Below are 57,671 nucleotides of genomic sequence, written 5' to 3'. Positions count from 1 at the left end.
ATCATCGCGCCATTATCGGTGCAAAATTCTGTACGCGGATAATACACTTTGCCTTTCATTCCCTGCATCATGCGCTCCAGTTTAGTACGTAGCTCTTTATTGGCACTGACACCGCCTGCAATGACCAAACGATTAATACCCGTCTCTTTCAAAGCACGCTTACATTTTATCGCCAGCGTCTCCACCACAGCCGTCTGAAACGCATGGGCAATGTCAGCCTTAGTTTGTTCGTCATCGCCGGCCGATTTGATGGTATTGGCAGCCGCAGTTTTCAGACCACTAAAGCTGAAGTCCAGTCCGGGGCGGTCTGTCATAGGTCTTGGAAACACAAAACGACCCGCTTGCCCTGTGGTCGCCAGCTTGGCCAGCATTGGGCCGCCTGGATAGTCGAGTCCTAATAACTTGGCGGTTTTGTCAAAAGCTTCACCGGCAGCATCATCCACCGATTCACCCAACACTTGGTACTCACCAATACCTGCCACCTTCACCATCATAGTGTGGCCACCCGAAACCAGCAGGGCAACGAACGGAAACTCTGGCATCTCCTCTTCCAGCATCGGCGCCAGTAAGTGCCCTTCCATATGATGTACAGCCACGGCGGGAATATTCCAGCCAAAGGCCAGTGAGCGACCAATAGAGGTACCCACAAGCAAAGCACCAACCAGGCCCGGTCCCGCAGTATAAGCAATGCCATCCAGAGATTCAGGTCCACACCCTGCTTGTTTAAAAGCGGCTTCAATTAGGGGAATGGTTTTGCGAACATGATCTCTCGAAGCCAGTTCTGGTACTACGCCGCCATAATCAGCATGGACTTTAACCTGGCTATATAACTGGTGTGCCAGCAATCCCTGCTCGTCATCATAGATGGCGATCCCCGTCTCATCGCAAGAAGATTCGATACCTAAAATTCGCAATTTAAACTCTCCACTACTAAAAATTTAGACAAACAATCAGGCTTCGATTGCCAGGCCAATATTGGTCTGGCCGTCGCTTAATGCCAAGGCTTTGAGGGTTTTAACCGATTGATTGTCAATCCTCGGCATTTGAGCAACACAGTCAATAAGTTCACCAAGCACGTCGATTTCGTATTGCATCAGTGGATGTTCCCTGACATGTTGATTGTCGGGCTCAATGTTTTCTGCGATAAGCAAGAACTCGATATATCTGGCCACGGTAGCCTGAGAAATTTTAGCAACGTTGACAAATTCGCTTTCATCTTTACTCATGACACCCTGAATAAAACCCAGCAACGCCGTCGCAACATCAATCGCGGCATAGGTGCCAAACATATCGAAGTCTTTCAGTTCCGGGACATTAGGCTCAATCTTTTCAATTTGTTTTTCCAGGCTGATTTTGCTTTTCGGCAGCAGCACCTTTTCCCAGCAAACATTCAATGCACTGCGCAAGGTGGTCTCATCACCAAACCCGGTAGCCTCACTGAATAAACCATAATTTGGCAGCATACGTTCTAATATCGCAGCCGCAAGCACCGCTTTTTGTAAGTAATTTAGCTCTCTGATGCGTTGAAAGTTATTGGCCTTCGTCATAGCTTTTTCCACAGTGCCAGCAATATTGAAACCCCGAACCATTGTGTTCAGAGCAGCTGTGACACTGCCAGTCTTCCGATAAATTAGTTTGTTGATAGTTTACCAAGATTTCCTCTGCCTCGGGTACTTTTATCGCACAGACAAAAATTTTTATTGTATTGTGACTAAAAGGCATCTCACCCAGCGCAGCTGCCAGAGCTTCCCCTTCCACATGTGTCTTCAGTCGTGCCTGGGCCAGCAGCCCGAGCACAATATGGGCTTCCAATGGGTTATCCGTGCGATATACACACGTCCATTCAAGCATTGCATTACTCATCGCCTGACTCCAAAATTTTGCTATGATAATCACTATTGTAGCGTGCTTAGACGGAGTACAAAAATGACGCTCACCACACCCGGGTTGCTGTTCCCCGCAATCTCCCTGCTATTGCTGGCGTACACCAATCGATTTTTAGTTCTGGCGCAGCTAATCAGAGAATTAAACGCCAGAGAGGGCGATCAACTCAGACCCTTAGTGGTCGCCCAGATTGATAATCTTAAAAAACGTATAAAACTCATCCGCCTGATGCAAGTGTGGGGCGTTATAGCCTTCCTGCTTTGCACTATGTCGATGTTTGCCTTATTCATCGACGTTGCCCTTTTAGGAGTGATCCTGTTTGGTGCCAGCCTCTGCTGCCTGACGCTGTCCTTGTTACTTTCTCTGTACGAGATTCATATTTCCTGTGATGCCATAGAGATTGAACTTAACAATATTGAAAAAAAGCCAATACAAGATTAAGCAACTCACTTTTTTGCTGGCTATACTAACAGAGAACAGGCACTAAGCAGAGGTTCTATGTGAGCGGTTTTCTCTTTTCAAATGAGCCACTTAAGGATGAAGAGCAAATTACTATAGATAATGCCTACTGGGATATCCTGGTAGTAGATGACGAAGAAGACATCCATCAGGTAACCAAGCTGGTATTGTCAGACTTTCGGTTTGAACAAAAACCGTTGCGTTTTCATCATGCCTACTCAGCAAAACAGGCAATGGATATTCTCAACTCAGAGGACTCCATTTCAGTGGGTTTAATCGATGTGGTCATGGAGAGTAATCATGCCGGGTTAGATCTGATTAAGTTCATTCGCAATGATATGGCCAATCATGATATTCGTCTGATCTTACGAACCGGACAGCCCGGAGAAGCACCTGAAGAGTCGGTCATTCGTGATTACGACATCAATGATTACAAAAATAAAACTGAGCTCACCGCAGTTAAATTAAAGACCTTACTTTACTCAGCGCTACGCTCCCACCGGGATATCCAAACGATTGAACGACATAAACAGGGGCTCGAGCGTATTATTGATGCTTCTTCCAGCTTTTTGAAGTGCAGTAATGTGCAGGATTTTGCCTCCACCATCTTAACCCATGTGGCCGATGTCATGGGGCTCAGTGACTCCGATATTTACTGTGCGGCAGCCGTCAACAAACAAGATGGCGCAGGGGCCGAGTTTCAACTGCTTGCCGCCTCTGGCGCTGGTATTGAACCGGAACAAACGGCCTTACCAGACAAAGTAAAAAGTCGCTTTATCGAAACCCACAACCGTAAAACGTCTAGTAAGTCTGACCATGAATATGTGGGTTATTTTACGAGTCAGGCAGGGCTGGAAACCATGCTCTACGTCAGTAAAAACGGCCTGTTACAACCCACAGATTGTCAGCTGCTGGCCTTTTTCGCCAATAACATAGCACTGGCATACGACAATCTGAACCTCAGAGAAACCGTAAAAGAATCACAAAAAGAGCTGTCTTATATACTGGGTGAAGCCGTTGAAAAACGTTCTAAGGAGACGGGCTCTCATGTCAAGCGGGTAGCGCATTACAGTTTATTACTAGCTAAATTGGTCGGATTAAACGATTATAGGGCCGAAATTATAAAACTAGCTTCACCTTTGCATGATATTGGCAAGATTAGCATCCCGGATGTTATTCTCAATAAGCCTGGAAAACTGAATGACGATGAATGGGCAATAATGAAGACTCATGCCCAACAGGGCTATGAAATACTAAAAAACTCAACAAATGATATTTTGCAATGCGGCGCAATCATCGCACATCAGCACCATGAAAAGTGGGATGGCAGCGGATATCCGCAGGGCCTGAAAGGTGAACAAATAGACATCGCCGGAAGAATTACGGCACTGGCCGATGTATTCGATGCACTCGGTAGTGTTCGCTGTTACAAGCCGGTTTGGACACTTGAAGAAATTCTAACAGAGATAAAACGCCAGCGTGGTCAACAATTTGATCCCAAACTGGTTGATCTGTTTATAGAAAATCTGGAACAATTCGTCGCAATACGTGATCAATACCCAGATTAGTTTTTGTAAGCGAAATGTAAAAAATTCACTTGGATGTTTCTCTAAACTGTATTAGTATTAGGGAATCAACGTTGTCATTGCATTTTTGTTGAAATAAAAGGAATTTCACATGAGATTTGAACAACTCGAGCAATTCGTTGCTTTAGGCAATTTACGCCACTTTAGGCAAGCCGCAGAACAAACCAATATCAGTACTTCCGCACTCACCAGAAGCATTCAGACACTGGAAGATGAGATTGGCTGTGAACTTGTCAAACGATCTACCCGCTCCGTCAAACTGACCGAACAAGGTGAACTTTTTCTCAATTATTGTAAGTCTACCTTATCGGAATTAGACATAACCAGAAACACTATCAAACAAAGTTTGTTTGGTCGTGATCAACAGCGCGTTGTTGTTGGTTACACTGCACAAGCCAGTAGCATAGTGCCAACGTCATGTGGACAGTTTTTGGCGGATTTCCCCAACGTCAAAGTTGAAATGCAACTTTTAAGTGAGCATGATCTACTTCGCAAGCTTCAGCTTGGTGAAATAGACATCAGTGTTTACCTTGAATCTGCAACCAGCTTAGTGAGTGATATTCATCTGCCCGACCAACTGGTTTTGTTTGTTGCTAAACAACATCCACTGGCAACACAAGACAGTATTCGTCGCAGTGAGCTTGCTCAGTACCCTATGTACGGCTGTTTTTCTCAGTCTAAACAGGTACAGAACATGCTTAATGAGGCGGTTGAAGGGCTTAACAAGTCAACCAATGTCAAAATTGGTAATATCAGCCAGGTGATTGACGGACTGAAGAACAGCCAAAGCTTTGCCATTGCAAGCATTGAGCACTCTAAGGTCATCGCGCAAGACCCGGAACTGATCTTACTGAAGACTAACAAGGACGCTAGTCATGAGCAAATTGTCGTGCAAACCAGCCACCAGCTTGGCAGTGGTTCACACGTCAGTAACTTGTTGTCATTAATTGAACAAACAGCACAAAAAAATGCCGTTGCAACAGCGGTAAACAGTTAATCAATAGCGTTAACGATTTTTCTTATCTGTTTGGATAAATGGGAGTTTTGAGCGAGTTTTACGCAAGGTATTCTATTCGGGTATCACGGTTCTTAACCGTAGGAATGGAGTCAGAAAAAATTCGCTCGCCCTCTTTCCCCCCTCTGCAAGCCTGTTTCTCCAGGGCGTTTAAATCATTACCCAATCTTGAAATCGATTATGAAGCTGCTGACGTGCCCAGCAATCGCAGCGCGGTATTCAACAATATTTTCTCGCCTCAAAATAGAACACTTAATTAAGCAAATTGGTATAAGTGAAGCGTTTTCAACACAGTTGGCGCAGGGTTACGCCTTCGAATTGGCTATAAATTCAGCCATTTGGTATTACTCACCAAATGCCGGCAACCACCGCGGAAAACATCGCCAGGCCGACATAATTATTGCTCAGAAATGCCTGAAAACACTTATCTCTACTTCTGTCATTGATCTGCCATTGCAGTTTCACAAGCCACACTCCGGCGATGCTAAAACCACACCAGAACCACACAGACATCGTCACCTGGGTTGCCACCCAGGCCATACAAGCTAAAAATGCCAGGTTGAGCACAGCAATGACATGCCTGTCCCAGCGACCAAACAGGATAGCGGTAGATTTGATCCCGACCACAATATCATCATCTTTATCCACCATGGCATACTTTGTGTCATAGGCCACAGTCCATAACAGGTTGGCAATAAATAGCACCCAGGCAATGGCAGGGACGCTCTCCTGTACAGCCATAAAGGACATTGGGATCCCCCAGCTAAACGCAGCCCCCAGTACAACCTGAGGCAAGTTAGTGTAGCGCTTCATAAAGGGATAGACACTGGCCAAGGCCAATGCACCAAATGACAATAGAATGGTCTGCCAGTTCAATAACAATACCAACACAAAAGATGCGCCAACCAACAGGGCAAATAAGGTCAGAGCTTCTCCCTCGCTGACGGCTCCTCTGGCCAGGGGTCGTTGCGCAGTCCTTTTGACCGCGCCATCTACCTTGCGGTCAGCAAAATCATTGATTACACACCCTGCACTGCGCATCATGAAGGTACCCAGTGCAAAGATAAGTAAAAAATGCCAGTGTGGTATACCACCGGACGCTATCCACAAGCTCCAAAGCGTTGGCCACATCAATAGCAAAGTACCAATGGGTTTCTCAACACGCATCAGTTGCTTGTATTCTTCTATATGATCAGCCCGCAGCCGCGATAGTTTCATACCTTAACTCCATTCAGGAAAATTTCGCACACCAGTACTTTGCTATTCTGACGCGTAAAGACACTGCGCCTTGCGTGGCAAAACTCACGGTTCAGAGTCTCATTAACCGGAAAAAATGACGGCAACTGCTTTTTGTCCAGCGTCGCAACTTCAATCGCCCCTCTTTGCCAGGCTTGCTGGTCAAATAAACGCTCCCCAAGCGGGGTAGTCCCGATGTTATTGAGTCCCAGTGCAACAGCACTGTCCGGGAGCCAACTCTGCCCATAAACGACCGGAATATCATCACAATATAACACGACCTCCCTGCACAAGGCGCTGTCACAGCCCAGGATAGCTTGCACTTCTCCCTCAAGCTGAAGCACCTGTTCACTGAGCACCTCTACATGTAAAATACGACACTGTAAGCGCAGCAAAGCCGTCAGAGAGCCGGTTTCACATAACAGTGGGCGCAGGTCGTCCGGGATGTCCTTATGCCGGGCAAGAGGCTCCCAGCTTGATCGCAATAAATTTGGCAGATTAAACAAGTCAGTAATTCAATTCAGGTAATAACCGCGTCATGATAGCAAAGCTTACTCCGGCAAAAAAGTTTACCTTTCCCTTACTCACTGCTGTTCATAACCCGATTTTACGTATAAACTAATCCTATTGTTGGTATTTAGTTAAGTATTTTCAGGCTATTATGAATCGGATCTGTATCGCGTTGATGGCACTTGTGCTGATTTGTGTGAGTACAAACTCACGCGCTGAGTCAACCGTCGGCTACTTTGGATTTGAGCCTGATATCATTACCAACTACATTGGACAATCCAATAAAAAGCTCGGCTATGTCCGGGTTACCGTAGATTTAATGCTTGATGATGTCAGCAATATCGCAGTCGTTGAACATCACACCCCCCTGCTTCGCGATGCGATAGTGCAAATCTTAAGTAAAGAGCCGGAAGAAACTGTCAAATCACTGACCGGACGTGAGGAAATACGCCAGCGTTGTGCAGAAAAGCTGAAAACTTTGTTGAAAGAAGAAACCGGACAAGAAATCATCCGGGAAGTCCTGTTCACTAAGTATTTATATCATTAGTGTCGCAAGTTAAATAACCGCGTATTATTCCTGTTTAGTGTTGCGCATAGGTAATAACGCCGCCACACTCATACCTGCCAGCAAACCAAATAAATGTGCCCAGTTCGCCATATTGACAAATAACACATCAGTAAAGCCCAACACCATCCAGATCAGCATAAAGCCCACAATGGGCGTTCCTATCATTGGAGGTGACTGGGGATGTTTTGCTGAGTGTATCCAACAAAAACCCAGCAAGGCGTAGACCACACCGCTGAGACCACCAAAGTTTGCATCCCCGAGCAGATACTGCATCCAATTACTCAATAGGGCACCGGCAACAAAGATGACCCAGAGCACCCAGCTGCCAAGACGATGCTCAATCATGTGACCCAGATACAGCCACCACGACAGGTTAAATACCAGGTGCAGCAATCCGAAGTGTAAAAATGCGGGGGTGATCCAGCGCCAGGGAGCCTGTGGTTCAAACCGAAAAACGGCAAAGACGGATTCAACCCCATAGACATAGAAGCTTAAAAATATCCCCAATGAGATAATAAATACGGCTTTGAGCATCCAGCTCAGCGCCGTAAAACGTTGCCACAGATTCAGCTTTGTCCCCTGGTAAACGAGTGAAGACTGTTTTGGCGCAAGCTGCCAGGACGCAGCAAGGTACTTTTCATGATAAGGGTCGGTAATAAACTCCTGCCAGATCTCATTAGCCTGAGCCCATTGCTGTTCGTCCACCCAGACTGAGACCATCTGCCCGTCCTCGCTGGTAACACGGCACGCAATCTGACGGGTTTTCAGATAGTCTGCGACTCCCTGCACCGCACGCGGGTTGTCAAAGGAGCCTAGCCATTTCATTTTGCGACATTATCCGGTAGCTCCTGCGCCCACTGCGTAAAACCACCGTCCATACTGTAAACATCTTCAAACCCCTGTTCAGCCAGGTAATTTGCCGCACCTTGCGAACTGATCCCGTGATAGCACACCACGACAATCGGTTGCTCAAACTCTTTTTCCTGTAAGAAGTGCCCCAGGTTGTCATTCGACAAATGTTCAGCACCCGGAATGTGCCCTTGCGCAAATGAATTTGCATCGCGAATATCGGCGATGACCAGGTCGGATTGCGCCAACATCTCTTGGGTTTGGGCTACGGAAATATGTTTAAAACTCATAGTACTCTCAATTTAATAAGCAGACACAAAAAACACCTCGTTAACGGTCACGGACCCGAGGTGTTTTAAAGTAGGATCGTATGGACCTTAATCCCAGTTTAAGATCACTTTACCCGATTGACCAGAGATCATAGTATCAAAGCCCTGCTGGAACTCATCAATATGGAACTGGTGGGTAATAATAGGCTCCAGATTCAGACCTGACTGGATCAGACTCGCCATTTTATACCAGGTTTCAAACATCTCGCGACCATAGATACCTTTGATCACCAAGCCTTTGAAAATGACCTGATTCCAGTCCACAGCCATGTCGCTTGGTGGAATACCCAGCATGGCAATTTTACCGCCATGATTCATGTTGTTCAGCATACTGTTGAACGCCACGGGCACACCCGACATTTCCAGACCGATATCAAACCCTTCAGTCATACCCAGCTCAGTCATCACGTCTTCAAGCTTTTCCTCGGCGACATTGACAGCACGGGTTGCACCCATTTTACGTGCCAACTCAAGACGATACTCGTTAACATCGGTGATCACCACATGACGTGCACCAACATGCTTGGCCACTGCGGCAGCCATGATCCCGATGGGGCCAGCACCTGTGATCAAAACATCTTCACCGACCAGATCAAAAGACAAGGCGGTATGCACAGCATTGCCAAATGGGTCAAAGATAGATGCCAGCTCGTCAGAAATGTTATCCGGGATCTTAAACGCATTGTACGCGGGAATAACTAGGTACTCTGCGAATGACCCTTCACGATTGACGCCCACCCCTATGGTGTTGCGACACAGATGGACACGACCGGCACGACAGTTGCGGCAATGTCCACACGTAATATGGCCTTCACCAGATACGCGGTCACCAATTTCAAAACCACGGACTTCCTGGCCCATATCCACAACTTCGCCCACGTACTCGTGTCCCACTACCATAGGTGTTGGAATGGTATTTTGTGCCCACTCGTCCCATTTGTAAATGTGAACATCGGTGCCACAAATGGCGGTTTTACGGATTTTGATCAGCAGATCGTTATGCCCTACTTCCGGTTTGGGCGCATCCGTCATCCAAATCCCTTCTTGTGCTTTTAACTTGGATAGTGCTTTCATGTGTTTTCACTCGTCAGAAACACGCAAGCCGGTGGCTTGCGCTATAAATCGCTCACAGCCAGAGGAGGCTGTCGGGCAATGATTAAATCACGCCCAGTTCTTTACCAATGCGGATAAAGGCATCAATCGCCTTGTCCAGCTGCTCTGTGGTGTGTGCCGCAGAGATCTGAGTGCGGATCCGTGCCTGACCTTTCGGTACAACCGGGTAAGAGAAGCCAATTACATAAATACCTTCAGCCAACAAGCGATCTGCCATGTCGGAGGCCACTTTCGCATCGCCCAGCATCACCGGGATAATGGCATGGTCTTTACCTGCACAGGTAAAGCCTGCGGCTTCCATTTTACTACGGAAATGTGCGGCATTTTCCCACAGCTTGTTGCGCAGCGCCTGGCCTTCTTTCATCATATCCAGTACTTTGATAGACGCCGTGACGATAGACGGTGCCAGTGAGTTTGAGAACAAGTACGGACGAGAGCGTTGACGTAACCACTCAACAATTTCTTTTTTACCAGAAGTATAGCCACCAGATGCACCGCCCAGCGCTTTACCTAGTGTGCCTGTGATGATGTCCACTCGGTCCATCACACCACAGTATTCTGGTGTACCACGGCCGTTTTCACCAACAAACCCAACGGCATGCGAGTCGTCTACCATAACCAGGGCATCGTACTTGTCCGCCAGATCACATAACTCAGACAGGTTACAAATGACCCCGTCCATAGAGAATACGCCGTCTGTTGCGATCAGCTTGGTTTTTACACCGGCCTCATCTGCCGCAATCAACTGCTTTTCCAGATCCGCCATGTCGTTGTTGGCATAACGGAAACGCTTTGCCTTACATAAGCGTACACCATCAATAATAGACGCATGATTTAGAGAATCCGAGATAATCGCATCTTCCGGGCCTAAAATGGTTTCAAACAGGCCGGCATTGGCGTCAAAGCACGAAGAATACAAAATGGTATCTTCTGTTTGCAGGAATTCGCTGACTTTAGCTTCCAGAGTTTTATGGATATCCTGAGTACCACAGATAAAGCGCACAGACGCCACACCAAAACCGTGATCATCCAGACCGCGTTGAGCAGCCGCAATCAGGTCTGGGTGATTGGCAAGGCCTAAGTAATTGTTTGCACAGAAGTTGATAACACTTTCGCCGGTTGATACTGCGATTTCTGCTTGCTGCTGAGAGGTGATCACACGCTCTTTCTTGTATAAACCCTCAGCTTTTACTTCTTCAATCTGTTGCTGAAGCTGGCTGAAAAATGCCGCTGCTCTCATCGGGAGTCTCCATTAGTTGCACGGGGTGTGCGCACCAGGCACACACTAAAATGCCGATATCGTTTATTTTCAATACCGGCTGTGTCATTAAATTCGTTGCTTATATTTTAAAAGGTTCGCACCTTAATTGCACGGATTGTGATTATCTTGTTCGCAGACGTTTTGTAAACGCTTATGAGATAAACGGAGGTACATCAAGTACCTGACGCAATGTTCCACACACATAGTCGGCAGACGCGCGTACCTCCTCACTGAACGTCTGACCCGACTCAACCAAAATCTTAGTGCGTACACCAGCGGCCTGTGCGGCCTGCATATCCGAGCCTTTATCGCCGACCATCACGCTGCGTGTCGGGTCGATGTCATGCTCTTCGATGGCTTGCAGCAACATACCGGGATTTGGTTTGCGGCATTCACACTCACGCAGATACTGTGGTTGCGCTTTTTTCGGATGGTGAGGGCAAAAGTACACGCCTGAAATCGACACACCATGAGCCAGAAACTGCTTGCACATCCAGTCCGTAAGCTGTGCAAACTGAGCTTCATCATAATATCCCCGGCCAATACCTGACTGGTTGGTCACCACCACCAGCTTGTAACCCAGAGCCTGAAATTGCTGACATGCCTCAAACACCCCATCAATAAACTCAAAGTCCTCGATTTTATGCACGTAGGCATGATCCTGATTGATCACCCCGTCCCGGTCCAGAAATACCGCTTTGTGTGTCATAATTGTTCCTGCTTTACTACCTGGTCGAACATCTGTGTCACCCGCTCCACTGAGATTTGGCTCATCAAATCACGGCCCTTTAAACGCGTACCCCATTTAAGCTGTTGTGCACTTTTGCCTTTTTGTGCCGCCAGGTTGTCATGGTACACCTCGACCACATAATCCTGATACAAATACGGACCGGTGCGTTTGGGGTTGGAATGCGCATACAAACCAATGACCGGCGTGCCAACCGTCACTGCCATGTGAGCAGGTCCGGTATCCGGTGCCAGCACCAGTTGCGCCTGCGCCAGTACACACAGTAAGGTTTTAAGTTTGGTTTTGCCAACCAGATTGGTGATATCGCACTGTGCATGCGTCAGGATGGCATCACTGAGGTTGCGCTCCAGCTCGGTCGGTCCGCCTGTCAGCACTACGCTAAACCCCTGTGCCGCAGCATAATCTGCCAGTGCGGCATAACGCTCTGGCAGCCAATTACGCTCTGCTTTACTGGCAGCCGGAGAAATCACGAAAATACGCTCCAGGCCTTGCAGCAGTTCACAGGCTTCCTGCTTATCCGCCTCGCTCACAGGCATATCCCATGTTGGTGCGCCACACTCAGCACCGATGGCGCGGGCAAAGTTCTGAAACCCTTCCAACACATGAGACTCACTTTGTGGGGTGATCCGCTTGTTGATCACCAGTGAATGCAGTTCTTTAGAGCGGCCCTTATCAAAACCAATTTTGACTCGGGCGGGGATGCAGCGTGCAGCCAGGTTGGCGCGAAACGCCACTTGCATATGTAAAAGGACGTCGAACTTATGTCCTTTAAAGTGCGCCTTCAGCTGCTTAAATGCAGCCCTACCTTGTTTCTTGTCAAAAATAACAAACTCAACCCCAGGCATATCTGCCAGTAGCATGGCTTCAACTTTGCCTATCACCCAGGTGATCTTTGCCTGTGGATGCGCGCGCTGGATGGCCTGAACAGCGGCAACGGCATGACAAACATCACCGATGGCTGAAAGACGGAGAATACAAATGGAAGAAATTGCCTGAGACACACATGTCGCCCGTAACTGAAAATAAGCACCCGATCTTAAATAAAACCCACTATTTTGCAACCTGTGAGATTTTCCCCGACAAGAAAAGTCGTTACACTGGGCGTTTGTCGTTGCAGTGCCACTTCAGAGAAGTCATGTTAAAAATAGAACAACACCACAACCACTACTTGTTGCGCACCCGCCATACGCCGGAGTCTTTGTCTTCGGATTGGTTCGATGTGGCATTCTGGCAACGGCAAAACGCCGTTGTGACCTCAAAGCAGGGGCGCGCTGCGGCCTGGTTTGTGCGCTATGCTTCGCAACAGGTTGCAGTCCTCAAACACTACTGGCGCGGGGGCTTAATTGGTAAAGTGCTCAAAGATCAGTATCTGTTTACCGGTCTGAAAAATACTCGCGTGTATCTCGAGCTGGATCTGCTCACTCAACTTGCTAACCAGGGCTTACCAGTTCCGACGCCGCTGGGCGCCAGAGTCACCGTATCGGCAGGTATTTATCGTGCGGATATCCTGACGGACGCCATCTCAGGCGCACAAAGCTTGTGTGAAAGGCTACAATCGGCACCACTGCCGCCACAGGACTGGCAGCAAGTCGCAACCACGCTGGCGCGCTTTCATCATGTCGGTGCCTATCACGACGATTTAAACTGCAATAATATTTTGTTTGATGATCAGGGCAGAGTCTACCTGATTGATTTTGACAAGGGTGCGCTCAAAACGCCTGCAAAAGAGTGGCAACAGGCCAACATTGAGCGGCTCGCCCGGTCGCTAAAAAAAGAGGCATCGCGTTCCACACAGTTTTTCTGTACAGAGCAGGACTGGCAAGGTTTTGTTGATACCTATCAGGCTGCAATGACGAAAAAGCCGGCGTAAACCGGCTTTTGCATTGTCAGACAAGGCTACTCAGTCTCTCTGGCCTTGGCAATGATATTAGATGTGGAGCACCCGTCGAGAAAGGCTAACACCTCAACCTGGCCGCCCATGGCAAGGACATGATCTGCGCCTGCAATTTCTGACACCTGATAATCTCCGCCCTTGACGAGAATATGCGGGCTGATCTGTTCAATCAGCTTAGCCGGTGTATCGCCCTCACTCTCTTTGCCAAACGGGATCACCCAGTCGACCGACGCCAACGCCGACAGCACCATAGCGCGCTCATTGAGCGGATTGATTGGCCGCTCAGGCCCTTTCAGCCTTGAAATAGAGTCATCGGTGTTAAGCCCGACCACCAGCCGGTCGCCTCTGGCCTTAGCTTGCGCCAGATAACGTACATGCCCGGCGTGCAGAATATCGAAGCAGCCATTGGTAAAGACGATGGTTTCGCCGTTTTGTTTGGCAAACTCGATGTGCTTGAGCACTTCCTCATAAGGAGCTTGATAATGCTCTCCGGTTTGGCGCAGGTACTGGCCCAGTTTGCGGCTCAGTTCCTCTGGGGTCACAGTCGCGGCGCCCAGCTTAGCCACGGCAATCCCCGCCGCTAAGTTAGCCAGTTCCACCGCTTCACTGGACGAAAATCCGGCGCCCAGCATGGTTGTCAGTGTTGCGATCACAGTATCACCGGCACCGGTAACATCGCTGACTTCCTGAACCTGAGCCGCAAAATCATGCTTCTCACCTTGCGTAATCAGCGACATACCCTGCTCAGAGCGAGTCAGCAACATAGCGCCAATGCCCGCTTGCTTTATCAACGCCCGGGCACTGGTGGTCAGTGTCTCTTCGTTGCTAGCATCCCCCCCGGCGAGGCGAAACTCGTTGAGATTTGGCGTAATGTAGTCTGCGCCACGATAGCGGCTCAGATCAGACGATTTCGGATCTATCAGGACCGTTTTACCAGCCTCCTTAGCGACCTTAATCATCTCTTCAATGCAAGTTAACGCGCCTTTGTTATAATCAGAAAAAAGCACAAAATCATAGTCATCAACCACCTGCTCCAGGCGGGTCAATAACAGCTGACTGTGAGAGCGCACAAAAGGCTCTTCCAGGTCCAGCCGGACAACCTGCTGATGACGGCTGATCACGCGCATTTTGGCAATCGTCGGCAGCTCAGCTACGGTAACCAGTTGCGAGGCAATTTGCTCTTTTGCCAAAATCGATTCCAGCTGGCGGCCATTGTCATCTTCACCAATTAAGCCCAGCAGTCCAACCTGACCATCCAAATGCGCAATATTTTTCGCTACGTTAGCCGCGCCGCCCGCTTTGTCTTCCAGGCTACTTACCTTAACCACCGGCACCGGCGCTTCAGGTGAAATACGACCCGTATCGCCATGCCAATAGCGGTCGAGCATGACATCACCGACCACCAGGACCTTAGCCTGGTTTAAATTTCTCAATGCACTCAGGTTCATGCTGACTGCTCCGCAATCACCATATCGACCGCTTCACAGAGCCAGTGCCCGATAAACATGTGGGCTTCCTGAATGCGTGCGGTTTCATCAAAGTCGATGATAATGGGCAGTCTGGCAATGTCTTTTACTGTGCCGCCAGTACGGCCTGTCAGTGCCACCGTGTAGGCACCAATCTCGTTCGCTGCCTGTAATGCCAGGTTGATGTTCTCACTGGTGCCTGACGTTGTCAGGCCAATCACCAAATCTTGTGGTTTACATAATGCCTGCACCTGGCGCTCAAATACGGTGTTAAAGTGATAATCGTTGCTGTGCGCCGTTAAGATTGACGTATCTGTAGTCAAAGCAATGGACGCCAGCGGACCACGCTCGAGCTTGTAACGCACCACAAACTCGGCAGCCAAATGCTGTGCATCAGCCGCACTGCCACCATTACCAAACCAAATCACCTTACCACCCGCATCCAGGGTTGCTTTGCAGGCGGCCAGTAGTTCCACAGACTGGGAGTGATAATCGGCCATTTTTGCGAACAACGCCATATGTCGCTCTAAGCTGGCCTGATAGCTTTGTTTGATGTGATCATTGATTGACATAGTGATCCTTAATAAATAATGCGACTCTGTATTCGTTGCAAAGTCAAAACTAACCCGTGTTAAATTAAATGGTAACGCTGCGCACCGCTACCAGTATACATTGACAGATAGCCAAGTGTAGTTTTCGCCAAAGACATCTTTACCGTAGGTGAGTGAGGTCTCGACTTGCTTATCATACATGCGCCGGGTATTGGCTACCTGAAGCTGACGAGCCTGTTCGTAATCACGCGTATTCACTGTATCAAAAGCCACAAAGTGATTGCTATTTTTGACTGTAGACAGCTCAAGGCGCCACATTGAGTCGAGGTTTTCCCGATAGGTCACCTCGACAAGGTGGGCCTTGCTTGGCACACCATCCTGAAAGCTACGCTGATTGGCAACGGCATGCCCAACCACAAACCCATCAATAGAGTTCCCTTTTCTGGGATAAATGTAATTGTTGTACCACAAACTATGCATATTGGAGTATTCATATCTGAACGTCAGACTTTGCGTCAGCGCGGGCAGATAGAAACCAAAGTTGGATGCAATATTACCAAATTGGTAGTTTTGATGGTCTTTTGTGTCTTCCCCGCCATATTCAAGGTACCATTGGGCAGGCATCAACCAGTTTGTTCTAAACACCGACGTAATACTGGCCCACTGATCTCCGAGCTCTTCATCCGAACTCCCCACCTTACCCACATTATCATTGCCGGCAGGGTCAAAATACGCCTTAACAACGTCTTTGAAACCAACCTCACGGGGCCCACCGCCAAACTGCATCATTCGGTTGATACCAATCTTCCAGTTTTCCAAAGGTTCAAAACTAATATGCGTACCTGCGAGTTTAGGTGTGCCATCATGACGCTTACCCTGATATAAAATCCCCTCTTCTACATGTTCCAGCTCGGAGTAGAAAAGTTCAAAATCAAAGTTCCACCAATTGTCTAATGGCAAATTTAACCCTAAAGATGCCGATAATGACGGCTTGGCATTGTTTGAATAGACCTGAGCACCCTGTTTGAATGGCGAAAACCAATGCTCTTTATAGCCCAAAGTAAGTTGTAAATTATCTCCGCCCAAGGCATAAAACGTATTGTAAGGCACAACCTTACCCGCATCGACACGATATTCTGCACCGATTTGTACTAAGCTAGTGTCACTGCCGCGCCAGATCCCATCGAATGATAACTCTGCATACTCATCACTGTAGTTTCCACGATCGTTCGCAAGTTTCTGCGTTTCACCCGAATCCACCCTCAATTTAACGCCGCGACGGGTGATTGCATCTCTTTCCAGATAGGGAGCCAGTCGCATTTTGATACTTTGATGTAAAACAGGATCCAGGCTCGCAAGCTGAGACAGCGTTTTATTGATTTCGGTGATCCGATATGGCTTGGCCATTGGCGAGGTGCCGGTCAGAGCAAACATCTGGTCAATCTGGTATTCCAGGATGTTGTCTTTACCCAAAGGTAAGAATGCCGTTGGCATTGCAAAAGCCTGCGCTGCACCCAGCAGACACAAAGAAGAAAGCGTGATAGTACGAAAAGACAACTTAAAACCTTTAAAATTGGAGATTTTGCCCGATCCTAGCAAATTCCCGCCCGCTGAGCACCAAGGCAACTGTGATAATTTGTACGTGTATTATCGCTTTTTTAGACCGACAAGTTAAAATAAGCGTTTTTTACACTGATGGCTGCCATGATTAGACACTTATATTCCCTGCTGCTGCTGACATTATGCCCTTTCATTGTGCTGTATCTGTACGTTATCAGAGGAAAAAAGAACCCGCTCTACAAAGCGCATTTCTCGGAGCGCTTCGGCTTAGTGGCACAAGGGTGTGCTGAGCAAGCGATCGTTATCCACTGTGCCTCGGTAGGAGAAGTGCTGGCCGCCACGCCGCTTATCCAAGCGCTTCTGAAAGCACACCCGAATGCCCCGTTTGTATTGACCTGCAACACCCCAACGGGTCGCGAACAGCTGACTCAGCAGTTTGGTAACAGTATACGAGACATCACCATCTGCTACTTGCCAGTCGATTTTGCCTTCGCAACACGACGCTTTATCCGGCAACTACAACCAAAAGTGTTGTTGGTGCTGGAAACTGAGTTGTGGCCAAACCTGTTTTATTATGCCAGCCAGTCACACTGCCCGGTTACCGTTATAAACGCGCGTCTGTCAGAAAAGTCATTCTCGGGATATCAAAAAGTTGCCCCTTTAAGTCGTTTTATCATGAGTCAGATCAGTATGCTGGCCAGCCACAACCAGGATGATGCAGAACGCTTTGTGAAACTGGGGCTGGCTCAGGAAAAAATCACGGTAACGGGCTCAATCAAGTTTGATATCGCACTGGATGATAGCCAGCAGGATAAAATTGACGATATTAAGGCACAACTTGGCGCACGTCCCGTTTGGGTCGCCGGTTCCACCCACCCCGCAGAGCACGAGCAGGTATTGGCGGCGCACCAGCAACTGTTAACCCAACTGCCCGATGCGCTGTTAATTATTGCGCCCAGGCACCCGGAGCAGTTCGACAAAGTCGCGGCATTAATTGAAGCGCAGGGGTTCAGTTACAGCCGCCGAAGTCAGGCGTACACGGCGTCGCCACAGGTCTTGCTGGCTGACACTCTTGGCGAACTGAAGCTATTGTACGGATGTGGACAAATCGCCTACATTGGCGGCAGCCTGATTGAGCGCGGTGGTCATAACCCACTTGAAGCTGCGGCCTGTTCGGTCGGTGTACTGACCGGCCCCCACACATATAACTTTGCCCACATCTATCCGGAACTGTTTGCACTGCAAGGCGCCATCGAAGTGGCTGACTCACACCAGTTAGCCGATACTTTATTGGCGTATTTAAGCTCAACGCAACGTGCTACAGAATTGGGTGCGCAGGCACAGGCTTGCCTGGCCCGCAACCAGGGCGCCATTGCGCGCAGTATTACTATGATCAACTCTCTTTTGGAAAAATAAATGCACCATTTAGCTGTCAAAGCGATGCAAAACTGGGTCAGCTCAGTGATCGTCAAATATAACTTTTGTCCATTTGCCCGCAAGGAAGTTGAGCAAAACGCGATTCACTATCGAGTCTGTGAGTCGCAATCTCCCGAAGATGCCGTGATGGATATGCTGGATGAGTGCCAGGCACTGACACAAGCTCCTGAGCGCGAAACCAGCCTGCTTATTTTCACTCAGGGCTTTGCTGATTTTGACGCATTTTTAGACTTGGTTGACCTGGCAAACGCGCTGCTGGTTGCACAGGGCTATGAAGGGGTTTTTCAGCTTGCCAACTTTCATCCGGATTATGTATTTGCAGATGCACAAGAGGACGATCCAGCCAACTACACGAATCGTGCGCCCTACCCGGCTTTGCACGTGATCCGTGAAGCCAGCATGGCTGAAGCACTGGAAAGTTATGATGATCCCGAGTCAATTCCGGATAACAATATCCGACTGGCACGCAGAAAAGGGGCCGCGTTTTGGCAGCAGTTACTGCACCAGTGCCTGCAAGAGAAATAAAAGTCAGGGCGGACTATACCGCCCACACTCTTACTTTTTAACCCACTTACCGTCTACTTTAACAAAGTGACCGGGTGCCGTTTTGGCAAAGGTTTTTTTAGCAGCCATCACTTCAACCTGGCTCAGGCTGATGCCGTTTTTCTTGGCCAGCTGCTGATACTTTGCTTTGCGCTTGCTGTTTACTTCATCCACCAGCTTGTTCACTTCGCTGCTGCCCTTAATCACACCCAGATAGCCCGTTGCGGTTTCGCCAACCAAACCCTGGGACTTTGCATCATCCAGAGAAATGGCCAATACCGAAAAGCTCATGCAAGCTGCGGCAATCGTGGTGAGTAACTTAGATGCGTTCATGATCTGGCTCCTTAGAATAGTTCACTGTCATCGCTGAACAGATCGTCCAGCTCTTTGTCGACCTTAACGCGGATCTCATGGTCAACTTTGACGTTTAAGTTGATGGTGATTGGCTCTTTGGTTTCTACCTGTACTTTATGTGTACAGGCTGATACCAAAACAGCGAACACCAAAGTTAGCATCCATTTCATGCTGAGTTGCTCCTATTAGTTTAAAGCTTTTTCCACTTCCTGAGTAATTTCATCGCTCAGGCGCAATGCCCTGAACAGGGTATAAATATTTTCACTGTGCGTATAATTAAAATTCACGGGCTGTTTTTGCTGTTTGTTTTCACCGGCAATTTTCACAGCCAATTCCAGCTGCCCGTTTTGTGCCATGTTCACGTCAGCACTTAATGTTTCAATACTCAACTCGTCCAGTACACCAAACACCGTTTGTAATTCCGGACGCTGAGACTTTAACGCGTTGAATGATGCATTATCCTCTACCTTGAGCATACTATCCACCACATTGCTGAGATAGCCATCACGGATCTCGGCCTGCCCGTTGCGTATAAACACCGGCAGTCTGCCGGATACCTGGCCATGTAACTCAACGCCCGACTCTCGGCCCGCTTCTGAGATCAGCATCAGATCCAGGTCGCTGGCCGTCACTAAAATCTCCTGATCTTGCTTACTCAGTAAGATCTGCTCAGCCGCTAACTGACCGCCAAACACATTGGCCCTGAACTGACGTAACACCGGCATATTGCTGTCTGAAGTTATCTGACCTTGTACGTCTGTCAACACAGCACCCGAGCGCACCTCGGTGATACTCAGTGGCGCAGGTTCAATCATCAGCTCACCCGCATGCCACTTGCCCTTCATTGGCAGGTCCAGCTCCGACACATAGTGGTGCTCATATAAAAACGCGGCGTCATCCACATTCATTTCAAAATCAAAAGTCTGGCGCGTCAGCTCACCCGTAACCTGAGCATTGATCAGACCCTGCTCAATTTTAAGTTTAGGCACAAACTGGCTGGCCAGTGACTGAACTGCGCCCAGACCATGATCGGCCAGTGTCAGGGTAAATGGCATTAACCCGGCTTCCAGACGATGCGCCAGCTGTAACTCCAGGTTGTCCAGGGTCAGTGTGTGATTCAGCGCCAGTTGTTCACTTCCCGCAATACTGCCGCTCGTTCGCATCTCGACATCTCTGAGCACCAGTTGAGGGTGAGCCAGCAACTCAATAACCGAGCTGCCCGTTAGCTTGCCAACCGGGCCCTCGCTGTGCAATTGACCACTGAACTCAAGCTGCTGATGTAAGTCTTTGCCTCTCACTTCCTGACGTTTAAAGGAGCCAATCCGAATATCGCTATGTACAGTAGCTGCCAGCATGGCATTAACATCACCATGCCCTGTGATGCTCAGATTGCGCCCCTGTACGCCACTGATCAGATAACGCTCTACATCAGAATTGAGCTGCCATTGCAGCAATTTAAATGGGGCTTTTGTCGCGGAATCATCTTGCTTAGCCAAATCGAATGTGGCTTGACCAGACAGCCTGGTCGAAAGCGCCTCCAGGCTCAGGTTGTCTGCTGTCACAGTCTTTGCCTGGGGTTGCACTGCAAAGGTTAAATTTAACTGCTCTGTGACAGTGCCCAGCAACGCAAACTCGCTGCGTAAAGTTAAGTCCTGCCAGTTAACGGCTAGCTCAGCCGGCGCCTGCGCCACCTCAATGGTGACTGTGCCCTTGCTATCCAATTGTGTGCCAGCAAGCAACATGTCGACTTGTGCCTCCAACAGATTAAGCGCGTCGCTGTGATGTGAGAGCATCAGTTTACTGCGCACCTGCTGCCCGCTAACCTGATATGCCAAATCACTGAGTGTGACTGAAGTAACGCCATTGCCATCAGACACACGCAATTCAGGCAAGCTTACCTTGTCCGCATTCAGCGTCACCGGCTCGGTGATTTGGGCTCGCCATTGTGCCGACCAAAGGCTGTTTTGCCAGGTCTGTGGGAGTTTTGCAAGCAGTGACTCACACTCAGGTACGCTCACATCGACAGGCAACTGGCTCAGATCCACTTTGCCACTTTGGCTACTCAAATCCCACCGCCCGGTGATCACGCCATTGACCTGAATCTCAGGCTGGCACTGAGGCAAGGCATAGCTCAATGTGCTCTGTAACTGGATATCTGCGTTGACCGTCAGGCCATCAAAACGAGTTTCAACAACCCCTGCCAAAGCCGACACTTCCACGGGTAAGTTGGCCTGACGCAACACATTCTGTACAGCGGGGCTAGATAGTTTCAACGCACTGAGCAGTTCAGTATCATACAAGTCGATATCGGCTTCTACATCCCCGCTGATAGTAAACGCAAAGTCATCGCGCTGGGTTACGCTCAGGTTCAGCGGCGCTGGTAACAAGAAACTCGATACGGTGAGTGCCTCAATCTGGAGTGTCGGCATGCCCTCTGGCAAATCAAGCTGTAAAGGCGCAGGCGTGTGCACCACCTCAGTGTCGCTTGCAGTCTCAACCGCACGATGGACCACACTCATATTGCTCACCTGCAAATGATCGCCGTCAAAGGTGGCATTACTGAGCTCCACCGATATGGCATCACTGCGCCAGCACAGCCGCTCTATGGCCAATCTGTCCCAGCTGTCTACTGACCAGTCGAGACACTCCAACAAGCCCTGCTCTTCAGTCAGTATCTGCTTGCCAATGGTGAGTGTCAGAGGCACGCGAAAATAATAAACAGTGATCCCTATCGTAAACAGGGCAAATAACAGAATAAGAAAAAAACGCCGCATCGGTACCAGGTACTTATTGAAAACTCGCTTAAGTGTAAGGGATCTTAATGCCGATGTAATGCCTGCTACAGTAAGAAGATGTTAAGTTTGCAAAAGTCCCTTACAGGTTTGTTACCTGCTGGTCAGTAAATTCGCTTACAACTGGCCCTGTTTCTTTAGTTCTTCGAGTCGCTCTCGCTCCGCGAGGATCATTTTGATCATATTGACGCGAATATCTGCTTCCAGCTGCTTGTATTCAGACAACTGCTGTTCCAGTAATGCGATTTCGTCCACTTTAGCGCTGTCACGGTACTGCTTTAATCCTATGTGCTCAACCGGTACTGAGTCTGTTGACGCTTCTGTTTCTTCGTTTTGCCGTATTTGCAAAGGGCGCTGCTGCACAGATTGTATCAGCTTACTGAGCTGTGCCTGTAGTTTACGGATCAACGCCTGGATAACTTCCATGGCTTTTTCCAGGTCCTCATAATCCTCTTTGAATACCGGGTTATCTTCTTTGTACTGCCCCGCTTCTTCGTCTAGCTCTTTTGACAGCAGTGGGGGGATGACCTCAGCTTCTTTGCTATCCTGAGTCTCTTGTTGAGCATTCACATTCAACGCCTCATCGCTGTTACTGTGAACTGGTGCATGCGATGCCGGCTTGTGTGCTAAAGCACTGCCCGGGTGTATTTGTATGTCCATACTCACTCCTTGATTGCCATTATTGGACTCCGGATCCTTGCGGCCAGAAGTACCTCTAACTCAACCATTGTATCGGTATTTACATAAAAAACTTAAGGACGGAAAGTATAAAGGACAAATAATACTAAACCATGAACAGGATGAATTTGTGAGCAATAAAAAAGGTCACTGAAGTGACCTTTTTCATACTATTGAGTTTTCAATTAACTCACGTTCTTACGTGCGTTGCGGAACATGCGCATCCACGGGCTATCTTCTTTCCACTCGTCCGGGTGCCAGGAGTTAGCGACGGCACGGAATACACGCTCCGGGTGTGGCATCATCACAGTAGCACGACCGTCAAGCGATGTAATACCGGTAATACCTTCTGGTGAACCATTCGGGTTGTTCGGGTATTGCGTGGTTGGCTTACCAAAGTTATCCACGTACTGAACCGCTACTGTGCCAGACTCAAGTGCCGCTTTCACTGCTGCGTCGTTGGCAAACTCAGCATGACCTTCACCGTGAGAGACTGCGATTGGCATACGAGAACCAGCCATACCCTGGAAGAATACTGACGGGCTTTCTTGTACTTCAACAAGGCTGAAACGTGCTTCAAAACGCTCTGACTTGTTAGTTACAAAACGTGGCCAGTGCTCAGTGCCCGGGATCAGCTCTTTCAGGGTTGATAGCATCTGACAGCCGTTACACACACCTAAGCTGAACGTATCCTGGCGCTCAAAGAAGGTTTGGAACTGTTCGCGTGCCATGTCATTGAACAGAATTGACTTAGCCCAGCCTTCACCAGCACCCAGTACGTCACCGTAAGAGAAACCACCACAGGCTACCAGACCTTTGAACTGCTCCAGCGTCAGGCGACCTTCCAGGATGTCACTCATGTGTACGTCTACCGCAGCAAAGCCTGCACGGTTAAATGCGGCCGCCATTTCAACGTGTGAGTTAACCCCTTGCTCACGCAGAATGGCCATCTTAGGCTTAGCACCGGTTGCAATATAAGGTGCTGCTACGTCTTCATTGATGTCGAAGCTCAGTTTAACGTTAAGACCAGGATCTTTTTCGTCAAATTTCGCATCAAACTCTTGCTTAGCACACTCAGGGTTATCACGCAGTGCCTGCATCTTGTAAGTTGTTTCAGCCCAGATAGTACGTAGTTCAGTACGTGTATTGGCAAGTACAACTTCGCCACCACGGTTGAAGATCACTTTGTCTTCTGTATTTAGTGCACCGATAGTATGGCTGATTGCGCCAAGGCCGTTATCAGCTAACACGGCTTCAACTGCTGCAAGGTCGGAATTTCGAACCTGAATGACGGCACCCAGCTCTTCGTTGTAAAGTGCTTCGATGTCAGAGCCTGTCAGGCTATCCAGGTTTACTGTCACACCTGTGTGACCTGCGAAGGCCATTTCCGCTACCGTTGTGAATAAACCACCGTCTGAACGGTCGTGGTAAGCCAATAGCTTCTCGTCGGCTACCAGTGCCTGCATCGCGTTGTAGAAGCCTTTTAACAGCTCAGGGCTATCAACGTCTGGCGTCTTGTCACCCAGTTGCTTGTAAACCTGTGCCAGGCTTGATGCACCCATACGGTTTTGACCTGCACCTAAATCCACCAGGATCAGGCTTGAGTCGCCTTTATCAGTGCGAAGCTGAGGTGTGACTGTTTTACGAATGTCTTCAACACGGCCAAATGCAGTGATGATCAAAGAAAGTGGTGCTGTTACCGCTTTGTCTTCACCGTTGTCTTGCCATGTTGTCTTCATCGACATTGAGTCTTTACCCACCGGAATAGTCAGGCCAAGTGCCGGACACAGCTCTTCACCTACGGCTTTAACCGCTTCGTAAAGGCCTGCGTCTTCACCCGGGTGACCCGCTGCGGCCATCCAGTTTGCAGATAGCTTAATGTTCTCAAGACCACCAATGTTTGCGCCAGCAATATTCGTTAACGCTTCTGCGACGGCTAAACGTGCCGATGCACCATAGTTTAGCAGTGCCGCAGGTGTACGCTCACCCATTGACATGGCTTCACCGTGGTAAGTGTCAAACGCCGCTGCCGTTACTGCACAGTTTGCTACAGGTACCTGCCAGGGACCAACCATCTGATCACGTGCCACCAGGCCTGTCACCGTACGGTCACCAATGGTGATAAGGAATGTTTTCTCAGCGATAGTAGGCAGACGAAGTAAACGCTTAGCGGCTTCCTCTACGTCGATGCTGTCAGTGTTAAGTGCTTCACCAGATACCTTTTTTGACTCAACGTCACGGTGCATCTTAGGGGCTTTACCAAGTAATACGTCAAGCGGAAGATCAACCGGGTTGTTATCAAAGTGGCTATCCGCAACTGTCAGGTGACGCTCTTCAGTTGCTTCACCAATGACGGCGTATTGTGCGCGCTCACGCTTACAGATCTCTTCAAAACGCGCAAAGTCTTCTGCCGCTACGGCAAGTACATAACGTTCTTGTGATTCGTTACACCAGATCTCGTGTGGTGCCATGCCCGGCTCATCGTTCGGGATATTACGCAGCTGGAATTTACCACCACGACCACCGTCGTCCACCAGTTCAGGGAAAGCATTAGAAAGACCACCCGCGCCCACATCGTGGATAAACGCGATGGGGTTTTCATCACCCAGCTGCCAGCACTTGTCGATCACTTCCTGACAACGACGCTCCATTTCCGGGTTTTCACGCTGTACCGAAGCAAAATCCAGGTCTTCGTTTGACTGACCAGAAGCCATGGATGAGGCAGCACCACCACCCAGGCCAATGTTCATCGCCGGGCCACCCAGAGCAATTAGCTTAGCGCCAACCGGGATTTCACCCTTTTGCACATGCTCAGTACGGATGTTACCCAGACCACCGGCAAGCATAATCGGCTTGTGGTAACCACGTACCTCTTCGCCGTTGTGGCTGTTCACTTTTTCTTCGTAGGTACGGAAGTAACCCAGCAGATTAGGACGACCAAATTCGTTGTTAAATGCCGCGCCACCCAGAGGGCCGTCGATCATGATGTCGAGTGCATCAACGATACGGCCAGGTTTACCGAAGTTGCTTTCCCACGGCTGTTCAAAGCCCGGAATGCGCAGGTTAGAAACAGTAAAACCAACCAGACCTGCTTTAGGCTTAGAACCACGGCCCGTTGCACCTTCGTCACGAATTTCACCACCAGAACCCGTTGATGCGCCAGAGAATGGCGCAATCGCTGTTGGGTGGTTGTGGGTTTCAACCTTCATCAGGATCTCGATGTTTTCCTGATTGTAGCTGTACTCGCCTTCTTTATTCGGGAAGAAACGACCCGCTTTTGAGCCCTTCATGACCGCCGCGTTATCTTTATAAGCAGATAAAACATTTTCCGGGTGCGTCTCAAAGGTATTTTTGATCATTTTGAACAGCGACTTTGGCTGCTCTACGCCGTCGATTGTCCAGTCGGCGTTGAAAATTTTGTGACGACAGTGCTCAGAGTTCGCCTGTGCGAACATGAATAGCTCGATGTCGTTCGGGTTACGACCCAGTTTTGTGAAGTTTTCTACCAGGTAGTCAATTTCGTCATCCGCCAGTGCGAAACCTTGCTCTACGTTTGCCGTCACAAGCGCTTCACGGCCACCGCCAAGAATGTCTACAGATGACATTGGGCGCGGCTCTTCAACGCGGAATAACTGACCCGCGTCTTCCAGTTGGCTGTGCACTGACTCGGTCATGCGGTCGTGCAATAGTTTAGCTACCTCAGCTATCTGCTCTGCGCTCAGCACGCCCTCAACATAGTAGGCAATACCACGCTCCACGCGGTGTACTTTATCCAGACCACAGTTGTTGGCAATGTCTGTGGCTTTAGACGCCCAGGGCGAAATCGTGCCAATTCGCGGCGTCACTAAGATCAGGGTTCCTTCAGGCGCATGTTCGGCAATGGTCGGGCCGTACTTTAAAAGCTTGCTCAGCTTGTCCAGTTCAGACTCAGAAAGTTCCGCTGTCAGATCAGCAAAATGCATGAACTCGGCATACACGCCGGTGACTGGCAATTGCGCATCGTTACAGCTTTTGAGGATTTTTTGAACTTTGAAATCAGAAAGTGCAGGTGCACCACGTAGGATCAACATAGGTATTTTCATCCGGGGTTAAGGATTGAACGATATTTTGGGCCGTCATTATAGTCGATTTGGCCTCCTTATTTAACTCAAATTTAGCAATTATCGAAAAAAAGCCCCTTCACAAAAGCGCCGTTAATTGCGAGCATGAAAGCCACGTCATCCTCGTTTAACCCGGAGCCAAAAGTCACTTATGCGTTTGCTTACCTCTGTGCTGGTACTGTGCGCGCTGCTGTTTTTGAGCAGCTGTGAAAAAATGCCTGCCACGCAATTACAAAAGATCAAAGCGCAACAAGCGATCCGCATTGGCACTTTGGTTGGACCCGCCACCTTTTATCAGGGCATTGGCGGTGAACAGGGGTTTGAATACGAACTGGCTGAGCAGTTTGCTGATGAACTGGGGGTTGAGCTACAGATAGTGCCCTTTTTCAGCCTGAAAAAACTGTTTGAGCGCCTGCAAAGTGGCGATCTGGACATTGCCGCAGCCGGACTCACTTACCATCCGCAGCGTGCCGAGCATTTTCGGTTTGGTCCCAGCTATCGGGAGATCAGCCAAAAGCTGGTGTTTAAACAAGGTAATACCCGGCCACGCAATTTTGCCCAATTAACCGGCCCGGTCACCGTCCTGGCCAACAGCCACCATGTGATCTCGTTGCAAGTGGCACGGCAGCAGTATCCGGAACTCAGCTGGCAAAGCGTTGATGACCGGGATCAGGAAGAGCTGCTGCAAGGGATCATCGACGGCGACATACAATACACAGTGGTCGACTCTCACTCACTGGCCCTGTTTCGGCGCTATCACCCCAATGTCAGTATTGCCTTTTCCGTCACCCAGGCCGATCCGGTTGCCTGGGTACTGCGCAACGACAAAGACGATTCTGTGTACGCCTTGCTGCCACCATTCTTTGCCCGAATGCAACAATCTGCGCAGCTGGCGGCGCTCGAAGAAAAGTACTTTGGTCATGTTCAGCGCTTTAATTACGTCAATACCCTGACTTTTGTCGAGGCCAGCAAAACCACGCTACCAAAATATCAGGACTGGTTTATGCAGTACGCAGAGCAACATCAGCTCGACTGGCGATTACTGGCCGCGCTGAGTTATCAGGAATCGATGTGGAACCCCAGGGCCAAGTCTCCTACTGGGGTACGTGGGATCATGATGCTGACCCAACGCACAGCCAAGCAGGTGGGCGTCACCCACCGGCTGAAACCGGAGCAAAACATCCGTGGCGGCGCCCGCTATCTGCGTAAGCTCATCAATCGTATTCCCAAACAGATCAGTGCGCCGGACAGAACCTGGTTCGCGCTTGCTGCCTACAATGTTGGCTGGGGTCATGTCAATGACGCGCGTAAACTGACTAAACGCCAGGGCGGCGATGCAACCAGCTGGGCAGAGGTGAAAAAACGACTACCACTGCTGACTAAAAAGCGCTACTATCGAAAGACTAAATATGGATATGCGCGCGGCGATGTGGCAGTAACCTATGTAGATAATATTCGCCGGTACTACGACGCCCTGATCTGGTTAGACGAAAATGGGGCCCTTCAAGCCAATACGGACTCAGAGCAACCCGCTCACTGATCTGCAAGGCGTCCAGTTAGGTATCCGGTGTGAATTTCAGCGCCTGTCATCAGGCTGACACACTATTACGATATAGCTGTCGCGCGTAGTTGTTCTCTCACTAAAAATGGAGGTTACGATGCTAAGAAGACGTCGTACTCATCAATTTAAACGTAATACGCGCAACACCAACCCAAACCGTCGCCGTGTTATGTTACGCAACATTCACCGTAAAATTTTATTACGCCGCCGCATTTATGCGTTGATCCAAATCGCGGCAGACGAAAGAGCGGCTCAGTCCTGAGCCGCCTGGCCGTTTAACCCCGCCTGACGGGCTTTTTTCTGCGCCTTGATCTCTTTACGGCGGCGACGGAAAAACGCCGACAATTTTTCGCCACACTGCTCCGCCAATACCCCACCTAATACTTCAACCTGATGATTCAGTTTCGGCTCTTGCAGCAGGTTCATGATAGACCCCGCAGCGCCCGTTTTGGCATCCGCTGCGCCAAACACCACCCGCTTAATGCGGCTGTGCACCAGCAAACCGGCGCACATAGGGCAAGGCTCTAACGTCACATACAGGGTGCAATCCACCAGCCGATAATTTTCGACGCGCCGACCGGCATCTCTAATCGCCAACATCTCGGCATGCGCGGAAGGGTCATGACAACAAATCGAGCGGTTCCAGCCTGCGCCAATCAGCTCACCGTCTTTGACCACTACGGCGCCAACCGGGATCTCATTTTCCTGCTCGGCCTTGTCGGCATACTCCAGTGCCTGCTGCATCCAATAAAGATCTTGCTGTTGTTCGTCCACCTGTGTGCTCCTGGGTACAAAATGGAGGATATTCTAGCGTATTGTCGCGAACTGCGCACTGTGACAGTTATATTGCTAAAATTAGCAAATTGCCATGGCTCATTGATATCAATTTAAGCTATAATTCGCCGCTTTTTTTATTTGACGAGCTCAACACACACGGGTAAAACATGAAATTTCCGGGCCGCAGAAGACATAAACATTATTTTCCAGTCGAAGATAAAGACCCCATAATTAACCAGTTACATGTCGTTGATCGACTTAAACGCAACTACATTTGTGGTATTGACCAAATCGTAGTAGATATCGAAGCTAAGGTTGATCAGGCCTTCCTTGATGAGTTTGGGCTGCAACGCGGTATGTCTCAAGTGATAGACAATGATGTCACCAATGCGCTCTATGACCGCCTGAAACGTGATGACATGATTGACTATGAATTTGCTGGCGGCACCATAGGCAATACCATGCACAACTACTCCGTGCTGGCGGATAGCCGCTCGGTATTGTTGGGCGTAATGAGCGAAAACATTCAAATAGGCAGCTATGCCTATAAGTTTTTGTGTAACACCTCCAGCCGCGTCGATCTTGATTACCTGCAGCCTGTGCCCGGTCCCATCGGCCGTTGCTTTACCCTGATTGACGACAGTGGCGAACGCACCTTCGCGATCAGCGCCGGTATGATGAACCACCTGAAACCAGAGTCTATCGACAAGTCGTTGATTGAAAACGCCTCCGCTTTGGTGATCAGCGCCTATCTGATGCGTACCTCAGGCGAAGAAACCATGACTCAGGCAACCATGCAGGCGGTGAAGTATGCCAACGATGCCGGTGTTCCGGTGGTATTGACGTTAGGCACTAAGTTCCTGATTGAACAAGACCCCGCGTGGTGGGCTGAATTCGTTGAAAAACACGTTGATATTCTGGCCATGAACGAGGAAGAAGGCGAAGCCATCACCGGTTTTGACGATCCACTGTTGGCCGCCGACAAAGCGCTGGACTGGGTCGACTTAGTGATCTGTACCGCCGGACCAAAAGGCCTGTTTATGGCCGGTTACGTGGACGAAGAGAAAAAACGCGAAACCGAATACCCGCTGCTGCCGGGGGCCATTCCTGAATTCAACCAGTATGAGTTCTCCCGCGCCATGCGCCGCAGTGCCTGTAAACAGCCTGTCAAAGCATACAGCCACACTGCCCCTTACATGGGTGGCCCGGACACCATCAAAAACACCAATGGTGCCGGAGATTGTGCGCTGGCTGCGGTACTGCACGACTTATCAGCCAATGTCTACCATAAGCTCAACGTACCCAACTCGGCTAAGCATGAGCAGCATGCCATTACCTATTCTTCACTGGCGCAGATCAGCAAATACGCTAACCGTGCCAGCTACGAAGTCTTAGTTCAGCATTCGCCGCGCCTGTCGCGTGGTTTGCCAGAGCGAGAAGACTCGCTGGAACAAACCTACTGGGATCAGTAAACAATAAAAAATGGGAGCCGAGGCTCCCATTTTTTATGTCTCTGCACTCGGTTAAAACAACGCGGTGCCCAGCTTTTCAGCCAGCAGCTCCAGCGCCGCAATACCGGCCACAGAATTACCCACTTTATCTAACCCCGGCGACCACACCGCCACCGTAAAGCGCTCTGGTGCCACCGCGATGATGGTGCCCGACACCCCGGATTTCCCCGGCATACCTACCCGATAGGCAAAGTCTCCGGCGGCGTCGTACAAGCCACTGGTGAACAACAAAGAATTAAGCTGCCGGGTCTGCCGGGCACTCAGTACCCGCTGACCGCTTTGCTGACAGATGCCGCCGGTTGAAAGATAAGAAAACGCCTGCGCCAGTTCACACACATTCAGCTCAATGGCGCAAAAGTTAAAATACGACCACAGCACTTCTTCAACCTGATTATCAAAGTTACCGAATGACTTCATCAGATAGGCCATGGCGGCATTACGATAACGATGGTCGTATTCAGACTGCGCCACCACCTTGTTAATTCCCACCTTAGGATTAGCAGTATGGCTGCGGTAGCTCTCCAGCATAGTGTGGATAGGCGCACTCAGACGGCTGAATAAGGCATCGCAGGTTACGATGGCACCGGCATTGATAAAGGGATTGCGGGGAATGCCATTTTCAAACTCCAGCTGAGTCAGGGAGTTAAATGCGGTGCCCGACGGCTCTTTGCCCACCCGCTGCCACAGCTCATCGCCATAACGCTGCAATGCCAGCGTCAGGGTCATCACCTTAGACACAGACTGAATGGTAAAGCGGCTGTCACAGTGACCGGCACTAAAGGTTTGCCCGTCGGCGGTATGTAATGCAATGGCAAACTGACCCAGTGACTGCTCGGCAAGCGCGGGGATGTAATCGGCCACTTTTCCCCGCTGAGACAGGGGCTGCACCTGCTGTGCAACCTGTTGCAAAATAGCCTGATAATCGGGCGTAGCGTTAGTCATAGAGAGCAAACATCATATCAAAAAGCACAATAGCGCGAGTGTAACAGATCTGCGCCCACAAAAAAGCCGCACGGGCGTTTGCCGGTGCGGCTGTCACAATGTAGCTGGCGTCTGTTTTACTTAGTAAACAGCGCTTTGATGTTAGCCAGGTCAGATTTGCCCGCGATCAGCTCATCAGGCGTTAATCCAGATAACTCATGGGGGAAGACCAGCCACTCGTCCGACTCATGGATAAAGTAATCCGGCGTCATCGGCACTTTTTTATTAGTTGGCTTGTAGTAAGGACAGGCAACACGAATGTCTTTTGGCAGGTTCAGGCGCATCAGCTCTTCGAGTTTTTCCCGCAGCGCATAAATACTGCGGCCCGAATCAAACACGTCGTCCACAATCAGCAAAGAGTCGCCCGCATTGGCGTTCTCAACAATGTAATGTAAACCGTGTACTTTGATCTCTTTCGACTGCTTGCCAATACCATAGTAAGACGACGTACGCACCGCAATGTGGTCTGTTTCTATGCCCTTGTAATCATAGTATTCCTGAACCGCAATCCCGATAGGCGCACCGCCACGCCAGATGCCGATAATAAAGTCAGGACGAAAGCCGTCTTCATAAACCTGAGCCGCCAGTCGAAATGAATCTTCAAGTAATTGTTGCGCCGTGATATAGCACTTGTCAGACATACAAACCCCGTGTCATTGAGCAAAGAACACCGCACCAACCTGAGTGGTAAAGGCACCAATACAAGCACCCCATCAGGCAGCACGGCTGAGAATAACGTATAACCGAGTATTTTAGCTGAGTAGAAAAAAAATTGCTTGCGCTAGCGCAGTTTTTTTACAGGATGATGACTGAATGAAAGTGGTACGCTGACCGCTAAACCTGGGCGTGAATGAACGACTGGCAGTAAAACACTTTTACCGCCAGTTTGATACCCGTGCATTAGCCGGTAACCGAATAGCCCCAAAGATGGCAATTAAATGAGCCTGACACCTGAGCGCCACCCAAAGCGTACAATGAGCAAAGACTCGACACGGGGGCTGCCAGGTTAAAAGCCATTACGACTTGGGGGGCTTCTCAATTGGCTGCCTTCTGGGTGGCACATCACGATCACCAGGGCTTCTCGGACTACCTCCATGTACTTGTAATAAGTCTGTTTTACTGATTTTTTTCATACCAATGCTTCCTTACACCCTATTCAAATAATAAACGCTACTTTTGCCCAATGAAGCCTTAAGCGAAGCGCTACTCTCTAACCATAAAATTTAAGATTTCGGGGGCTTCTCAATTGGCTGACTTCTTGGTGGCACATCACGATCACCAGGGCTTCTCGGACTACCTCCATGTACTTGTAACAATTCTGTTTTACTGATTTTTTTCATACCAACGCTTCCTCGCTTTTGATTGCATATTTCATCCGGTTAACCACCGCATGATGAAATTATTAATACACACTTTTGTGCACAATGGCAAACTCCAATAGTTAACAACGAGTCGCCAGAGATGCGCTCTCACAAGCGCACCTCTGATTTGACTATCACTGGCTATTTAAGTGAGTCAGATGTATAACTCTCACCATGATCCTTGTAAAACCGCTCCCTGTCCGGAGTTTTTAGTAAATAGGTTAACAAGCCACAACACATCAGCAAATTCAAGGTGATTAATATAAAATTGCGCACGCCATTGCCCATGATCCAGCCATCAATTACATAAAATTTGTATAGCCAAACCTCAAGATAATTAAACGCCGCTAAAATAAGATCTACAACGTATAAGAGAATAAAACCTACCTCTTGCACCGACAAATGATGATTCTTATAAACACGATAAAAGAAAGATATTCCAGTCATCTCGTGCAGGGCATACGCAATACGATTTCGATAGATAATGGGTACCAAAAACAACAAGCAAGTCACCATATTGTACAAGTACAAATGTGTCGTCCAGGTATAACTAACCTTATATAAAGCGATATCGATAATTTCAAGACCCGTCATAAAGAGCAGGAAATACCGTGAGCTCTCATACTTCCAGGTATAAGCCAGGGCCACCAATAGGAATGGGAGCGTGACATAACTAAAAGCTGTATAAAAATCCATCTTATGACTCCTCTTCTTCGTTTTGTTCTTCCGGGCTGGCAGGTGGCTTGTCACTTAAAAAATTAAAATACAAGGCAACCAGGTCCTTGCCAAAAATCATAAAGATATCCAGCAGCTGGGCACTGGTCATATCCGTTTTGCCACTTTCCCAGTTGCTGACCGTTGACTGGTCAACCGCTGACGACATTTTCGCGGCCAGATCTTTTTGGCTTAAACCAAGCTCATTGCGCATCTGGCGAATGGAGCGCTGGACCAGCCGGTTAAACCGGTCAATTTCCTGCTGTCGCTTCCTTGGGCTATGCTTCATTCTTTTTTCCATGGGTTAAAATTGTAAACAGATAATTACCACAAGTTAACTAGGGCAACAACTGAATTGCGCAGGCCTGTAGACATCTATGAATATATTCATCGCCCCCTACCTTTTTTGTTTATATTTATGAATAATTATCAGCTACTTGTATTAGTATTACACTTAATATTAGTACCACTCAACACACTAGAAAGGACACGTCCATGAGCCAACTTACCCAGTTCAGACTACTGGCCGATTACAACCAGTGGATGAATCAAAAACTGTATACCGCCGCCGCACAACTGAGCGACGCTGCCCTAAAACAGGATAGGGGTGCGTTTTTCGGCTCGATACTGGGCACTTTAAACCACCTTGTTGTGGCAGATCTTATCTGGCTAAAACGCTATGCCGCCTGTGAAGCCTGCGCCGGTGCACTGGCAGCTGTGGTTGCACAGCCAGGCCCCACCAGCCTGGATCAGTGTTTATTTCACGATTTGGCGCAACTAACTGACTATCGCCAGTGGCTGGATGCGCAGATTTTAGGTTTACTGCAGGATTTACAGGACAGTGATTTAACAAGCATACTGACCTATCGCAACAGCCAGGGCGTGACGTATCATAAACCCTTTGCCAGTTTGCTGGTCCACTTTTTTAATCACCAGACTCACCACCGAGGGCAGGTATCTACGCTGCTATGTCAGGCGGGCGAAGACATCGGGGCCACCGATTTGGTGTTGTTAATTGATGATATTGTGCCGTAATTACACCCGTTAAATAAACCGCACACGTCCAGCAAGTAACAGCGGATCCTGGGAGCCCCGGAGCTGGGCAGGTATGAGAGGTACCGACCAGCAGTACAAGGTTACCCGATTGGTGTATCAGGTAACGCATTGGTTTGCTTTGGTTTAGCTGCCCTTATCCGGAGCATATTTGTCTTTTAATGCAAGTAAATGGGGTTTTAGCTCTGCAAACTTCTCCAGTAGTTCATCTTTAAACTTAAATGCCAGACCACCGAGGACTAATAAGAATAACCACCCAAGAAACCCACCTGAGGAAGGAGCGTGCTCGCCACCGGCAGCGGCATAAACTGGCACCATTTTGGCCCCTGTGAAGCGATTCGTGAACTCCTTAGTACCGACCAACACGAAGTGGCTGTCTGGCGGCGTTGCGTGTTTTTCATAATACCCATCCGACTCCATTAGTAGTGCAATATGACGCGTTGTTGGTCTGCCCCAGTCGGTCCCGGCATAGATGGCATACTCACCCACCACATTCTTTAAGTGGTATCTGTCTCTGTCTTCAGGCACAACCAGGTAATCTTCAAATTCACTCAGCGACATGCCTTCATGTAATTTGATCCGCGCTTCCTTAAATGAGCCTATGGCATTGTCGAAACCGGCCTGTTCGGCAATTTCCAGCTTCTGTGCAGCTATTTCAGCCTTTTTATCTGCTTTTGCTTGTTGTTTCTGACGCTCTTTTTCTATCCGATCCAACTCATCTTGCTTGATTTTTTCTTTCTCGGCTTTAATTTGCTCAGCCTTGTCAACAATACCGGCTTGGATACCCGCAGCACGCTTGTCACACTCTTCAATCACAGAGTTAATCGGTACACCACGTTCAGAGCGATAAATCACAGGTGCGGTACTGGATGCATAATTGGCATTAACTTGCCCTAACGCCTGCTTTGCCGCCTGATATCCTTCAATTCTAGACAGCTGTTCCGCAATCGTATCTTCTGTCGCATAGCGCATATTTGATGACCAGCGGGTGTCCTTGATCCCAGTACAGGCATCGCTGACTTTTTGCATCAGCGCGGCTTCATTATTATTTGCAAAAGTGTGTGCTGAAGCTAATGCCACAGCGAGCAGAGTAAACTTGATTTTCACTGGTTGATCCTTTTTATTTAAATGTTCATTCCGTTTTTCAGAATTATTCCTAAATCACAGCGAAAAGTTACATAAAATAACCATAAAAATCAAATAGAAAGAAAACACCCAAGGAGTGAACACTGCAAAAAACAGAACAGTTAACCATTAAATTTTTAATAATCTCATTGCGGGCCTTGTGAATTGCCTGGAACGCTACATAAAGCCAACATCAGTGTTTCGCTTTCCAATATAATGAAATTTAACTAACACCTTAAAAGTTGTGAAGTTATTTACTCAAAAAATAGCAAAGGAACATACTAAGCGTGCAGGTAAGAGGGAATGATGTAAGGCGGGTGCCTGACTGCACATTATAAAGGAGGTGCCCTTAGCATGAAGGGCACCTCAACATGCGCTAGTCACACCCTTTTTGAATACTGGATGTCCAGACTCTTACTACAAAATCGTTATAGTCGTGGTCGTTATAATCTTCCCACTTTTGTATGTCACCATAGACGCGATAATTGGTGGTCAGCTGGTTAGGGTTACCATTGATCGATAACACATAGTCATAGCTGGCGCCTTCCATGACATCATAACTGCCTGGCGCACCGTGTTCGTCCAGCAATTTCACATAACTGCCATTAACCCTGACCCCCCAGTCATTGTTGTAGCCTGCGCTTTCGCTGACAAACTCATAATGAATTCGGGTATAACTGTCCGGCGTACAAGCGGGGTCGTTGTCCTCTATGGTGCCCGTAACAGACGCTGAGCCACTGGTGTGTGTTGCGCCCTCAACCATCAGGGTAAAAGCCTCACTGGCTTCATGAGTGTTATCATCCACAGTGGCAATATGGATTGTTGCGCTGGTCTGCCCTGCAGCAATCGTGATGCTTGCAGCAGGCGACGTATAATCACCGGCAGATGTGGTAGCGTCTAACACGCTGACATCGAGGGTCACATCCTGATAATAGGCATTGCTTAAGGTCACTTGATATTCGAGCTGGTCCCCTTCAAACACGGTATCAGTTATCGCTTCCAGCGTGAAGGTGGGTTCTGGGTCGGTTTCACAACTGGGCGCGGTGTAACAGGCCACAGGCTGATCGGTGTTCACTGCCAAATCGTTAAGCCGCACGGGTACCGTGGCCAGCAAACAGGTATTACCCGACTGAGGATTGAGTTTATAAAGTTTAGAGCGATTGACATGGCCATAGTCGTTGATCAGGGTGCGGCTGACAACAATCTCCCCCGCCTGATTCAACGCAGCACCTGTGGCTGCCGTCAGGCTATGATTGGCCAATTTAGTGGCCTGAAACGTGGTTTTATCTATCTGATAAACACTACGACTGGTTACCAGATACCAGGTACCATTTTGGATCACCAGATCGCCACGAAATTTGCCTTTGAGTGAGCCGAGCGCGCCTAGTTCGGTTGCTTCGCCGGTATTTTTGTTGATTTCATACAGCTTTTTAAAATCGGTGCCCAGTAGCGCGTCACGCTCGGGATCATACACCATACTCAGCATCTGCGAGGTTCTGCCAACCAGAGTGTGAGCATCGGTGGCAAAATCGTAATATGCCAGACGCAGGTATTTAAAGCGCTTGCCCTCAATGGGTAGGTGCGTTAACTGCTCAGCACTGAGGTTGAGGTGACTTACGTCAACCTGATATTCAAATGGTCTGGGTGCTGACAGATAATACATACGCTGGCTGGTTTCATCATAAGCCAGCGCAGACGCGCTGAACTCAGCCAGTGTTTGCGCAAACGCACTGTCATTTTGTTCATTCAGACCAAATAAAATACCGACATCGCCACGACCTGCATTAATGCCGTAAAGCTGACCAGTACAGGTATTTGCGTAGGAAACAGAAGACGCCACCAGGGCAATCAAAGAAAGTGATGTTTTTAGCATGGTAATAAACTCGTTCGGTTCATCCAAATTCAGGCTAATACAACACAAAGTAATGACACATCCACATCCGCTGTACGATGCGATTTCCTATTCCATTAGGAGTGAGTGCTTCCATTATTATCTTTGCAATCTGAGGCCATGATGCGCGCATTAAAACAAAAAATCAACATTAAAGTACGAATAATGGATTAAATTATTGGGATAAAAACCCCGTGGTCAGATTTTTTGAACAATGTCAGTACAATACAGCCAGCTTGATTTTTAATCGGTGAGTTCCTATTAAGTAGTTTAACTAAGCGAAAGGAATGAATGTGATGAGCAACGACAACCTGGCCCTGATACAGATTTTGCTCCAGGCAGGCCTTATCCTCACACTACTGCTGAGCGGCCTGTGGGGCCTGATCAGGATAGTGACCTGGGCCAAAGGGATGCCCAAAGCCGCTTATCTGGTGATGGCCATTTTTCCGCTGCTTTCCTTGTTTCCCATTCCCCCTCCTGTGTTTAAGAATGTGGCGAAAGCGAAGCAAGAGCAGCGTAAGTCTAAGGAGGCTCAGGGGGATCCGCCCGAGTAACCTTCCTTTACTGTAACTCCACTATGGCAAACAGGCATAGCAATGCCAAGGGGCCAGTCTATGCGCTCAGCCCCTGCATCCATAGCTGGCTCAATAGCGCCACAGACACGCCCGATTGAGAGGCCGACATATCACCCTGTCCGAAAAAAAGTTGTTGTGCCAGCTGTCGGCCAGCATGCAAGGCCATCGTCGTTTTCTCTACTCGCAGTCGATAAAACGCGCTTAACACAGCACTGAGTTCTTCCTGGTGCGACATCAGACTGACCAGTTGCCAGGCGTCTTCCAGTGCCTGGCACGCACCTTGCCCTGAGGTGGGCAAGGCGGCGTGTGCGGCATCACCTATGACAACGACATTGTCTTTGTGCCAGTATGGAAGAGGATCCAGATCATGCACAAAAACAGGCCTGACCGATTCAGGTTCAGCGTGCTTCAGCACAGACTGAACAGGCGCAGCCCACCCGCCAAATCGTTGCTTTAACTCACTCAGCCAGGCGCTTGGTGGGCGGCTTTTATCAATTGGTGTTCGCCAGGCCCCTGCCCAGAAACACATATCCGGTTTCACGGGCACAATGCCAAAGCGCTCACCGGGATAGCGAAAGTCACCGATGATATTAGATAAGGTGTTGGCCCTGAACTTACTGATCCCCATTACATTGATGAACCCCTGGTAACACGGTAATCGCGGCGAAGCGAATAGCGCCTGACGCACCACAGAGTGCATTCTGCCATCAGCGCCAATAACTAAATCAAACGTTTGCCTGAGCCTGTCTATATCACGAAGGGCGATTGTGGTTGCAAACTGAACGGTTACTCCCTGCGCACGCAGCGCTTCACCCAGTATCCGGATCAAATCGCGACGCAGTATGGTCACGGTGGCATAGCCACTGAGCCCGTTTAACTGATCAATATCCAACGCATTATGTCGATTTCCGCTGCGGTCATACTGACACACTGAATCAGGTGTGCCCCCGGCCCGCGTAATTTGCTGTGCCAAACCCATTTGCTGCATCACAAACATTGCATTAGGCCACAATGTGACGCCAGCTCCCATGACCGTGTGAGCTGCTGCACGCTCAAACAATTGCACCTCATGCCCTTGTTTCTTGGCCAGTAAAGCCATTGCCATACCAGCTACGCCGGCGCCAATAATTGCGATTCGTTTTTTTTCCATGGTTCACTTCCTTAAGTATCTGCAGTGAAGTGTGACAAAACAACTTAATGGGATAAATGTGGTAATATGACTTTATAAATCCCATTTAATGAGATAGTTAATGATTGAAAAGACAGATATTCAATGGCTATTGAGCTTTGTGGCAGTCTATGAAAAATTGAGCATCAAGCTCGCGGCACAGCATCGCCAACTACCTACTTCCAATATCAGCCGTCATATCGCCCAGCTGGAACAACATTTAAGCACCCGGCTGCTGGAGCGAACCACCCGAAAAATGCGTCCAACAGCGGCGGGAACGCAACTTTATCAGACACTTAAGCCACTTATGCAGACAATGAATAACGCACTGATAGAGGTGTCTCAGCACAGTGACGCATTAACCGGCCATCTCAACATCGTTATTCCAGATTTACCTGTTCTGGCAAACCTTATCGCCGATTTTTGCCACCAGCACCCCGATATACAACTCAGTTGTGATACACAGTTAAATCCCACTGAGGGCATGCTGGAGGGCTTAGACCTGGTTGTACGCTTTGGCCGGGGCACACTGGACGACTCGGGGTGGGTGGCCAAACCCCTTTTGCAACTGCCTAGCTGTGTTGTTTGTGCCCCTAAGCTGGCTGTGCGTCATGCGCAGGTGTACTCGCTGGAAACACTCAGCAAAGTGCCCTGCATTACCAGCCTGACCGTGTTGCAAGGTACCCCCTGGCGATTCAAACACAATAAAACCCTGCAGGTGCAATCCAGTTATAAAGTGAATAGTGGCCACATGGCTAAAGCCGCCGCAATACAAGGGTTGGGGTTTGCCATATTACCACGGCATATGTGCCAGGCAGACATAGAAGCCGGCACTTTAGTTGAGGTCACACTGGAGTATGAACCCGAAGATCTGGTGTTGTATGCATTTTACTCGGGCCGCAAATACCCGCAGAAAAAAGTCACAGCTCTCATAACGCATTTGCAAACCGGGCTAAGAGAACCAGATACATCAGCACAGTAGCAGCAGTTAGATGACTCGCTGACACTAGTTGTCTAAATCCAGATATTTTAAAAACCGGCAATACCTGCCTTCGCACACCTTGGCAATCTCCTGTTTGCAGTGTGCACTTATGCCCTGCGGCAATGCAATACCACTGTCTCCCATCATATAGGCACTAAAAATGCCTTTTTCCCCTTTGTACACCACGGGAAAATTTACAGATATTGCGCTTCCACCCAGATACCTCTCACCCCAACTAGGTACAGATATGACTATGTCACCGCTCATGCCGTATTTGCCTGACATTTGTACCACCTTTTGCCGCAGTGACTCACCGTTCTCTCCGACATAAGATGATGGCATATAGTAATTAACAACATAGAAGTCATAACCCGCAGCAATCAGCGAGTTGTTGCTATCAATGAACGATGATCGGTATATCGGCTCATCGGCTGCTGAGATAGAATATTCAAGCGCTGGAAAACACCCCTTTTGCTCGATGTCATGATCCAAAAAGTAGCTGCACCCAGCCAATAACGTCCCCGTCATGGCCAGACATATTGATTTTAGTGTTATCTCAAATTTCTGCATGCGTATTTCCCTTGCTCTATTTTCGCAACCATGATTGAAACATAGCCAGATTAGACAAACAATAAAATGAGTTGCTTCGAACACAGCATATGTGAAGTGTCTATTCCTTGATGCTTTCGCATACCGAGGTGACTCTCCTGCAAGCTCATGACCCGCTTCGCCTGTTTTCAGCGTTGCTGTGTTGCTGTCTTACCTGAGTATGGGAGAGAAAACCTTAATCGGTGAGGCGTTTATATTTGTGAGCGTCGCGGCGGGGAAAAGCAAACAGGCATAGTAAGCATTATGCCTGTTTGCTGGAGCATTGGGACTCGCCTGGTGGCTGCTCGTTGTCTTCTGGATCCGTGCGATCCTGTCCATTGAATTCAATCTCAAAACCATCGACCCGTTGCAGGCCCCTGGGCAACTTGTTACCACGACGACCCCGTTCACCGTAGTAGTGTTCCAGGTCGCTTGGTTTGAGTGTGAGTTTGCGCTTACCGGCATGTAAGGTCACGGCGCAGCCATCGGGGATTGCAGCAAGCACTTTTACAAACTCCTCGCGGGCCTGTACTTTGGCACTCGGAATAGAGATGATCTTGTTACCCTTTCCTTTGGCCAGTTTAGGCAAGTCACGCAGCGGGAAGATCAACATCCGGCCTTCATTAGAAATCGCCATGCAACGATCGCTGGCCACATCACCGACTGTGATGGGTACCATCAGCTCAGCCCCTTTCGGAATGCTGACCAGGGCCTTACCGTTTTTGTTTTTACTGACCAGGTCGTTAAACTCGGCAATAAAGCCGTAACCGCCATCGGTGGACATCAGGTAAAGCGACTGTTCTTCGCCCATCACCACATGCTCAAAGTTGGTGCCCGCGGCCAGGTTAAAGCGCCCGGTCATGGGCTCACCCTGACTACGGGCTGATGGCAGGCTGTGCGCATCGGTGGCAAATGCCCGGCCAGAGCTGTCGAGGAACACCGCCGGCTGATTGCTGCGGCCTTTGGCCGATGCCTTGTAACTGTCTCCGGCACGGTAATTGAGCCCTTCGGCATCAATATCGTGGCCTTTAGCAACCCGGGCCCAGCCTTTTTCAGACAGCACCACAGTGACTGATTCCGACGGGATCAGGTCTTTTTCGCTCAGGGCTTTGGCTTCAAGGCGCTCCACCACAGGTGAGCGACGCTCATCACCGTACAATTCGGCGGCTTCGCGAATTTCTTTTTTCAGCAGCGTCGACATTCTGCGCTCTGAGCCGAGCGTTTGTTCCAGCTTGTCGCGCTCTGCGCTCAGTTCATCCTGCTCGCCGCGGATCTTCATTTCTTCAAGCTTCGCCAGATGGCGCAGCTTTAAGTCTAAAATGGCTTCGGCTTGTTTGTCCGACAACCCGAAGCGGTTCATCAGCTCGTCTTTGGGCTTGTCTTCGGTGCGGATGATTTCAATGACTTCGTCGATATTCAAAAAGGCAATCATTAAACCTTCAAGAATATGCAAGCGAGCCAGCACTTTGTCGAGGCGATACTGCAAGCGACGACGCACCGTATCACGACGGAAAATCAGCCATTCCGCTAAAATAGAACGCAGATCTTTAACCTGAGGACGACCATCCAGGCCAATCATGTTGAGGTTAACCCGGTAGTTTTTTTCCAGATCTGTGGTTGCAAACAGGTGCGCCATCAGTGGCTCAACTTTCACGCGGTTGGAGCGCGGCACCACCACAATGCGGGTTGGGTTTTCATGGTCAGATTCATCGCGCAAATCGGCGACCATAGGCAGTTTCTTGGCAGTCATCTGTGCAGCAATCTGCTCCAGCACTTTGCCACCAGATACCTGATGGGGCAGTGCGGTGATCACCACCTCGCCCTGATCTTCTTCATACACCGCACGCATCTTAATCGAGCCACGTCCGGTAGTGTATATCTTCTGGATCTCTGCTTTTGGCGTGATGATCTCGGCTTCGGTCGGATAATCCGGCGCCTGCACCATCTCCAGTACTTCTTCCAGAGTGGTTTTCGGCTTGTCCAGCAAGGTACAGCAGGCTTCGGCCAGCTCGCGCACATTGTGCGGCGGAATGTCTGTGGCCATACCCACGGCAATCCCGGTCACACCATTAAGCAGGATATGCGGCAGTCGAGCCGGTAGTACCATAGGCTCGTTCATGGTGCCGTCAAAGTTCGGGGTCCAGTCAACTGTGCCCTGTCCCAGCTCTTTCAATAACACTTCTGAGAACTTTGACAAACGCGCTTCAGTATAACGCATTGCCGCAAACGATTTGGGGTCGTCAGCTGCGCCCCAGTTGCCCTGTCCATCGATCAAAGGGTAACGATAAGAGAATGGCTGTGCCATCAGCACCATGGCTTCATAACAGGCGCTGTCGCCGTGCGGGTGGTATTTACCCAGCACGTCACCCACTGTACGGGCAGATTTTTTATACTTGGCTGCGGCCGACAGGCCCAGCTCACTCATGGCATACACAATACGCCGTTGCACTGGCTTAAGGCCGTCGCCAATATGTGGCAGGGCCCGGTCCATGATCACATACATGGAGTAATTGAGATAGGCGTCTTCTGTGAAGCGGCCCATCGCCAGTTGTTCAATCCCCTGTAAAGACAGGGTTTGCGGATCTGTCATGATACACCTTATTGTTTGTTGTACCGCACACGAGTTATCGCGTTGGCGTAATCATCCGAGTTAGTTGTCGGCAGCAAGCTTACACTTCTGCCTTATCACCATGTTGTTCCAGCCAGCTCTTTCTGTCGCCGGCACGCTTCTTGGCCAACAGCATGTCCATCACTTCCAGTGTCTCTTCAGGCTCATTCAGGGTCAGTTGCACCAGTCGGCGGGTATTGGGGTCCATGGTGGTTTCGCGCAGCTGCATTGGATTCATTTCACCCAACCCTTTGAAGCGCTGCACATTGACTTTACCGCGCTTTTTCTCGGCTTCAATACGGTCTAAGATGCCGCGTTTTTCGTCTTCATCCAGCGCGTAGTACACTTCCTTGCCTACGTCGATACGGAACAGCGGTGGCATGGCCACATACACATGACCACGGCGCACCAGCTCCGGGAAGTGTTTAACAAACAAAGCACACAATAAAGTGGCAATGTGTAGTCCGTCGGAGTCAGCATCGGCCAGAATGCACACTTTGCCATAGCGCAGCGCCGACAAGTCTTCTGAGTCGGGATCTATGCCCAACGCCACTGAAATATCGTGGACTTCCTGCGAGGCCAAAATCTGCCCGGAATCTACCTCCCAGGTATTCAGGATTTTACCCCGCAGCGGCATGATGGCCTGAAACTCGCGGTCACGGGCTTGCTTAGCTGAACCGCCCGCCGAGTCCCCTTCTACCAGAAACAATTCAGAACGCTCAGTTTCTGAGCCAGAGCAGTCGGTCAGTTTACCCGGTAACGCCGGGCCACTGGTGACTTTTTTACGCACCACTTTCTTGGCCGCACGCATGCGTTTTTGGGCGTTGCTGATACATAGCTCAGCGAGCGCTTCGGCAGTATCTGTGTGCTCGTTCAGCCACAGGCTGAAGGCATCTTTCACAATACCCGAGACAAACGTCGCACAAGAACGCGATGACAGCTTTTCTTTGGTCTGACCGGCAAACTGCGGATCCTGCATTTTAACCGACAACACATAGCTACACTTGTCCCAGACATCGTCCGGTGTCAGCTTGACACCACGCGGCAACAAGTTGCGGAACTCACAAAATTCACGCATGGCTTCCAATAAGCCCTGACGCAGACCATTCACATGTGTCCCGCCTTGCGCGGTTGGAATGAGGTTCACATAGCTTTCGGTGATAGACTCACCGCCTTCAGGCAGCCAGTGCAATGCCCAGTCAACCCCTTCGGTGGAGCCACTGAAGCTGCCCACAAACGGGCTTTGCGGTAAGGTCTCAAAGCCTTTGGCGCTGTCTTTTAGATAGTCCTCCAGACCCGACTCGTAGCACCACTCCTGCGTTTCTTTGGTTTGCTTGTTGACAAAGCGAATACGCAGACCCGGGCACAACACGGCTTTGGCTTTGAGCAGATAGTTGAGCTTGCTGAGCGAGAAGTTGGCGGAATCAAAATAACTGGGGTCGGGCCAGAATTGTACTGAGGTACCGGTATTACGTTTACCAACCGTGCCCGTGATTTCTAAATCTTCGACCTTGTCGCCATGCTCAAATGCCATCTGATAGACCTGGGCATCACGCTTAACCGTGATCTCAACCCGGGTTGATAAAGCATTGACCACAGAGATCCCCACCCCGTGCAGACCACCAGAGAATTGATAGTTTTTATTGGAGAATTTACCACCAGCGTGCAGCTTGGTCAGGATCAGCTCTACGCCCGGGATCCCTTCTTCGGGGTGAATATCCACAGGCATGCCGCGTCCGTCGTCAATCACCTGCAGCGAATTGTCTTCATGCAGGATCACATCGATCTTGCTGGCATGGCCGGCCAGGGCTTCATCGACACTGTTGTCTATGACTTCCTGACCCAAGTGATTGGGGCGCGTGGTGTCGGTATACATGCCAGGGCGGCGTTTCACCGGCTCCAGGCCATTCAACACCTCAATGGCTTCGGCATTATAATTCTGCTGACTCATAATTGGATCTGATTTTCTTCGTTCGTGTTGGTGATTTTGAGAAACCTGACAAGGGTGTCAAAGTAACGCTCAAAACCCATAAAACTATGGTCCCCGCCAAACTCAATATGGCCGGGGCTGGCGCTGAAGTAGTTCACTGCCTGTTGATAGGGTAACACTTCATCGCCGCTTTGTTGTAGCAATAATATATTTTCTGGTGCGTGCAGCGACTCAACGTAGAGCTGACGCAAAGTGTCTACATGCTGGTGCGTCAGCGTGTAATGCTGTTGCTGATAGGGATTATACTGAGGTCCGAGATAATCATGCAACAATTCAAACGGGCGCACCGCCGGGTTCACCACCACAGCACGTAAACCATGTTGGTGTGCCAAATAAGTGGCGTAGTAGCCACCCAGCGAGCTACCGACAAGCGCGGTCTCTTCGTCTATCAATTGTTCAAGCTGCACAATGGCGATAGCCGGGTCGTAATGCAAGTGAGGCGTCAGGTAAGTACACGCAAACGACTGTTGTCCAAGCCATTGTCCTAATTGTTGTGCCTTATAGGACTGCTCTGAACTGTTAAAACCATGAATATAAATTAGTTTTCGAGCCATTTTACCTCAGTGTGTAAGCCTTTTTCAGTCCAGTGGACAAGGCGATAGGCAGGCCCTAAGTTATGCTGCTGCCAGTCTGTGGTGTGTTTAGCAAACTGGATAGACGTCGCCGGTGTGGCATACACAGGCAGAGTACGAAACGACTGCGCATAGGCATGGTGCACGTGGCCATGAATAAGTGCCTCAACACGCTGACTGTCGACCAGTGTATTGAGCAGCTGGGGGCCGTTTTCCAGCATGTGTTTATCGAGGTAGCCGTCAATCGGGAGCGGATGATGATGGCAAAATGCAAGGACAGGGGCTGAGCCATTGTTTAGTTGTTGCTCCAGTTCGGTCAGATGTTCAGCCTTGCACCAGCCAGCAGGCGTGGGGCCTTTGCTATTGAGCAGCAAAATATCACCCAGATCACACTGTAAATACTTGGCTGCACTGATCTGCCCTTCGCTGATCTGCGCCAGCATCGTGAGATCATCATGATTACCCGGCACCCAGAACAACGGGCAATCGAGCATCGACTGTGCAACCAGTTCGGCAAATAACGCATAGGAAGCCGCACTGTGGTCCTGAGTTAGGTCGCCACCAAACACCACACCATCGAGCCCTTCCCCGGCCAGGGCATCGAGCACGCTGATAAAGTGTGCTGCGGTATTGACCTCAAAATAGCACCCCTCACGGCTGCCAAACAGGTGGCTGTCTGTGATGTGTGCCAGGCGCAACTCTGCGCTTGTGAATTGATGAACCTGTTCAAACCAGGCCATTGTTGACGTCCCAGTTGAGTGGTACCCGACCACTTTCCAGACAAGCCATCAGCCAGTCTGCTAAAAAGGCATTGAGCTGATATTTTTCGTCTTTGTGGTGCATGTCCGGATTCGGATAGCGATAAGACGGTTTGATGCGTTGATGAAAGTCATGATGGATCACTTCCGCCACTTTGGCATCGTGATACAAGCGTACAGACAAAGCAAAATCATCCAGATGAGCACTGATCTGTTGTTTCTGAACCACCGCAATGTCGGTGGTATAGCGGGCTATGCCGTCGATGCGGATCTGATAACTGGCCGCCCCCAGATGTACCTCACGACTGTTACCCAGTGATTCTTCAGGTAGCAGTTTTAGCGCCCGCAAATAGTTGCGCTCGCATAAGGTAATATATTTAGGTAAAGACTGGATGTACTCTTTGTGCATAACTGCTGATCAAACGACCTCACTTTAAACCGGCTGAGATTGCCACTGCGCCAACATTTTGGGTTTGTGTAACGCCAACCATTGTAGACTAATCACCGTCGCAGCGTTATCTATTTCCTCATTTTCGAGCCGCGTCATCGCCTCGCCAAAGGGCATCACATGTACTTTAATGTCTTCACCCTCTTCGGACAAACCATAAATGCCTCCCGCCTTGCTCAGATCCGCCTTTGCCAGATACAGGTATAAACGCTCTGTAGAGCCACCCGGGCTGGACAGGTAGGACGTCATATAATGCAGTTCATCTAACTCCAGTCCGGCTTCTTCCCTGGCTTCTTTGCGTACCACGCTTTCATAATCCAGACTGCCTTCTGCCATGCCGGCAATACATTCCAGTAGCCAGGGTGAGTCTTTGGTCGCCAACGCCCCGATGCGGATCTGTTCAATCAGTAAAATCTGATCTGTAACGGGATCATAGGGCAACACCGCCACGGCATGGCCGCGCTCCAAAATCTCGCGATAGATGGTCTTCGACTGACCGCCCGCAAACAGGGCATGCTTAAACGCATATAAGTCAATCTTAAAAAATTTGTTATAACGACGTGTAGGTTCATCTAACACCACATCTTGACGATCAAATTGTGCGACTGGTTTCATGTTCTATCCCATTTTTTTCATGATTGGGGTTTAATTTTTAACCCTGAAACCCCATCATAGGTGTTCTCTAATTTTATCTTATTTTACCGTTCTTTAACTGGGGAAGCCCAATCTGAACTGTATTATATTCTGTTACACTTGTTCTTACCGATTTGCCACTTTCCTTATATAGGAATTGACGAAAACAAGGTAACATGCCGACAATGAAAATTGTCTAAGGACTGAGCAAATAATGAAAAAAAGCATTCTATCTCTGTTTATCGGTGTTGCCTGCGCCCTGTCCAGCACAGCCTCTCAGGCCGAAGATCTGTTGCAAGTGTACGAAATTGCCACCGCTAACGATCCAACCGTATTAAAAGCCAAAGCACAGGCTGACGCTCAAAAGTACGCCCAGGACTCAGCTTTAGGCGATCTATTGCCTTCATTGGGTTTTTCAATGACCTATGGTGACAGTGATGGCGAGTCAACGCTACCGGGTCAAAACGATGCCACTGGCTATACCGTTGTCGATACCTGGGGCGATGAGTTTAGCCGTAAAATTACACTGAACCAGACCATTTTTAGCATGGCCACCTGGCAAAATCTGACCATTGCTGAGAAACAGGCGATGCAGGCACTGACCAGCTACGAGCAACAGCAACAAGACCTGATTGTGCGTGTCGCGCAGGGCTACTTTGATGTACTAAGCGCACTGGACAACCTGGAGTTCGTACAGGCAGAAAAACGGGCCATCGAGCGTCAGCTGGAGCAAACTAAGCAGCGCTACGAGGTAGGCCTGACCGCTATCACCGACGTACACGAAGCTCAGGCTCAGTTTGACCAATCTGTGGCCAACGAAATCGTGGCACAGAACAACGTAGAGACTGCCCGTGAAACCCTGCGAACTATCACTGGTAAGTACCATGCTAAACTAGATAAGCTCAATACCGAAAGCTTTTCTACCGTTAAACCAGGTCGACAGTCTAATGATTTTATCACCTTAGCCAAAGAGCAAAATCTCTCATTGCAGGTTGCTAAATCGGCCCTGGACATTGCCCAGGATCAGATTGACCTGGCACAAGCAGGCCACTACCCAACATTGAGTTTGCAAGCTTCTTACTCTGATTCTATCAGTAACTCCGAAGGCGCCGAGTTGGCACCTCGCACAGATGGCACCAGCATTGGTCTGACGTTCAGTGTTCCGATCTATTCGGGTGGCAAAACCGTGGCGGCAACCGATCAGGCACGCGCCCTGTATGTTGCAGCCAGTGAAGACCTGGAAGCGTCAATGCGCAATGTAACCCGCTCGGTGATCACCTCTTACAACCAGGTGATGTCTGATGTGGCAACCTATCGTGCACTGGAGCAAGCGGTTGTCTCTGCAGAGAGTGCCTTACAGGCCACAGAAGCGGGCTTTGAAGTGGGTACTCGTACCATTGTTGACGTGCTGGTAAGCACCCGTAACCTGTACAGCGCGAAGCGTAACCTGGCAAACCTGCGTTATCAGTATGTCTTGTCGACGCTGAAGCTGAAACAAGCGGCTGGCTCACTGAACCGCAGCGACCTGGAAGCCATCAACAAAGGCCTGATCGCAGGCTAACCATTATTTCGCTCGAACAAAAAACCGGTGCAAACCGGTTTTTTTCTGCCTGTAATTTACCCCGCCGGATCAGTAAAATGAGGTCTGCGCTCATCACCGCTCTCTTGAGCTGCCCAGCCGATATCGCTAAACTAACCCTTTGAAGTTTGAACGAGAGTGCACCTTTGGTTAACAACCCCACCTTTAAGCTGGCATTTTTAGCCCCCAAGTTCTGGCCAACCTGGCTGAGTGTTTTTTTTCTCTACGCCCTGTCCTGGTTACCGCAAGGTATTCAGCTATGGCTGGGAAAGATGCTCGGGCGCCTGGTGCACCGCCTGTTAAAAAAACGCCGGCGTATTGCTGATGTCAATTTACGCTTGTGCTTTCCCGCCATGGATGCGCAGCAACGTGCCGATATGGTACTGAAAAACATGGAAAACACGGGCATCGCCACCTTCGAAACCTCAATGGCCTGGTGGTGGCCACAATGGCGACTGAATCGGGTCGTCGGCTCAGTAAAAGGCATAGAGCACATTACGCAGGCACAGGCCAGTGGCAAAGGTGTGCTCCTGCTGGTACCACACATGCTGCACCTGGAGATGCTAAGCAGAGTGCTGGGTACTGCGCAAATGGGGATCGGGTTTTATCGCCCACATAACAACCCATTGATGGAATACTTTATGACCAAAGGCCGATTGCGGTCCAATGAGTACCTGATTGGAAAACGCGATGTCAAAGGTCTGTTGCAGGCACTGAAGCACAAAAAACTCTGTTATTACCTGCCCGATCAGGACTATGGCCGCAACCGCTGCGAATTTGCACCGTTCTTTGCGGTACCCGATGCTGCATCTACAACCGGGACACTGCTCTTTGCAGGAAGCAAAAATTGTGAGACATTAAGCTTACATGGCATCCGAGATGAGCAGGGTCAATACCACATTGAGATCCAACCAGCGCTGGCAGACTTTCCAAGTGGCGATCCATGTACCGATGTCACCCGGGTCAATCAGCGAATGGAGCTGGCTATAGAGCAAGCCCCGGAACAATACATGTGGCTGCACCGACGCTTCAAAACGCGCCCGGATGAAAATGCACCATCGTATTATGAGTAACCGTTAGTATAAAGTGTGTCGTGATAGTATGGCTAAAAAACGTTCAAAACGCTTATCGAACCTGTGGTTCTGGACCAAACACCTGTCGTTAGGTGTGTTATTGGTATGGGCCGCGTATTACTTTTTGTATGGCAATATCCCGTCAATGGAATTTCGTGATACCACCAATGCCGCCGCTCGGGGGTTCACTCAATTTTACGAAGGGTTCAAGCGTAATTACACTGAGCGTAACACCGAGCGGGAAAAATACGTGCTTGATCTGGGCAAACCAACCTATCCGCTAGATGATGCCATTGCGCAGCGCGGCCTGGTGGTCAAACCCGCGCCACAGCGCTGGACCGGTGAAATCCAGCCTCGACGCTTTGACAGCGGTGAAACCCTGCGTAGCGTCATGAGCAACTATGCCAAGCAAGAAGACATCGAGCTGTTCTGGTATCTGGACAAAGACTATGTGGTGAAACACAACTTCCGCGTTGATACCAATTTTGTCTCTACTCTGTATCAGGTTGGCACCGCCATCAATGATGATTTTGAGTTCGAAGTATTTACTTTCTTTTGCCATCGTCAGCGCGCTGCGATCATCACCCAAAAACCCTCTCGCTTTGTACGCGAAAACTGCCGCCGCTTGACCAAGTAAACCTTCAGGCCGGAGAAAGCGCATTCTCTCCGGCTCAATTTACCCCAGTAAATGCCGCCAAGCAACCTTCACTGAGTCCACTAATTCTGCCACTTCATGCATCGCCACACTGCGCCCTCCTGCGTTGAGACTGTGCAGATGATAACGATCGCGGAACTCACAATACGCCTGAGTCAGGACCGATTGTGTAGCCTTGTCAATCACCCCGGCATGATAAGCCATCTCAAAGATACGAATATTATCGGGGAATCGCGCCAGCTCAGGATGGGCATGCGCGTAATTAAGCACCAGATACTGTGCAATAAACTCAATGTCCGTCATCCCCCCAACACCCTGTTTCAAATCCAATTCAATCTCATTGCTCTTATCCAGGTGTCCCCGCATTTTTTCTCGCATCGCTACGATGTCTTCGCACAGCGATGCACTTTCACGGCGCTGGCAGAGTATCTCATTACGAATAGCGTTAAAACGCGCGATCAATTCGGGCTCACCCAATACCATGCGTGAGCGCACCAATGCCTGATGTTCCCAGGTCCAGGCTTGCTGCTGCTGATACTGATAAAAACTCTCGATATTAATCGCCAGCAGCCCCGAATTACCTTCCGGCCTCAGCCGGGTATCCAGTTCATAAAGAATGCCTGAATTGGTTCGGGTATTGAATAAGTGCATTAGCCGCTGGGCCAGCTTCAGGTAAAACTGACGCGCTGAAATCGACTTATCCCCTGTGGTGACACTGTTGCCGTCGCGATTGTGAACAAACACCAGGTCAAGATCTGAGTTATATCCCAGTTCCAGTCCGCCAGCTTTGCCATAGGCCACCACGGCAAAGCCTTTGTGCTCAACATCGGCCCCTTCAGGTGCACCATAGCGGCTCACCATTTGCTGCCAGGCAATATCAACCGCCTTGGCAATAATGGCTTCCGCCAGTGCGGTCAGATGATCACTGACTTTCATAATATCCAGCACCCCAGTGGCATCTGCCGCAGCAATGCGCAGTGCCTGAGTCTGCTTAAACTGACGCAGCGCTTCCATCTGCAACTCCAGATCTTCGCTGTCGATACGTAAAAAATACTGCTGAACTTCGCTGTAATAAGCGCTCAGCGGCAGCGGCTGATAAAGTACCGCCGGATCGATCAGTTCATCCAGTAAGATGGGATAGCGGGCCACCTGATCTGCTATCCAGACACTGTGTGCGCATAACTTGATCAGTTGTTGCAATGCTCCGCGGTTTTCAAATAATAATTCGAGGTACGCGGTGCGCGAGGCAATTTTCAGTATCACCTTTAGCACCCGCTCCAGAATTTCAGCAACCGGAGTACGCGTAATTTCACTCAGTAAGGCCGGCATCAGTTTATCCAGCACATCCCTGCCGCGTGTGCCCATCTGCGTTTTGCTCAGTCCCAGGTAAAATTGTTCAAGGGACTGTTGCCAGGCTGCACTAACCGCTTCCGGTAATGGAGATTCAAGATAACTGATGTCGCGCTGCTCCCAGGCAGACACATATTCCGGTGCCAACGCCTCGCCAAGCTCGGGCTCCTCCCCGATGACCTGAGTAAATTCAGCCCGTACCGCCCCTTGAGCCTGCTCCAACACGGATAGCACATCACTATACCGGGTGCAATCCAGCAACACTGTCAGACGCAACTGTCCCACTTCATCGTCTGGCAGAGTTTGCGTCTGACAGTCATCAAACGCCTGTAAATACTGCTCAGTACGGCGCAGTAACAGATATTGCTGAGACAGCACCTCGCCCACTTCCGCGGGGATCAAGGACAGGCTTTGGAGCTGTGCCAGGGCCGACAGCAATGACGGCGTTTGTAATTCCGGTTCACGGCCACCGCGGATCATCTGCAACGCCTGAACGATAAATTCCACTTCACGGATCCCGCCGGCCCCCAGCTTAATGTTATTCGTCAGTCCTTTGCGCCTCACCTCCTGAGCGATCATATGCTTCATTTTTCGCAACGATTCAATCACAGAGAAATCGATATAACGACGAAAAACAAAGGGGCGGATCAGGGCTTTAAATTCGCACCAGTAACGATTTTCTTCACCCAGCAGACGCGCTTTGAGCATAGCGTAACGCTCCCACTCCCGACCCTGATCCTGATAATAGTCTTCCATAGCAGCAAAACTCATCACCAGCGGACCGCTGTCACCAAAAGGACGCAAACGCATATCTACGCGAAATACCTGGCCATCGGCAGTACATTGATCGAGTGCAGCAATGAGCTTTTGCGCCACTTTGGTATAAAACACCTGCGCTTCGATACTGCGACGTCCGCCTTCGGTGGACTTGGCAAACGGATAGGTAAAGATCAGATCAATGTCCGAGGAGAAATTCAGCTCCCCTCCACCCAGTTTACCCATCCCCAGCACCAACATGGGCACTGGGTTCTGATGTTCATCACACACCTGGCCATTGCTTTTGGCCACGCTGATGTGTGCCCAGCGGTTGGCCCAGTCAATCAGTGTTTCGCTGAGGCGCGACTGATATGCAATGCTGTCGGCAATCGGATTGCCCTCAACCAGATCAAGCCACATTAGCTTGAGCCAATAGCGCTTGCGATACTCACGCAGCTGTCTGAAGCAGCTGGCTTCATCCAGCTCTACGAGCGGTTCCTCAAGAGGAACAGGACAAGCTCTTTGTTGCATTTGTTCGTTATCCAGCAACCACTCAATCCAGTCTGGATGACGCTGTAAGATACGATACGCAAAATCACTCAGTCCAAGTAGCCTGAGCACGGCTGGGTTACTTGTGTGCTGGGCAAACAATGCCTGACAGCGTGCTACTGCCAGCTGCCCAAGTGCCTGGGGCAAGCCACCGAAATCCATAGAAAAATCTCCAGTGCAATTGCAAAAAGCGGTGTTATAGTAAACTTAATTGCCACCACCTTACACTTAGCATGAGTTATTTGTCTTTAGCCAATATCAACTTTTTCGCCATCTTAGTGAGTTTTGTCGTGATCTGTCTGTTCACCATTGCTCTGCGTTTATATGTTCAGTTTAGTGCCAGACAGATGCTGGAGGATGAACTGGCCAAGCGGGACAACTTTGCTCTGGGGATCAGCTACGCCACGCATCTGGCTGTGCTGGTGATCTGTTGTGCTTATGTTCTCAATGACACTGGCATGATGGTATTACAGGCAGAGTCGCTACGTAGTGGCATTATTTTGCTGCTGATCCTGGTGTTTATTTATTTTGGCCAGCATATCCACCGTAAATGGATCCTCTATCAGTTCAATGAGGAGCAAGCAATATTGAAGCAAAACGTCTGCGCCGCAGTAGTGGACTCGGGCATGCTGGTCGGCAACACCATTTTGGTACTGGGGCTGTATCATTGGATCCACCCGCAGGGCTTTGGCAACTTACTGGTTGTGACACTCAGCTTTATGGTGGTGCAGTTAATGTGCGCACTGGACAGTAAAATCCGTGAGTGGCGCTTTGCTCGCTACAACCAGGGCGCATCGTTACAACAGAACTTTAACCTCGCCAACACCTCCATTGGGATCCGCTATGCCGGTAAGAGTATTGGCCTGGCGCTGGCCATTTATGCAGGCCTGCACAGTGCGCCTTATCATGGTGCCAAAGTCGTTGAAAACCTCTTTGTAATTGTGATGCACTGTGGCGTGATGTGGTTGCTGCTTTATGGGATCAGCCATTTATTACTCCAGCTGGCGTTACCCAGAGTGGACATCGGGCTGGAAGTTGACCACCAGGATAATATCGGTATTGCCTGTCTGGAGTTTGCTGTTTTCTGCGCAATAGGCTATTTACTTATTAACATGTTCTCAATGTAACCAGGCTTGTTAGTGCGTTTAAACCTAGAAAACTTTTTGCTGGTCGACAGCAACTGGGAGTTCAGCAGAGAGTTTGCTGCGCACCTTAAAGCGCAGCGCCCTGATCTGCCCAGTGAGTTATTAATTGCCGGTGACAACACCAAACAGATGCTGAAAATGATGTTTCAGGAGCAGGTCAAAGACTATTGCTACTGTGACTTTGCCAATGAAATCAGCGTCTCGGAGTTGGCCTCATACCTGCACGAACATCACAAAGTGAAGGGCGTGCTGATCTACGCGCTCGACTACCACCTTGCGGACGAAACCCAGCGCTTTATCTTTAATTCACTCCACCGCCAGCGTATCACCGTTGAACAAAGTGACCGGGGATATGTCTATCACCCACTACGAGACCCCTTTAATAACAATCACCTGACCTGTCACTCTACGGTCTCAGCTACGACACAGGATTCAGTACTCGACTTTGCCCAGCATCACACTGACAAAGCCGAATAGATGCTGGACTCACCGTACATAACCCCTTACCATTACGGCTATTTAACAGCGGAATAGTCCACCATGCGCATACCTCATATTTATCAGCCTTCAGACCTAGTGATTGGTGAAGCGATTGACCTTGGCGATGATGCTGCCGGGCACGTTGCCCGTGTACTGCGTATGGGCGAAGGGGATCAGCTCAGTCTGTTCAATGGCCAGGGCGGAGAATATCTGGCTTCTATCTGTGAGGTCAGTAAAAAGAAAGTACGGGTAACGCCTGAGCAGTATATTGATAAACAGGTTGAATCACCGCTGTCTATTCACCTCGGTCAGGGGATCTCGCGAGGTGATAAAATGGACTTTACTATTCAGAAATCTGTGGAACTGGGGATCACCGAGATCACTCCTTTATTTACCACCCGCTGTGGTGTGAAACTCAGCGGTGAGCGGCTGGCAAAGAAACATCAGCAATGGCAAAAAATCGCCATCGCAGCCGCCGAGCAATCTGGTCGCAATACCATTACGACCATCCATCCACCAATTTCAATTGATGAGTGGCTGGCACAAAGTAGCAAGGCACTTAAGCTGACACTGCACCCAAGAGCCGAACATTCAATTAAAACCCTGCCACAGCCAGAGCAGGGCGTTCGTTTCTTAGTCGGCCCTGAAGGGGGCTTTACTGATGAGGAAATGGCCGCCACAGCACAGCAAGGGTTTATTGATATTCGCCTCGGCCCACGCGTACTGCGCACTGAAACCGCCGCCCTCACTGTACTCAGCGCATTGCAACTTGAGTTTGGTGATCTGGCCCTTTAAAAAACCAGTTTCGCCCTTATATCCTATCCAAGTACTTAGCAGTTGAATTGATTCACTTTACATAAGGTTACCCCAATGGCAGCGAAACTCGGGATCATCTCAGATCCAATCAGTGGCTTTAATATCAAAAAAGATACTGGCTTCGCCATGATGCTGGCAGCACAGGCACGTGGATATGAGCTTTACTACATGGAAATGCAGGATTTGTACTTGTACCAGGGTGAAGCCCGGGCCACCGCCGCCAAAGCAACCGTGTTTGACGATGTCAATCACTGGTATGAGCTGGCCGACAAAGACGACATTGCACTAAGCGATCTGGACGTGATCCTGATGCGTAAAGATCCGCCGTTTGATACCGAATATATTTACGCGACTTACATACTGGAGCGCGCTGAGCAAGCTGGTACTTTAGTGATCAACAAACCACAAAGCCTGCGTGATGCCAATGAAAAACTGTTTACAGCCTGGTTCAGTGAACACACGCCAGATACCTTAGTCACGCGCTCAGCATCGCAGATCCGTGAATTTCTGGCAAAGCATGGCGATATCATTCTCAAGCCGCTGGACGGTATGGGTGGCGCCTCGATTTTCCGGGTCACTCACGATGACCCTAACATTGGTGTGATCTGCGAAACCCTTACCGAGCACGGCAGTCGTTTTGCCATGGCGCAAAATTATATCCCTGCGATTAAAGACGGTGACAAACGCGTACTGGTCGTCGATGGTGAAGTCATGCCCTACTGTTTGGCACGTATTCCGCAAGGGGGCGAAACACGAGGCAATCTGGCTGCAGGTGGCCGAGGTGAAGCACGCCCAATCAGTGACAGCGACCGCAAAATAGCTGAAGCCGTTGCACCGGTTTTAAAAGAAAAAGGGTTGATTTTTGTTGGCCTGGACATCATCGGCGACAAACTGACTGAGATTAATGTCACTGCACCTACCTGTGTGAAAGAAATCGAAGCTGCGTTTGATATTTCTATTATGGACAAGTTTTTTGATGCCATTGCGGCAAAACTCGACCATACTAAAGAATAATTAAAAGGGGGTCTCGCTATGCAAT

At 49.5% G+C, this 57,671-nt stretch carries 56 protein-coding genes (2 of these 56 cut by a window edge); 21 read left to right on the top strand and 35 right to left on the bottom strand.

The genetic code is table 11. The features are described from left to right. The 3 genes in view from tsaD to MHN33_RS09810 are tightly spaced (at most 36 nt apart) and all read right to left on the bottom strand, a layout consistent with a single transcriptional unit that may run on beyond the window. A protein-coding gene (tsaD, locus tag MHN33_RS09820; RefSeq protein ID WP_239397797.1) for a tRNA (adenosine(37)-N6)-threonylcarbamoyltransferase complex transferase subunit TsaD crosses the window boundary here: on the bottom strand, positions 1-914 show its 5' portion. It extends 100 nt beyond the left edge of the window; only the first 914 of its 1,014 coding nucleotides appear in the window; its start codon is at positions 912-914; the stop codon falls past the left edge of the window. A gap of 36 nt (positions 915-950) precedes the next feature. Then, positions 951-1,547, bottom strand: a complete 597-nt coding sequence (locus MHN33_RS09815; RefSeq protein WP_239397796.1) for a YjaG family protein — start codon at positions 1,545-1,547, stop codon at positions 951-953. Then, positions 1,531-1,863, bottom strand: a complete 333-nt coding sequence (locus tag MHN33_RS09810; protein WP_239397795.1) for a DUF2007 domain-containing protein — start codon at positions 1,861-1,863, stop codon at positions 1,531-1,533. Before MHN33_RS09810 ends, MHN33_RS09815 begins: the two co-directional genes overlap by 17 nt. A 63-nt stretch (positions 1,864-1,926) precedes the next feature. Here MHN33_RS09810 and MHN33_RS09805 point away from each other — a divergent pair, with 63 nt between their 5' ends. From MHN33_RS09805 to MHN33_RS09795, 3 genes are all read left to right on the top strand, one after another. Next, positions 1,927-2,325 carry a DUF2721 domain-containing protein gene (locus MHN33_RS09805; RefSeq protein WP_130244101.1) on the top strand — a complete coding sequence of 133 codons (399 nt, stop codon included), beginning with the start codon at positions 1,927-1,929 and terminating at the stop codon, positions 2,323-2,325. 59 nt (positions 2,326-2,384) lie between these two features. Next, on the top strand, positions 2,385-3,911 hold the full coding sequence (locus MHN33_RS09800; RefSeq protein ID WP_239397794.1) for a DUF3369 domain-containing protein: 1,527 nt from the start codon (positions 2,385-2,387) through the stop codon (positions 3,909-3,911). 109 nt (positions 3,912-4,020) lie between these two features. Then, on the top strand, positions 4,021-4,926 hold the full coding sequence (locus MHN33_RS09795) for a LysR family transcriptional regulator (RefSeq protein ID WP_054014569.1): 906 nt from the start codon (positions 4,021-4,023) through the stop codon (positions 4,924-4,926). Between the two features lie 366 nt (positions 4,927-5,292). Here MHN33_RS09795 and ubiA read toward each other — a convergent pair whose 3' ends face one another. After that, entirely contained in the window at positions 5,293-6,162 is an 870-nt protein-coding gene (gene ubiA / locus MHN33_RS09790; protein WP_239397793.1) for a 4-hydroxybenzoate octaprenyltransferase, read from the bottom strand. Further along, complete coding sequence (locus MHN33_RS09785) at positions 6,159-6,665, bottom strand: chorismate lyase (protein ID WP_239397792.1); 507 nt, start codon at positions 6,663-6,665, stop codon at positions 6,159-6,161. The genes ubiA and MHN33_RS09785 overlap by 4 nt, the downstream gene beginning before the upstream one ends. 176 nt (positions 6,666-6,841) lie before the next feature. Here MHN33_RS09785 and MHN33_RS09780 point away from each other — a divergent pair, with 176 nt between their 5' ends. Then, positions 6,842-7,237, top strand: coding sequence for a flagellar basal body-associated protein FliL (locus MHN33_RS09780; protein ID WP_239397791.1), 396 nt, complete (start codon positions 6,842-6,844; stop codon positions 7,235-7,237). Positions 7,238-7,261: 24 nt separating this feature from the next. On the opposite strand, the gene glpG is transcribed toward MHN33_RS09780, so the two are convergent. From glpG to MHN33_RS09750, 6 genes are all read right to left on the bottom strand, one after another. Further along, positions 7,262-8,083 carry a rhomboid family intramembrane serine protease GlpG gene (gene glpG / locus MHN33_RS09775; RefSeq protein WP_239397790.1) on the bottom strand — a complete coding sequence of 274 codons (822 nt, stop codon included), beginning with the start codon at positions 8,081-8,083 and terminating at the stop codon, positions 7,262-7,264. Continuing rightward, the gene (glpE, locus tag MHN33_RS09770; protein WP_239397789.1) at positions 8,080-8,397 is read right to left on the bottom strand and encodes a thiosulfate sulfurtransferase GlpE; all 318 of its coding nucleotides are present in this window, start codon (positions 8,395-8,397) and stop codon (positions 8,080-8,082) included. The genes glpG and glpE overlap by 4 nt, the downstream gene beginning before the upstream one ends. Positions 8,398-8,484: 87 nt before the next feature. Then, positions 8,485-9,510, bottom strand: coding sequence for an L-threonine 3-dehydrogenase (gene tdh, locus MHN33_RS09765; RefSeq protein ID WP_239397788.1), 1,026 nt, complete (start codon positions 9,508-9,510; stop codon positions 8,485-8,487). An 82-nt stretch (positions 9,511-9,592) separates the two neighbouring features. Beyond that, entirely contained in the window at positions 9,593-10,789 is a 1,197-nt protein-coding gene (locus MHN33_RS09760) for a glycine C-acetyltransferase (RefSeq protein WP_046003014.1), read from the bottom strand. Positions 10,790-10,961: 172 nt separating this feature from the next. After that, positions 10,962-11,519 (bottom strand): D-glycero-beta-D-manno-heptose 1,7-bisphosphate 7-phosphatase, encoded by a 558-nt coding sequence (gene gmhB / locus MHN33_RS09755; protein ID WP_239397787.1) that lies wholly within the window; start codon positions 11,517-11,519, stop codon positions 10,962-10,964. Beyond that, on the bottom strand, positions 11,516-12,559 hold the full coding sequence (locus MHN33_RS09750) for a glycosyltransferase family 9 protein (RefSeq protein ID WP_239397786.1): 1,044 nt from the start codon (positions 12,557-12,559) through the stop codon (positions 11,516-11,518). The genes gmhB and MHN33_RS09750 overlap by 4 nt, the downstream gene beginning before the upstream one ends. Before the next feature lie 2 nt (positions 12,560-12,561). Here MHN33_RS09750 and MHN33_RS09745 point away from each other — a divergent pair, with 2 nt between their 5' ends. Next, positions 12,562-13,428, top strand: a complete 867-nt coding sequence (locus tag MHN33_RS09745; protein ID WP_239397785.1) for a 3-deoxy-D-manno-octulosonic acid kinase — start codon at positions 12,562-12,564, stop codon at positions 13,426-13,428. A gap of 26 nt (positions 13,429-13,454) precedes the next feature. Here MHN33_RS09745 and hldE read toward each other — a convergent pair whose 3' ends face one another. From hldE to MHN33_RS09730, 3 genes are all read right to left on the bottom strand, one after another. Beyond that, on the bottom strand, positions 13,455-14,900 hold the full coding sequence (hldE, locus tag MHN33_RS09740; protein WP_239397784.1) for a bifunctional D-glycero-beta-D-manno-heptose-7-phosphate kinase/D-glycero-beta-D-manno-heptose 1-phosphate adenylyltransferase HldE: 1,446 nt from the start codon (positions 14,898-14,900) through the stop codon (positions 13,455-13,457). Beyond that, positions 14,897-15,490 carry an SIS domain-containing protein gene (locus MHN33_RS09735; protein ID WP_209053440.1) on the bottom strand — a complete coding sequence of 198 codons (594 nt, stop codon included), beginning with the start codon at positions 15,488-15,490 and terminating at the stop codon, positions 14,897-14,899. The genes hldE and MHN33_RS09735 overlap by 4 nt, the downstream gene beginning before the upstream one ends. Positions 15,491-15,577: 87 nt before the next feature. Continuing rightward, positions 15,578-17,026, bottom strand: coding sequence for a capsule assembly Wzi family protein (locus MHN33_RS09730; protein ID WP_239397783.1), 1,449 nt, complete (start codon positions 17,024-17,026; stop codon positions 15,578-15,580). Between the two features lie 147 nt (positions 17,027-17,173). On the opposite strand from MHN33_RS09730, the gene waaA reads away from it, so the two are divergent. Then, a complete protein-coding gene (waaA, locus tag MHN33_RS09725) occupies positions 17,174-18,445 on the top strand; it encodes a lipid IV(A) 3-deoxy-D-manno-octulosonic acid transferase (RefSeq protein WP_239397782.1) in 1,272 nt (423 codons plus the stop codon). Then, positions 18,446-18,991, top strand: a complete 546-nt coding sequence (locus MHN33_RS09720; RefSeq protein ID WP_239397781.1) for a DUF1415 domain-containing protein — start codon at positions 18,446-18,448, stop codon at positions 18,989-18,991. A gap of 30 nt (positions 18,992-19,021) precedes the next feature. Here the strand turns inward: MHN33_RS09720 and MHN33_RS09715 are convergent, their stop codons facing one another. The 5 genes from MHN33_RS09715 to purL all read right to left on the bottom strand — a co-directional run bounded on the left by MHN33_RS09715 (position 19,022) and on the right by purL (position 26,903). After that, positions 19,022-19,342: a YdbL family protein gene (locus tag MHN33_RS09715; RefSeq protein ID WP_239397780.1), complete on the bottom strand. Its 321-nt coding sequence runs from the start codon at positions 19,340-19,342 to the stop codon at positions 19,022-19,024. A gap of 11 nt (positions 19,343-19,353) precedes the next feature. After that, positions 19,354-19,533 (bottom strand): YnbE family lipoprotein, encoded by a 180-nt coding sequence (locus tag MHN33_RS09710; RefSeq protein ID WP_046003022.1) that lies wholly within the window; start codon positions 19,531-19,533, stop codon positions 19,354-19,356. Between the two features lie 15 nt (positions 19,534-19,548). Beyond that, the gene (locus tag MHN33_RS09705; RefSeq protein WP_239397779.1) at positions 19,549-22,137 is read right to left on the bottom strand and encodes a YdbH domain-containing protein; all 2,589 of its coding nucleotides are present in this window, start codon (positions 22,135-22,137) and stop codon (positions 19,549-19,551) included. A gap of 135 nt (positions 22,138-22,272) precedes the next feature. Then, a complete protein-coding gene (locus MHN33_RS09700) occupies positions 22,273-22,815 on the bottom strand; it encodes a hypothetical protein (protein ID WP_239397778.1) in 543 nt (180 codons plus the stop codon). A 203-nt stretch (positions 22,816-23,018) separates the two neighbouring features. Then, positions 23,019-26,903, bottom strand: coding sequence for a phosphoribosylformylglycinamidine synthase (purL, locus tag MHN33_RS09695; protein WP_239397777.1), 3,885 nt, complete (start codon positions 26,901-26,903; stop codon positions 23,019-23,021). A gap of 181 nt (positions 26,904-27,084) precedes the next feature. On the opposite strand from purL, the gene mltF reads away from it, so the two are divergent. Then, positions 27,085-28,473, top strand: coding sequence for a membrane-bound lytic murein transglycosylase MltF (gene mltF, locus MHN33_RS09690; protein WP_239397776.1), 1,389 nt, complete (start codon positions 27,085-27,087; stop codon positions 28,471-28,473). A 118-nt stretch (positions 28,474-28,591) separates the two neighbouring features. Next, positions 28,592-28,756, top strand: coding sequence for a hypothetical protein (locus tag MHN33_RS09685; protein ID WP_164488156.1), 165 nt, complete (start codon positions 28,592-28,594; stop codon positions 28,754-28,756). On the opposite strand, the gene tadA is transcribed toward MHN33_RS09685, so the two are convergent. Then, positions 28,747-29,268, bottom strand: coding sequence for a tRNA adenosine(34) deaminase TadA (gene tadA / locus MHN33_RS09680; protein WP_239397775.1), 522 nt, complete (start codon positions 29,266-29,268; stop codon positions 28,747-28,749). The two genes, MHN33_RS09685 and tadA, sit on opposite strands and share 10 nt — an antisense overlap. A gap of 170 nt (positions 29,269-29,438) precedes the next feature. Here tadA and MHN33_RS09675 point away from each other — a divergent pair, with 170 nt between their 5' ends. Beyond that, positions 29,439-30,743, top strand: a complete 1,305-nt coding sequence (locus MHN33_RS09675; RefSeq protein ID WP_239397774.1) for an inosine/guanosine kinase — start codon at positions 29,439-29,441, stop codon at positions 30,741-30,743. Positions 30,744-30,794: 51 nt separating this feature from the next. Here the strand turns inward: MHN33_RS09675 and glsB are convergent, their stop codons facing one another. The 4 genes from glsB to MHN33_RS09655 all read right to left on the bottom strand — a co-directional run bounded on the left by glsB (position 30,795) and on the right by MHN33_RS09655 (position 34,127). After that, a complete protein-coding gene (gene glsB / locus MHN33_RS09670; protein ID WP_239397773.1) occupies positions 30,795-31,724 on the bottom strand; it encodes a glutaminase B in 930 nt (309 codons plus the stop codon). Between the two features lie 116 nt (positions 31,725-31,840). Beyond that, positions 31,841-32,404 (bottom strand): phosphoribosyltransferase family protein, encoded by a 564-nt coding sequence (locus tag MHN33_RS09665; protein WP_239397772.1) that lies wholly within the window; start codon positions 32,402-32,404, stop codon positions 31,841-31,843. Positions 32,405-33,265: 861 nt separating this feature from the next. Next, complete coding sequence (locus tag MHN33_RS09660) at positions 33,266-33,820, bottom strand: hypothetical protein (protein WP_239397771.1); 555 nt, start codon at positions 33,818-33,820, stop codon at positions 33,266-33,268. A gap of 1 nt (position 33,821) precedes the next feature. After that, positions 33,822-34,127 carry a helix-turn-helix transcriptional regulator gene (locus tag MHN33_RS09655; protein ID WP_239397770.1) on the bottom strand — a complete coding sequence of 102 codons (306 nt, stop codon included), beginning with the start codon at positions 34,125-34,127 and terminating at the stop codon, positions 33,822-33,824. 206 nt (positions 34,128-34,333) lie between these two features. Between MHN33_RS09655 and MHN33_RS09650 the strand changes: the two genes are divergently transcribed. Further along, on the top strand, positions 34,334-34,873 hold the full coding sequence (locus MHN33_RS09650) for a DinB family protein (RefSeq protein WP_239397769.1): 540 nt from the start codon (positions 34,334-34,336) through the stop codon (positions 34,871-34,873). Positions 34,874-35,017: 144 nt separating this feature from the next. Here the strand turns inward: MHN33_RS09650 and MHN33_RS09645 are convergent, their stop codons facing one another. Beyond that, complete coding sequence (locus MHN33_RS09645) at positions 35,018-35,998, bottom strand: hypothetical protein (protein WP_239397768.1); 981 nt, start codon at positions 35,996-35,998, stop codon at positions 35,018-35,020. Between the two features lie 394 nt (positions 35,999-36,392). After that, the gene (locus MHN33_RS09640) at positions 36,393-37,889 is read right to left on the bottom strand and encodes a Calx-beta domain-containing protein (RefSeq protein ID WP_239397767.1); all 1,497 of its coding nucleotides are present in this window, start codon (positions 37,887-37,889) and stop codon (positions 36,393-36,395) included. Between the two features lie 314 nt (positions 37,890-38,203). On the opposite strand from MHN33_RS09640, the gene MHN33_RS09635 reads away from it, so the two are divergent. Further along, on the top strand, positions 38,204-38,461 hold the full coding sequence (locus MHN33_RS09635; RefSeq protein ID WP_239397766.1) for a hypothetical protein: 258 nt from the start codon (positions 38,204-38,206) through the stop codon (positions 38,459-38,461). 58 nt (positions 38,462-38,519) lie between these two features. On the opposite strand, the gene MHN33_RS09630 is transcribed toward MHN33_RS09635, so the two are convergent. After that, positions 38,520-39,632 carry an FAD-dependent monooxygenase gene (locus MHN33_RS09630; RefSeq protein WP_239397765.1) on the bottom strand — a complete coding sequence of 371 codons (1,113 nt, stop codon included), beginning with the start codon at positions 39,630-39,632 and terminating at the stop codon, positions 38,520-38,522. Positions 39,633-39,732: 100 nt separating this feature from the next. Here MHN33_RS09630 and MHN33_RS09625 point away from each other — a divergent pair, with 100 nt between their 5' ends. Next, positions 39,733-40,632 (top strand): LysR family transcriptional regulator, encoded by a 900-nt coding sequence (locus tag MHN33_RS09625; RefSeq protein WP_239397764.1) that lies wholly within the window; start codon positions 39,733-39,735, stop codon positions 40,630-40,632. 24 nt (positions 40,633-40,656) lie between these two features. Here MHN33_RS09625 and MHN33_RS09620 read toward each other — a convergent pair whose 3' ends face one another. From MHN33_RS09620 to MHN33_RS09590, 7 genes are all read right to left on the bottom strand, one after another. After that, positions 40,657-41,202, bottom strand: a complete 546-nt coding sequence (locus MHN33_RS09620) for a hypothetical protein (RefSeq protein ID WP_239397763.1) — start codon at positions 41,200-41,202, stop codon at positions 40,657-40,659. 280 nt (positions 41,203-41,482) lie between these two features. Next, a complete protein-coding gene (gene parC, locus MHN33_RS09615; RefSeq protein ID WP_239397762.1) occupies positions 41,483-43,810 on the bottom strand; it encodes a DNA topoisomerase IV subunit A in 2,328 nt (775 codons plus the stop codon). A gap of 79 nt (positions 43,811-43,889) precedes the next feature. After that, entirely contained in the window at positions 43,890-45,779 is a 1,890-nt protein-coding gene (gene parE / locus MHN33_RS09610; RefSeq protein WP_239397761.1) for a DNA topoisomerase IV subunit B, read from the bottom strand. Further along, positions 45,776-46,372: a YqiA/YcfP family alpha/beta fold hydrolase gene (locus MHN33_RS09605; protein WP_239397760.1), complete on the bottom strand. Its 597-nt coding sequence runs from the start codon at positions 46,370-46,372 to the stop codon at positions 45,776-45,778. Before MHN33_RS09605 ends, parE begins: the two co-directional genes overlap by 4 nt. Next, positions 46,357-47,130, bottom strand: a complete 774-nt coding sequence (locus tag MHN33_RS09600; RefSeq protein ID WP_239397759.1) for a metallophosphoesterase — start codon at positions 47,128-47,130, stop codon at positions 46,357-46,359. Before MHN33_RS09600 ends, MHN33_RS09605 begins: the two co-directional genes overlap by 16 nt. Then, positions 47,117-47,557, bottom strand: a complete 441-nt coding sequence (locus MHN33_RS09595; protein ID WP_239397758.1) for a DUF1249 domain-containing protein — start codon at positions 47,555-47,557, stop codon at positions 47,117-47,119. The genes MHN33_RS09600 and MHN33_RS09595 overlap by 14 nt, the downstream gene beginning before the upstream one ends. Positions 47,558-47,581: 24 nt before the next feature. Then, complete coding sequence (locus tag MHN33_RS09590) at positions 47,582-48,211, bottom strand: NUDIX domain-containing protein (RefSeq protein ID WP_239397757.1); 630 nt, start codon at positions 48,209-48,211, stop codon at positions 47,582-47,584. A gap of 232 nt (positions 48,212-48,443) precedes the next feature. On the opposite strand from MHN33_RS09590, the gene tolC reads away from it, so the two are divergent. The 3 genes from tolC to MHN33_RS09575 all read left to right on the top strand — a co-directional run bounded on the left by tolC (position 48,444) and on the right by MHN33_RS09575 (position 51,518). Continuing rightward, positions 48,444-49,790 (top strand): outer membrane channel protein TolC, encoded by a 1,347-nt coding sequence (gene tolC, locus MHN33_RS09585; protein WP_239397756.1) that lies wholly within the window; start codon positions 48,444-48,446, stop codon positions 49,788-49,790. Between the two features lie 164 nt (positions 49,791-49,954). Continuing rightward, positions 49,955-50,881 (top strand): LpxL/LpxP family Kdo(2)-lipid IV(A) lauroyl/palmitoleoyl acyltransferase, encoded by a 927-nt coding sequence (gene lpxL / locus MHN33_RS09580; protein ID WP_239397755.1) that lies wholly within the window; start codon positions 49,955-49,957, stop codon positions 50,879-50,881. A gap of 28 nt (positions 50,882-50,909) precedes the next feature. Further along, on the top strand, positions 50,910-51,518 hold the full coding sequence (locus MHN33_RS09575; protein WP_239397754.1) for a TcpQ domain-containing protein: 609 nt from the start codon (positions 50,910-50,912) through the stop codon (positions 51,516-51,518). A 39-nt stretch (positions 51,519-51,557) separates the two neighbouring features. Here the strand turns inward: MHN33_RS09575 and glnE are convergent, their stop codons facing one another. Then, positions 51,558-54,353, bottom strand: coding sequence for a bifunctional [glutamate--ammonia ligase]-adenylyl-L-tyrosine phosphorylase/[glutamate--ammonia-ligase] adenylyltransferase (gene glnE / locus MHN33_RS09570; protein ID WP_239397753.1), 2,796 nt, complete (start codon positions 54,351-54,353; stop codon positions 51,558-51,560). Between the two features lie 71 nt (positions 54,354-54,424). Between glnE and MHN33_RS09565 the strand changes: the two genes are divergently transcribed. The 5 genes from MHN33_RS09565 to MHN33_RS09545 all read left to right on the top strand — a co-directional run. After that, the gene (locus tag MHN33_RS09565; RefSeq protein WP_239397752.1) at positions 54,425-55,318 is read left to right on the top strand and encodes a hypothetical protein; all 894 of its coding nucleotides are present in this window, start codon (positions 54,425-54,427) and stop codon (positions 55,316-55,318) included. A gap of 12 nt (positions 55,319-55,330) precedes the next feature. Beyond that, entirely contained in the window at positions 55,331-55,813 is a 483-nt protein-coding gene (locus MHN33_RS09560; protein WP_239397751.1) for a hypothetical protein, read from the top strand. 63 nt (positions 55,814-55,876) lie between these two features. Next, positions 55,877-56,611 carry a 16S rRNA (uracil(1498)-N(3))-methyltransferase gene (rsmE, locus tag MHN33_RS09555; RefSeq protein WP_239397750.1) on the top strand — a complete coding sequence of 245 codons (735 nt, stop codon included), beginning with the start codon at positions 55,877-55,879 and terminating at the stop codon, positions 56,609-56,611. Positions 56,612-56,686: 75 nt separating this feature from the next. After that, the gene (gene gshB / locus MHN33_RS09550) at positions 56,687-57,646 is read left to right on the top strand and encodes a glutathione synthase (protein ID WP_239397749.1); all 960 of its coding nucleotides are present in this window, start codon (positions 56,687-56,689) and stop codon (positions 57,644-57,646) included. Positions 57,647-57,664: 18 nt separating this feature from the next. Then, on the top strand, positions 57,665-57,671 hold the beginning of the coding sequence (locus tag MHN33_RS09545) for a YqgE/AlgH family protein (protein WP_239397748.1). Its footprint extends 551 nt past the window's final position; 7 of the gene's 558 nt are visible here — the first part of the coding sequence; the start codon lies at positions 57,665-57,667; its stop codon lies off the right edge, out of view.

This window comes from Pseudoalteromonas sp. OOF1S-7, assembly GCF_022347765.1.
Taxonomy (GTDB): Bacteria; Pseudomonadota; Gammaproteobacteria; order Enterobacterales; family Alteromonadaceae; genus Pseudoalteromonas.
Note: the sequence above shows the minus strand (reverse complement) of the source record. Positions and strands in the feature narration are given on the sequence as shown.

Bases quoted from the DNA above. Each gene is read 5' to 3' on its own strand.
- MHN33_RS09590 (WP_239397757.1), bottom strand. From the start codon at position 48,211: ATGAAACCAGTCGCACAATTTGATCGTCAAGATGTGGTGTTAGATGAA.
- MHN33_RS09575 (WP_239397754.1), top strand. From the start codon at position 50,910: ATGGCTAAAAAACGTTCAAAACGCTTATCGAACCTGTGGTTCTGGACC.
- MHN33_RS09710 (WP_046003022.1), bottom strand. From the start codon at position 19,533: ATGAAATGGATGCTAACTTTGGTGTTCGCTGTTTTGGTATCAGCCTGT.
- MHN33_RS09715 (WP_239397780.1), bottom strand. From the start codon at position 19,342: ATGAACGCATCTAAGTTACTCACCACGATTGCCGCAGCTTGCATGAGC.
- MHN33_RS09625 (WP_239397764.1), top strand. From the start codon at position 39,733: ATGATTGAAAAGACAGATATTCAATGGCTATTGAGCTTTGTGGCAGTC.
- parC (WP_239397762.1), bottom strand. From the start codon at position 43,810: ATGACAGATCCGCAAACCCTGTCTTTACAGGGGATTGAACAACTGGCG.
- tdh (WP_239397788.1), bottom strand. From the start codon at position 9,510: ATGAAAGCACTATCCAAGTTAAAAGCACAAGAAGGGATTTGGATGACG.
- parE (WP_239397761.1), bottom strand. From the start codon at position 45,779: ATGAGTCAGCAGAATTATAATGCCGAAGCCATTGAGGTGTTGAATGGC.
- glpE (WP_239397789.1), bottom strand. From the start codon at position 8,397: ATGAGTTTTAAACATATTTCCGTAGCCCAAACCCAAGAGATGTTGGCG.
- glpG (WP_239397790.1), bottom strand. From the start codon at position 8,083: ATGAAATGGCTAGGCTCCTTTGACAACCCGCGTGCGGTGCAGGGAGTC.
- MHN33_RS09810 (WP_239397795.1), bottom strand. From the start codon at position 1,863: ATGAGTAATGCAATGCTTGAATGGACGTGTGTATATCGCACGGATAAC.
- MHN33_RS09600 (WP_239397759.1), bottom strand. From the start codon at position 47,130: ATGGCCTGGTTTGAACAGGTTCATCAATTCACAAGCGCAGAGTTGCGC.
- MHN33_RS09700 (WP_239397778.1), bottom strand. From the start codon at position 22,815: ATGGACATACAAATACACCCGGGCAGTGCTTTAGCACACAAGCCGGCA.
- rsmE (WP_239397750.1), top strand. From the start codon at position 55,877: ATGCGCATACCTCATATTTATCAGCCTTCAGACCTAGTGATTGGTGAA.
- MHN33_RS09650 (WP_239397769.1), top strand. From the start codon at position 34,334: ATGAGCCAACTTACCCAGTTCAGACTACTGGCCGATTACAACCAGTGG.
- ubiA (WP_239397793.1), bottom strand. From the start codon at position 6,162: ATGAAACTATCGCGGCTGCGGGCTGATCATATAGAAGAATACAAGCAA.
- MHN33_RS09685 (WP_164488156.1), top strand. From the start codon at position 28,592: ATGCTAAGAAGACGTCGTACTCATCAATTTAAACGTAATACGCGCAAC.
- MHN33_RS09705 (WP_239397779.1), bottom strand. From the start codon at position 22,137: ATGCGGCGTTTTTTTCTTATTCTGTTATTTGCCCTGTTTACGATAGGG.
- MHN33_RS09780 (WP_239397791.1), top strand. From the start codon at position 6,842: ATGAATCGGATCTGTATCGCGTTGATGGCACTTGTGCTGATTTGTGTG.
- MHN33_RS09665 (WP_239397772.1), bottom strand. From the start codon at position 32,404: ATGTCTGACAAGTGCTATATCACGGCGCAACAATTACTTGAAGATTCA.
- MHN33_RS09605 (WP_239397760.1), bottom strand. From the start codon at position 46,372: ATGGCTCGAAAACTAATTTATATTCATGGTTTTAACAGTTCAGAGCAG.
- MHN33_RS09760 (WP_046003014.1), bottom strand. From the start codon at position 10,789: ATGAGAGCAGCGGCATTTTTCAGCCAGCTTCAGCAACAGATTGAAGAA.
- waaA (WP_239397782.1), top strand. From the start codon at position 17,174: ATGATTAGACACTTATATTCCCTGCTGCTGCTGACATTATGCCCTTTC.
- glsB (WP_239397773.1), bottom strand. From the start codon at position 31,724: ATGACTAACGCTACGCCCGATTATCAGGCTATTTTGCAACAGGTTGCA.
- gmhB (WP_239397787.1), bottom strand. From the start codon at position 11,519: ATGACACACAAAGCGGTATTTCTGGACCGGGACGGGGTGATCAATCAG.
- MHN33_RS09640 (WP_239397767.1), bottom strand. From the start codon at position 37,889: ATGCTAAAAACATCACTTTCTTTGATTGCCCTGGTGGCGTCTTCTGTT.
- purL (WP_239397777.1), bottom strand. From the start codon at position 26,903: ATGTTGATCCTACGTGGTGCACCTGCACTTTCTGATTTCAAAGTTCAA.
- MHN33_RS09595 (WP_239397758.1), bottom strand. From the start codon at position 47,557: ATGCACAAAGAGTACATCCAGTCTTTACCTAAATATATTACCTTATGC.
- MHN33_RS09805 (WP_130244101.1), top strand. From the start codon at position 1,927: ATGACGCTCACCACACCCGGGTTGCTGTTCCCCGCAATCTCCCTGCTA.
- MHN33_RS09795 (WP_054014569.1), top strand. From the start codon at position 4,021: ATGAGATTTGAACAACTCGAGCAATTCGTTGCTTTAGGCAATTTACGC.
- MHN33_RS09675 (WP_239397774.1), top strand. From the start codon at position 29,439: ATGAAATTTCCGGGCCGCAGAAGACATAAACATTATTTTCCAGTCGAA.
- hldE (WP_239397784.1), bottom strand. From the start codon at position 14,900: ATGAACCTGAGTGCATTGAGAAATTTAAACCAGGCTAAGGTCCTGGTG.
- mltF (WP_239397776.1), top strand. From the start codon at position 27,085: ATGCGTTTGCTTACCTCTGTGCTGGTACTGTGCGCGCTGCTGTTTTTG.
- MHN33_RS09815 (WP_239397796.1), bottom strand. From the start codon at position 1,547: ATGACGAAGGCCAATAACTTTCAACGCATCAGAGAGCTAAATTACTTA.
- MHN33_RS09655 (WP_239397770.1), bottom strand. From the start codon at position 34,127: ATGAAGCATAGCCCAAGGAAGCGACAGCAGGAAATTGACCGGTTTAAC.
- gshB (WP_239397749.1), top strand. From the start codon at position 56,687: ATGGCAGCGAAACTCGGGATCATCTCAGATCCAATCAGTGGCTTTAAT.
- MHN33_RS09565 (WP_239397752.1), top strand. From the start codon at position 54,425: ATGAGTTATTTGTCTTTAGCCAATATCAACTTTTTCGCCATCTTAGTG.
- tolC (WP_239397756.1), top strand. From the start codon at position 48,444: ATGAAAAAAAGCATTCTATCTCTGTTTATCGGTGTTGCCTGCGCCCTG.
- glnE (WP_239397753.1), bottom strand. From the start codon at position 54,353: ATGGATTTCGGTGGCTTGCCCCAGGCACTTGGGCAGCTGGCAGTAGCA.
- MHN33_RS09660 (WP_239397771.1), bottom strand. From the start codon at position 33,820: ATGGATTTTTATACAGCTTTTAGTTATGTCACGCTCCCATTCCTATTG.
- MHN33_RS09720 (WP_239397781.1), top strand. From the start codon at position 18,446: ATGCACCATTTAGCTGTCAAAGCGATGCAAAACTGGGTCAGCTCAGTG.
- MHN33_RS09635 (WP_239397766.1), top strand. From the start codon at position 38,204: ATGAGCAACGACAACCTGGCCCTGATACAGATTTTGCTCCAGGCAGGC.
- MHN33_RS09630 (WP_239397765.1), bottom strand. From the start codon at position 39,632: ATGGAAAAAAAACGAATCGCAATTATTGGCGCCGGCGTAGCTGGTATG.
- MHN33_RS09735 (WP_209053440.1), bottom strand. From the start codon at position 15,490: ATGTCAATCAATGATCACATCAAACAAAGCTATCAGGCCAGCTTAGAG.
- MHN33_RS09745 (WP_239397785.1), top strand. From the start codon at position 12,562: ATGTCGCCCGTAACTGAAAATAAGCACCCGATCTTAAATAAAACCCAC.
- MHN33_RS09620 (WP_239397763.1), bottom strand. From the start codon at position 41,202: ATGCAGAAATTTGAGATAACACTAAAATCAATATGTCTGGCCATGACG.